Origin of the sequence: Imbroritus primus (genome assembly GCF_964332355.1) — a bacterium.
Classification (GTDB): Bacteria; Pseudomonadota; Gammaproteobacteria; order Burkholderiales; family Burkholderiaceae; genus Imbroritus; species Imbroritus primus.
The window spans coordinates 1365886-1423556 of record NZ_OZ201293.1 but is presented as its reverse complement, the minus strand read 5'-3'; the positions used below and the strand labels follow the sequence as shown (position 1 = coordinate 1423556).

Here is a 57671-nt window from a genome sequence, read left to right as displayed (position 1 = left end):
GGAAGCGCCGGAAAGCTTTGCCTTCGGCGATTTCGTCCTCAATCTCGCGACCCGCACGCTGACCAAGGGCGAGGATGAAATCACGCTGACGACCGGCGAATTCTCGGTACTCAAGGTTTTCGCCCGCCACCCGCGCCAGCCCCTGTCGCGCGAGAAGCTCATGGAAATGGCTCGAGGCCGGGAATATGAAGTCTTCGACCGCAGCCTGGACGTCCAGATCTCGCGCTTGCGCAAGCTGATCGAAACGGATCCGAGCAATCCGCGCTTCATCCAGACGGTGTGGGGACTTGGCTATGTCTTTATTCCGGATGGCGTGAAATAACGGCACTGCCGTATCGTGTTCAGGCGCGTCTTCTCCGACTTCTTCGGTTCGCTGTTCTGGCGGACCTTCATGCTCATTGCCCTGCTGATCGTGCTGTCGCTCGGCATGTGGTTCCAGAGCTTCCGCATCTTCGAGCGCGCGCCGCGCGCCCAGCAGATTGCGCTGCAGGTGGTCAGCGTGGTCAAGCTGACCCGTGCGGCCCTGCTCTATTCCGACCCGGTGCGGCGGCGCTTCCTGCTGCTCGACCTCGTGCAGAACGAAGGCATCAAGGTCTATCCGCGTGAGGAAGAGGACAACTACAAAGTACCCACTGCCAGTCCATTCCTGACGCAGCTGGTGCAGCACGAGATCCGCGCCCGGCTGGGCGACGATACCGTGATCGCGACAGCCGTGAACGACATTCCCGGCGTATGGATCAGCTTCCAGATCGAGGGGGACGATTACTGGGTCGCCATCAGCCAGGATCGCTTCGAGCATGTGCCCGGCCTGCAGTGGCTGTGGTGGAGCATTGCGGCGCTGGTACTGTCGATCCTGGGCGCGGCGTTCATCACGTCGCGCGTCAACCATCCGCTCAAGGTGCTGGCCAACGCGGCTCGCGAGCTCGGTACCGGTCAGGAGCCCGCGCCGCTGCCCGAGCGCGGGGCCAGCGAGGTGGCGCTCGCCAACCACAGTTTCAACCAGATGGTGAAGGATCTGCGCCAGCTGGAACACGACCGGGTGGTGATGCTGGCCGGCATTTCGCATGACTTGCGCACGCCGTTGACCCGGCTGCGGCTGGAGACGGAAATGAGCCCGGCCGACCAGGCCACGCGGGATGCCATGATCGGCGACATCGAGCAGATGGACCAGATCATCGGCCAGTTCCTGGAATATGCGCGCCCGTCGGACACGGCAGCGAGTCCCGTCGATCTGTCGGAACTTGTGCAGGAAGCCGTGCCACGCTATGCCACACTGGCCGATGTCACGCTGACACTGCAACTGGCGCCTTCCGTCGCGGCCCTGTCGAACCGCATGGATGTGCTGCGCGTGCTTGACAATCTCGTGGAAAACGCCCGCCGTTATGGCAAGACGCCAGGCAAGGAATGCGCGGAAATCGTGATCGTCACGCGCATGGAGCATGGCGCGGCGATCCTGGAAGTCATGGACCACGGCCAGGGCGTGCCGGCCGATCAATTGCCGCTACTGACACGTCCGTTCTACCGGCTCGATTCGGCGCGCACCGAGGCCAAGGGCGCCGGGCTGGGCATGTCGATCGTCAGTCGTATCGTGCAACGTTCCGGCGGCCAGTTGACGATGGTAAACCGCGAACCGCCTGGCAGCGGCCTGATCGTGCGTGCGAGTTTTCCGCTTGCCTGAATGCTCATCGGCAACAAGGTGCCAGCGTTCCCCCGCGGCCTTTGTCCGTTGCAGCCCCCCGCCTCAATCCTTCGATTCACCTTCGCAACGCAGCAGCAAGGCCACGGCTTGCGCCTCGATGGCTTCCTGACGGCCCAGGTAACCCAGTTTTTCGTTGGTCTTGGCCTTGACGTTGACACGTTCAACAGCGATGCCAAGATCCTGCGCGATATTCTCGACCATGCCGTTGACATGTGGCGCCAGCCTGGGCGCCTGGGCAATCACGGTCGCGTCGACATTGCCGATGGCATAGCCGGCGGCGCGCACGCGTGCGGCGGCTTCACGCAGCAGCACGCGGCTGTCCGCTCCGGCAAACGCAGGATCGGTATCGGGGAAATGGCGACCGATATCGCCAAGCCCGGCCGCGCCGAACAGCGCATCGGTCAGGGCATGCAACAAGGCATCGGCATCGGAATGGCCGAGCAGGCCCTTGTCATGGGGAATCGTCACGCCGCCAAGAATCAGCGGGCGGCCCGCCACCAGCGCATGCACGTCATAGCCCTGCCCGACCCGAACGTCGAATGGAATCATGGTTCCCGCCTGGAAGAATGAGGATTGCTAGCGAGAAAACACTCAGCCAGCGCGAAGTCTTCAGGATACGTTACCTTGAAATTGCGCAGCGAGCCACGCACCAGCGCCGGCCGGTCCCCCAGCAACTCCACCGCACTGGCCTCGTCCGTGACGACAGCCCCGCTGGCCTCGGCCTGATCGAGCGCATCCATCAGGCGGCCGATGCGGAACATTTGCGGCGTCTGCGCCTGCCAGAGGCCATCCCGGGAAACCGTACCGGCGCTGCAAGCTGTGTCATCTGCCCGTTTCAGGGTGTCGGCCACCGGCAGGGCGAGCAATGCGCCGTCGCCGTCCGCGTGCCGGACGAGGTTCTCGATCATGCCGGGCAGCAGCCCCGGCCGGGCTGCATCATGCACCAGTACCCAGTCATCCGCCCCTGCACCCCGCGCGACCAGTGCATCGAGTCCATTACGCACCGAGGCCTGACGCGACGCGCCGCCGCAATACGCAACGTCGAAACGCAGCCCCGCAAACAGCGCCTCGTCGAAACGGCGATGCAGCGACTGGTCGCCTGGCGCCAGCACCAGCACGGTACGGGCAATCGAAGGACTGGCGGAGAACGCCGCCAGCGCGTAGCGCAGCATCGGCACACCGGCGAGCGGCTCATATTGCTTGGGCTGGGTTGTGCCTGCACGCGACCCGACGCCCGCACATGGAATCAGGCCGTAGAAGCGAGGTGAGCCAGGTGCCGCGGCATCATCGGCAGGACGGAGGGATCCAGCAGGATCGAAAGACAGGGTCATCAGGCACGCCCCGCGGGCGACGGTAGGACGGTTCGGCCCGCAACGGACAGCACCATCGAAAATACGCAGATTGGCACGGCAATGCTGCAGCAATGCCGTCCGGGATTTTATAATAACGGTTGACCGCAGTCTGCACACCCCGGCATTTTGCCGCGCCGGTGCCGCTGCCCCACACAGGAACCACCCCCGCCCGCACGTCCGGCGGGGTTTTGCCGTTTTTATGTCCGATCTCCGCCTCGAAGCCCTTCCATTGGTCAAAGCTGGCCAGCGCTTTGTGTTTGCCGGCCTGCACGGCTCCGCCGACGCGTTGTTGCTGGCCCGGTATTTCCTGCGCCACCGTGCGACGGTTCCCATGCTCGCCGTGGTGTGCGCGAGCGCAGTGGATGCGCAACGCCTGACGGATGAGATCGGCTGGTATGCGCCAGACCTGAAGATCCGCTTGCTGCCGGACTGGGAGACGTTGCCGTACGACAGCTTTTCGCCACACCAGGACCTGGTCTCGGAGCGGCTGGCGACGCTGCATGACATCCAGACAGGACAATGCGACATTGTCATCGTCCCGGCCACGACTGCGCTCTATCGGCTCGCCCCGCCCGCCTTTCTGGCCGCCTACACCTTCTTCTTCAAGCGCGGGGCGAAGCTCGACGAGGCGGCCTTGAAGGCCCAACTGACGCTGGCTGGCTACGAGCATGTGAGCGCCGTGATGCGCCCCGGCGAATACAGCGTACGCGGCGGCCTGATCGACCTGTTTCCGATGGGTTCGGGCCTGCCGTACCGCCTCGACCTGTTCGACGACGAAATCGACAGCATCCGTGCCTTCGATCCCGACAGTCAGCGCAGCCTCTACCCCGTCGATGAGGTCCGGTTGTTGCCAGGCCGCGAATTCCCCATGGACGAGGCCGCGCGCACCGCATTCCGCGGCCGCTGGCGCGAGATCTTCGAGGGGGACCCAAGCCGCTCAACGATCTACAAGGACATCGGCAACGGCGTGCCCAGCGCGGGTATCGAGTACTACCTGCCGCTGTTCTTCGACAGCACGGCGACGCTGTTCGACTATCTGCCGACCGAGACGCAGATTGCCTATGTGGGCAATCTCGAAGACGCCATCCGCCGTTTCTGGCAGGACACGCAACAGCGCTACAACTTCATGCGGCACAACCGCGAACGACCGCTGATGCTACCTGAGACGCTGTTCCTGCAGGAAGATGCCTTCCATATCGCGGCCGGCGTACACGCACGTCTCGTGCTCAAGGCTGACCCATCCCCGGACGCCCTGACGACGCCGATTCCTGATGTGGCAGTCAATCGCCGCGCCGAGGATCCGCTGGTCAATCTCGAGTCGTTCCTGATGCGCAGCGATGCGCGCGTGCTGGTGTGCGCCGATTCGGCCGGCCGGCGCGAGACGCTGGCACAACTCTTCGGCGAAAGCGGCTTGCAGCCAGCCCAGGTCGATGGCCTGCAGGCCTTTCTTGCCTCTGATGCACGCTTTGCCTTGAGCGTCGCCCCCCTGCATTCAGGCTTTGCGATTCCCGCCGAAGCCCTGGCCTTCGTGACCGAGGCCGAACTATTCGCGGCAACCATGCGCCGTACCGGCCGCCGCAAGCAGGAGCAGGCAAGCGCTGTCGATGCCATGGTGCGCGATCTTGCCGAATTGAAGATCGGCGATCCGGTCGTACACAGCGAACACGGCATCGGGCGGTACCAGGGACTGGTCACGCTTGACCTCGGCCAGGGCGAAGAAGAGTTCCTGCACCTTGACTATGCCAGCGGCAGCAAGCTGTATGTGCCGGTGCACCAGCTGCACGTGATTTCGCGATACTCGGGCGCTGATCCAGAATCGGCGCCGATCCATCAGCTCGGATCGGGCCAATGGGAGCGTGCGCGCCGCCGCGCAGCCGAACAGATCCGTGATACCGCGGCGGAATTGCTGAACCTCTACGCGCGCCGCGCGGCCCGCGAAGGCCACGCGTTCGCTTTGTCGCACAAGGACTATGAAACCTTTGCCGACAGCTTTGGCTTCGAGGAAACACCCGACCAGGCTGCCGCCATCCAGGCGGTGATCGGCGACATGACCTCCGGCAAGCCGATGGACCGGCTGGTGTGTGGCGACGTCGGCTTCGGCAAGACCGAGGTAGCGTTGCGCGCCGCCTTCGTGGCGGTGATGGGCGGCAAGCAGGTGGCGATCCTCGCACCGACGACACTGCTGGCCGAGCAGCATTTCCAGACCCTGACCGACCGCTTCGCCGAGTGGCCAGTACGGATCGCGGAAATCTCACGTTTCAAGAGCAAGAAGGAAATCGATGCCGCCGTCAAGGCTATCAATGACGGCACGGTCGATATCGTTATCGGCACGCACAAGCTGCTGTCGCCGGACGTACGGTTCAAGCGCCTCGGCCTGGTGATCATCGACGAGGAGCACCGTTTCGGCGTGCGCCAGAAAGAAGCGCTCAAGACCTTGCGCGCCGAGGTTGATATCCTGACGCTGACCGCGACGCCGATCCCGCGCACGCTGGGCATGGCGCTCGAAGGCTTGCGCGATTTCTCGGTGATCGCCACGGCGCCACAGAAGCGACTGGCGATCAAGACTTTTGTGCGCCGCGAGGAAGACGGCGTGCTGCGCGAAGCGATCCTGCGCGAACTCAAGCGCGGCGGGCAGGTGTACTTCCTCCACAACGAAGTCGAGACCATCGAGAACAAGCGCGCCGCCCTGGAGGCGCTGGTGCCAGAGGCCCGTGTCGTGGTGGCCCACGGCCAGATGCACGAGCGCGATCTCGAACGCGTGATGCGCGATTTCGTGGCGCAGCGGGCCAATATCCTGCTGTGCACCACCATCATCGAAACCGGTATCGACGTGCCCACCGCCAATACCATCCTGATCCACCGGGCGGACAAGTTCGGCCTGGCGCAGCTGCATCAGTTGCGCGGACGGGTCGGCCGCTCGCATCACCAGGCATATGCCTACCTGCTCGTGCCGGATCTGGATGGCATGACCAAGCAGGCCTATCGCCGGCTGGAAGCAATCCAGCAGATGGAGGAGCTCGGCTCGGGCTTCTATCTCGCCATGCATGACCTGGAAATTCGCGGCGCCGGCGAAGTGCTGGGCGACAAACAATCGGGCGAGATCCAGGAAATCGGTTTCCAGCTCTACACCGAGATGCTGAACGAAGCCGTGAAGGCCCTGAAGGCCGGCAAGGAACCCGATCTGATGGCACCGTTGCATGCCACGACGGAAATCAGCCTCGGCTCCCCCGCCCTGCTGCCAAACGACTACTGCGGCGATGTCCACGAACGCCTGTCGCTCTACAAGCGCCTCGCCAATTGTGAGACGGCGGAACAGATCGATGCGCTGCATGAGGAACTGATCGACCGTTTCGGGAAGTTGCCCGTACAGGCGCAGGCTTTGATCGAGACTCATCGCCTGCGCCTGTCGGCCAAGCCACTGGGGATTCGCAAGATCGACGCGGGCGAGAAGACCATCGTCATGCAGTTCATGCCGAATCCGCCAGTGGACGCGCTGAAGATCATCGACCTGGTACAGAAGAACCGCAATATCAAGCTGGCCGGGCAGGACCGGCTGCGGATCGAAGGCGATCTCGCCGATGTGGCCAAGCGTGCGCAAATGATCAAGCAGACGTTGAAGCAGTTGCTGCCAGCCTAGAGGGGCACATCAGGTGCGTCGGTTGATCAGACGCATCGGCACGCCCGGCGCACGGCGTGCACGCGCGCCCGCATGACTGATACCGGCGACACAAACGGTACCAACAAGAAAGGGAGCCATTGGCTCCCTTTTTTTGCGATGCCGCCGTATGGCGACTATATGGCGACGGTACTCAGGACGATTTCTTGTCGTTCTGGTGATTGAACGGAAACGTGCCGAACATGTTCTGAGTCTGCGACTGCATCTGCTCCTGCATCTGCATGAAGAGATTCTTGCTCTGCTCGATGTAGCTGCTCATCATGCCCTGCATCATCGGGCCCTGCATATTCATGAACTGCGACCACACGTCGGCATTGAGCGCGGGACTACCCGGATAGAGGTCCTTGGAATTCTCGGCGAGTTTGTTCTGGATATCGATAAAGGCCTGGATATTCTTTTCGAGATACGTGCCCATCATGCCCTGCATGGCATGCCCGTAGAAACGAATGATCTGCGACAGCATGGGGCCGGAGAACATCGGCGCCCCGCCGGTTTCCTCTTCCAGGATGATCTGCAGCAGGATGCTGCGCGTGAGGTCCTCGCCGGATTTGGCATCGACCACGCGAAAATCCTCGGACTCCATCACCAGCTGCTTCACATCGGCAAGGGTAATGTAGGTGCTGGTTTGCGTATCGTACAGGCGTCGGTTGGGATATTTCTTGATCAGTCGTTCCGCGCTCTTTTTGCTCGTGGCCATTGATCCTGTCCTGTTGTTTCGCTTGGTGGCTGCTGCGCCGCATTGGATGCAGTGCGGCAATGCGCATCGCGCTGGTGATCGGAAACACGGGTATCGGCCCACGGGTACGGACCGTCCTCTTCATCCGATTCTAAGCCCATCAAGGCGCAAAGGAAAGATCACACGAATCGGGAAAACCCGAGCCAGTGCGATCGAACGGCCCGGCAGGCCGGTATTGCATCGCGGCAAACAAAGCTTGCCGCGACACAAAAGGTGGCCATCAGCCCATGTGCAGGCCGCCGTTCAGCGAGAAATCGGCCCCGGTTGCAAAGCCGGCTTCCTCGGAGGCCAGCCACGCGCAGATCGAGGCAATCTCGGCTGGCGTGCCCAGGCGCTTCACCGGAATGGTCTGAATGATCTTGTCCAGCACATCCTCACGGATCGACTTGACCATATCGGTGGCGATATAACCCGGCGACACGGTATTGACCGTCACGCCCTTCGTTGCCACCTCCTGCGCCAGGGCCATGGTGAAGCCGTGGATACCCGCCTTGGCAGTCGAGTAGTTGGTCTGGCCAAATTGCCCCTTCTGGCCGTTCACCGACGAGATGTTGACGACGCGGCCAAAACCGCGATCGCACATGCCGTCGATCACCTGCTTGGTGACGTTGAACAGCGAGGTCAGGTTGGTGTCGATTACGGCATCCCAGTCGGCGCGCGTCATCTTGCGGAATACCACGTCGCGCGTGATGCCGGCATTGTTGACGAGGATGTCGATCTGTCCGACTTCGGCCTTGACCTTGTCGAAGGCAGCCTTGGTGGAATCCCAGTCCGCCACGTTGCCTTCGGAGGCAATGAAATCATAGCCGAGTTCCTTTTGCTGCTCGAGCCACTTGGCTCGGCGCGGGGAATTGGGGCCACAGCCTGCAACCACCGTATAGCCTTCCTTGGCCAGGCGCTGGCAGATCACGGTGCCGATGCCACCCATGCCGCCCGTGACGTACGCGATTTTCTTGCTCATGTCTGCTCCGCTTGCGTTCTATTCGAGTGCCCGGCCGCCCCACCTTGGTGCGACCCGGGATGATTGGTGCTGATGCGCTCCGGCCTGGTCAGGGACGTTCGACAGCCAGTGCCACGCCCATGCCACCGCCAATGCACAGCGATGCCAGGCCCTTGTGCGCACCACGGCGCTGCATTTCATGCAGCAGCGTCACCAGGATGCGGCAGCCGGATGCGCCAATCGGATGGCCGATGGCGATCGCCCCGCCGTTGACGTTGACCTTGGACGTATCCCATTTCATCTGCTGGTGCACGGCCAGCGCCTGGGCGGCGAACGCCTCGTTGATTTCCATCAGGTCGAGGTCGTCCACCGACCAGCCGGCGCGCGATAGGCAGCGTTGCGAAGCCGGTACGGGCCCCATGCCCATCACTTTTGGATCCACGCCGGCGGTCGCGTAGGCCTTGATGCGTGCCAGCGGTGTGAGGCCAAGCTGTTCTGCACGTTTGGCCGACATCACGACCACAGCGGCCGCGCCATCGTTGAGCCCCGAAGCGTTGCCAGCGGTCACCGAGCCTGCCTTGTCAAAAGCGGGCTTCAGGCTGGCGATGGAATCCAGCGTGGCGCCCTGGCGTACATATTCATCGGTCGCGAAGGCCAACGGATCACCCTTGCGCTGCGGAATCATCACCGGAACGATTTCATCGGTAAAGCGGCCGGCCTTCTGCGCGGCCTCGGCCTTGTTCTGGGAATCCACCGCGAAGGCGTCCTGGGCCTCGCGGCCAATACCGTATTCCTTGGCGACATTCTCGGCGGTGATGCCCATGTGGTACTGGTTATACACATCCCAGAGGCCGTCGACGATCATCGAGTCGACCATCTTGGCGTCGCCCATGCGGAAGCCGTCGCGCGAGCCCAGCAGTACGTGCGGGGAGGCGCTCATGTTTTCCTGCCCGCCAGCCACCACGATATCGGCATCGCCCGCCATGATGGCGTTCGCGGCAAGCATTACGGCCTTCAGACCCGAGCCGCAGACCTTGTTGATGGTCATGGCCGGCACCATCACCGGCAGGCCACCCTTGAGGGAAGCCTGGCGCGCGGGATTCTGCCCCGAGCCGGCCGCCAGCACCTGGCCCATGATGACTTCGCTGACCTGGTCCGGCGCCACTTTGGCGCGCTCCAGTGCGGCGCGAATCACCGTGGCGCCCAATTCCGGTGCAGCCACGCGTGCCAGAGAGCCGCCAAACTTGCCGACCGCGGTCCGTGCGGCGGAAACAATCACAACGTCTGTCATGTCCAGTCCTCGTTTTGTAATGCACTCTTTCCAATGCCGCGAAACATCTGTTGAAACGTCTGCTTCGCCATGCTGCCATCGGGGCAAGCTTGCCTGCCCAACGATATATCACAGGCGTGTGTCAGATTGCGGATCGACACGCGCCGCTATTTAATGCATATCCCGTGCACACGTCATCCAGCGATCATGCGCGTGCTTTCACATACCGGCCCGGCGCTGGCTCGATCGGCTGGTACTGCGCGTTGCCCGTGGCACGCGGCGCCGCCTTGCGCGCCCCGCCATGTCCGGCCAGCCATGCCGACCAGTCGGTCCACCAGCTGCCGGGATGCTCCTGTGCAGACGCAAGCCAGGCTTCTGCCTTCACCGGGAGCGTCTCGGCGGTCCAGTAGGAACGCTTCTTCTTCGCCGGCGGGTTGATAACGCCAGCGATATGTCCCGAGGCCCCCAGCACGAAACGCTTGTCGCCAGGTAACAGCGCAGCCGATGCATACGCTGTCGTCCAGGGCACGATATGGTCCTCGCGCGAACCGTAGAGATACACCGGCATGTCGAGCTGACCAAAATCGACCGGCGCGCCACACACGGTAAGCCGCCCCGGATGCATCAGATCGTTCTGCAGATAGGTATGACGCAGGTACCAGCAGTACCAGGGTCCGGGCAGATTGGTGGAATCGCCGTTCCAGTACAGGATATCGAACGGCGTGGGCGACTTGCCTTTCAGATAGTTGTCGATCACGTAGTTCCACACCAGATCGTTCGGACGCAAGAATGAAAAGGTATTAGCCAGTTCCGTGCCATGCAATATCCCGGCCGGCGTTCCGCCCTGTCCGCCGATGGTATGTTCGCGCAAGGCGACATGCGCTTCGTCCACGAACACGTCGAGCACGCCGGTATCGGTAAAATCAAGCATCGCCGTCAGCAGCGTCAGGCTGGCCGCCGGATGTTCGCCACGCGCCGCCAGCACGGCCAGCGCAGTCGACAGGATCGTGCCGCCTACGCAGAACCCTAGTACATTGATCTGCTTCTGGCGGCTGACTGCCTGGGTCACGTGGATGGCCTGGATAGCCGCATGCTCGATATAGTCGTCCCACGTACGGTCGGCCATGTCGTTGCCGGGATTGCGCCACGACACCAGCATGACGGTATGCCCCTGTTCTACCGCGTAGCGCACCAGCGAGTTCTCCGGCTGCAGGTCGAGCACGTAGAACTTGTTGATGCACGGCGGCACGATCAACAGCGGCCGCGCGAACACCTTGTCCGTCAGCGGGTGGTACTGGATCAGCTGAAAATATTCGTTCTCGTAAATGACATCGCCCGGCGTGACGGCGAGGTTGCGTCCGACCTCGAAAGCGCTGTCATCGGTATGCGAGATCTTGCCCTTGCCGAGATCCTCAAGCATGTGCTGAATGCCATGCTGCAGCGATTCGCCATGCGATTCGATCAGCGCCTGCTGCGCTTCCGGGTTGGTTGCCAGAAAGTTGGCCGGCGACATCGCATCAACCCATTGCGAAACAGCAAAGCGGATGCGCTGCTGGACCTTGGGCTCGCCCTCGATGGCTTCCGCCATCTGCAGCATGGCCCGTGCATTGAGCAAGTAAAAGGCTGCGGTAAAGGCATAAGGGGCGTGACCGGTCCATGCCTCGCCGGCAAAGCGGCGATCCGGCAGTGCTGGCGTTGCACCCTGGCTCAGCATCCCCTGCCAGAGCTGGCGCACGCCGTTGGTATAGTCGCGCTGAATCGCGAGCATGCGATCGGGATCGACGCGTGTACCTGTCGGCAGCCCTGCCAGCGCGGCGCCAGCGCCGGTATGGCCCTGCCACTGCTGCATGGCCTCGAGCCATCTGGTCGGATCGGTCATCTGGGAAAACATGGAAAAAGGCGTTGACTTGTCTTCAGTCGATTGCGCTGAAGAGGAAGATCTGGAAACCATGTTGTCCTCGTCGGCTGAACAGCGCAATGCGCGTCTGCGGTATACACACCGGGAACAACCCGGTGGACTTTGCGGTCATCACGGTCTGGCCGGATCGGCCGGGTGCCATGCATGGCACCGGGTACACGCAGCCGCATGCGGTATGCTTTCGCCTGCTGCTGTTTCTGGTGATTCATGTCGTTGGATCATGTTGCACGGCGTGCGCGGACATGTCAATGCGTCCAGCCCCCTACAACATCGAATCGATGCATGGATCCACGCATTGTTAGATCTTCATCAAACTGCCCCATGTATATCGTAGCGATCGCCTGGCTGTATGTCGTCCTGATGATGTCCCTGACCGAGCGGTCGGTAGTCGCGGGCGTTGCTACGTTTCTGCTGTATGGGCTGGCGCCGCTAGCGTTGTTTCTATGGTTGGTGGGCACGCCAGCGCGGCGCCGTCGCCGGCAAGCGCTCGAACGCGATGCGTCACCTTCCGCACAGGAAGAAGCGCCGACATCTGGTATGGATGCACGCCCTGTACCTCCGCCAAGCGAGCCACCGCAGGCACCGCCATCAGTCCGCCAGCCACACGAGTGAGGCCATCCGTCCCGTACGCTGGTCACGGCGATACGAATAGAACACATCGGCCTCCGTGTAAGTGCAGCGCGTACCACCGCTGACCTCCACGTAACCTGCCCGCGCGAGTCGAATGCGCGCCAGCGCATACAGATCGGCCAGATATTTGCCGGCACGCCGTGCGGCGGCATCGCCATGTGGCACAAAGGCCGCGCTGGTGGCAGGTTGCTCGCTCTCCAGCGCCGCGGCAAGGAAGGCATCGCGCACCTCGCTACCAACTTCGAATGCGGTGGGACCAATGGCCGGGCCAAGCCATGCCAGCCACTCGCTTGCATCGCCCTCGCGGGCATGGCTGCGCATCCGCTCAAGTGTCTGTTCGAGCACGCCGGCACAGAGGCCGCGCCAGCCGGCATGCGCCGCGCCAACCACCGTGCCTGCGCGATCGCACAGCAAGACAGGCAGGCAGTCGGCCGTCATGACGGCGCAGACCGCCTGTGGCCGCGTGGCGATACTGGCGTCGGCAGACGGTATGCTGCCTTCGACCGGCGCCATGACCACACTGCAGCCATGCACCTGGTCGAGCCACAGCGGCGTGTGCGGCAGGTGTGCCTGCAGGCGCAGGCGGTTCTCTGCGACATGTCCAGGGAGATCGCCAACATGCGTACCCAGGTTCAAGCCGCCCGGCAGCTTTGCCGTTGCGCCATAGGGCGGCAGGCTGACACCGCCACGTCGTGTCGTGGACAGGGCCCGCACATTGGGCGGCGCGGGCCACTCTGGTACCAGCAGGTCATCAGTCGTCAGCATTGCGGTCGTCGGCATCGGTCTCGAACCCCAGGGCATCCATGAGCGCCAGCATGTCCGCTGGCGGCGCTGCACGCCATTCGAGCGTACGCCCGTCCACCGGATGACGCAATCCGAGACGGAACGCATGCAAGGCCTGGCGCTCGAACGGCAACGGCAGCGGTGCGCGCATGACCTGAGCCCGCCCGCGCGTCACTGCGCGCGCATAGACCGGATCACCCACCAAGGGGTAGCCGAAGGCCTGGAAGTGGACACGGATCTGGTGGGTCCGGCCGGTTTCCAGTTGGCAGCGCACCAGGGAAATCGTACTCCGTCCAAGATCGACGGTCTGCAAGGTCTCGAAATGGGTGCACGCCGGCTTGCCACTGGCGGATTCGATGATCGCCATGCGCGTCCGCTCGCGCGGATCGCGGCCAATCGGCGCGTCGATGGTGCCGCTCTCCGGCGGCTCGCCCCACACCAGGGCGAGGTAGGTTCGTTTGACCGTGCGCGCCTGCAGCTGGCGCACGAGATCCGTCTGCGCCGTCAAGGTGCGGGCGATCACCATCAGGCCCGATGTTTCCTTGTCGAGCCGGTGCACGATACCGGCGCGCGGCAGACGGCTGGCTTGCGGATCGCGATACAGCACGCCATTGAGTACCGTGCCGCTCCAGTTGCCGGCCGCGGGATGCACCACCAGACCAGCCGGTTTGTTGATTACCAGCAGGCTGTCGTCTTCATAAACGACATCGAGCGGCACATCGGCCGGGGCGAATGCCAGGTCCTCCGGCGCGGGTTCGGGCGCGACATCGATGCGATCACCCAACATCAGCGTGGCCTTGGTCTTGCTCGGCTTACCGTTGACCTGCACCGCGCCGTGCTCGATCCACTGCTGGATACGGCTGCGCGAAAATGCCGGCATCCATGCCGCCAGCGATTTGTCGAGCCGCTGGCCATGCTGTGCCGTGCCCGCTTCGAACACCACGGGAGCGAACTCCCCGTGCCCCGTGGTGGTGGTGCCGGGCATCGCCAGCCCGTCGAATTCATTCTCGTCAAAATCCGTGTCATCGGATGAAGCGGGCTGGCCGATACCGCCCGCGACATCCGAAAAGTCAGCCGCCGGGCGGCTTTTGGCGCTCGGGGTTCGGATATAATGGAACGCGCTAATTTTCACCATTCTGGAAACCTGCACATGGAACGCTTGAGCACGAAACGCACCGGTTGGCGCGCATATGTCGGCGCAACGCTGGTCGCCTGCAGCTGTGTTCTGATCTCCGCCTGCGGACTGCTGCCCGACGAGGTAGACGAAACTGCTGGCTGGTCGGCCAACAAGCTGTATGTCGAAGCCAAGGATGCTCTCGATACCGGGGATTTTACGCGAGCCGTCAAGCTCTACGAAAAACTCGAAGCGCGCTATCCGTTCGGCCGGTATGCCCAGCAGGCGCAGATCGATACCGCATATGCGAACTACAAGGATGGTGAAACCGCGGCAGCCATCGCCGCGGTCGACCGCTTCATCCAGCTGCATCCGAACCACCCGAACATCGATTACGCCTACTACCTGAAAGGCCTGATCAACTTCAACGATAACCTGGGCTTTCTCGGCCGCTTCTCGGGCCAGGACCTGAGCGAGCGCGACCCGAAGGCTGCCCGTGCCGCCTATGATGCGTTCAACGTGCTGACCACGCGTTATCCGGACAGCAAGTACACGCCCGATGCGGCGCTGCGCATGCAGTACATCGTCAACGCGCTGGCCCAGCACGAAGTCCATGCGGCCCGCTATTACTACAGGCGTGGCGCGTATGTCGCCGCCGCCAACCGTGCCCAGCAGGCGCTGCGCGACTACGACAAGGCCCCTGCCCTCGAAGAAGCGTTGTACCTGATGGTGAAATCGTACGATGCCCTCGGCATGACCGATCTGCGCGACGATGCACGCCGCGTGCTCGACAAGAATTTCCCGGACAGCGACTTCATTCGCTATGGCGCACGCCAAGTCGACCGGCCGTGGTGGAAGTTCTGGGGTCCGAGCAATCCCTGAGAAGCAATAACTTGAGGATAGCTACAGCCAGGCCTCATGCCTGAGACCTCAAACGAAAGACGGCGCCCCTGAGCGCCGTTTTTTTTCATGCTGCGAATGCGGCCCTCATGGTTGAGCCTGGGCAAGGCATGTCCCTGACAATGATGCGGGGCGTTACTCGCCTACCGCCTCGGATAGCGTGTCCGATGACGGCGTCGCCGATCCAGCCTCGCCGGCCTTGCTTGCGTGCCGGACACGGCGTAGAAACTCCACGGCCGTAGTGCGCTCGCGGCTGCGGCGGAATGGCGGCAGGCTCTGCCAGATCTGCTTGCCATAAGCCTTTTCGACGAGTCGCACATCGCAGATCATCAGCACACCACGATCGCTCTCCGAACGGATCAGGCGCCCTGCGCCCTGCTTCAGCGCAATGATGGCATGCGGCAGCTGATGCACGGCAAACGGGCTAAGGCCTTTCTTCTGCAAGACCTCCATGCGGGCCGCCAGTACGGGATCGTCCGGCGGCGCGAACGGCAGTTTGTCGATGATCACCAGTGACAGGGCATCGCCTCTGACATCGACGCCTTCCCAGAAACTCTGGCTGCCGACCAGCACGGCGTTGCCCAGCTCGCGGAAACGGTCCAGCAGTTCTGTACGGCTCGCCTGCCCTTGCACCAGCAGCGGCATCTCCCAGCCACGCGACTCGAACTCATCGCGCAGGCGGTCCGCCGCCCGTTCCACGGCACGCAACGTGGTGCACAGCAGGAAGGCGCGCCCACCGCTGGCCTCGATCAGCGGCAAAGCCGCATCGACCACGGCATCGGTGAACTGCGGCGACTGCGGTTGCGGCAGGTCGCGCGGCACATACAGCAATCCCTGTCGGCCGTAGTCGAAGGGACTGGGCAGCGTCATGGATGCCTCGCGGTCGAGCCCCAGTTGCGCGGCATAGTGCGTGAAATTGCCTTTGACAGACAACGTCGCCGAGGTGAATACCCAGGCACGCGGCACACCTGCACGCTGCTTGCTGAAAATACCCGCAATGGACAGCGGCGTGAGGTGCAGCTGTACGGCGGAAGAGAACACCTCCACCCAGCGCACCGATTCGGCCTCGGCCGGTGCCTTGTCCGGCGCAATCCACGCTTCCAGTTGCGTGCAGATCGCGACAGCGCGGCGATGGCACTGCTCGATCGTTTCGGCACGCTCTGCCTGCGTTTCCAGCACTGCGGCAAAATCCGACAGTGCGCTGCGCAAGGCCTCCAGCGTCTCGCCGAACTGTCGGCCCATGTCGGCATCGGCCTCGATCTGCGTGACCGACAGGCGCGCGCCGTCCTGACGGAACACCAGCCGCAGATCACGCGCGGCCCGCTCCACAGGCGCTGCGACGGCCGCCCAATCGGCTGCGTCGCGCGCCTGCGACAGCCCTTCCGCCACAGTATCGCGAGCCAGCTCGAGAATCTGGTTGGTCGACAAGGTCTGACCGAAGAACAGCGTTGCCGTATCCGGAAGCTGATGCGCCTCGTCGAAAATGATGGTATTGGCTGCGGGCAGCAGCTCAGCCATACCAGTGTCCTTGAGCATCACGTCGGCAAAGAACAGGTGGTGGTTGACCACCACCACGTCCGCCTGCTGGGCTTCCTTGCGGGCCTGCATGACGAAGCAGTCTTTGTAGTATGCGCAATCGGATCCCAGGCAGTTATCGCGTGTCGATGTCACCAGTTGCCATACCGGGGCATTCTCCGGTACGGACGACAGCTCCGCCTTGTCGCCGCTGCGCGTGGTCTTCAGGAAGCGGTTGATTTCGCGCAGGTTTGCCGCATCCTGCCGCGACGCGAGCCGCCCATTCTGGCTGGCCCGCTCGAGGTGGTAGTGGCACACGTAGTTGCTACGCCCTTTCAGCAGCGCCACGGTGACGGGCACATTGAGCGCCTTGCGCACCGCCGGGATATCGCGAAGAAATAGCTGGTCCTGCAGGTTCTTCGTGCCTGTCGACACAATCACCTTGCCGCCCCACAGCATCGCCGGGACGAGGTAGGCGTAAGTCTTGCCGGTGCCGGTCCCGGCCTCGACGATCAGCGAGCCATTGGCCTCGATGGCGCCGGCGACCGCGCATGCCATGTCGCGCTGCGACTGGCGCGGCCGGTATCCGGGAATAGCTGTAGAGAAGGCGCCATCCTCGGCAAACATCGATTGCAGTTCGGCTTCATGCGCGGGCGATGGGCGCGCTGCAGATATGCGCGCTGGCGTATCAGTGGAGACTGGGGCGTGGGAAGGCGTGGTGTCGGACAAAATCGTTCTGCACGGGCGGCAAGGCCATTGCCGCCAACATCATTTCAGGCAAGGTGATCAGGCTCGAGCTGCAACTGCAGCAGCATGATCGTATCCTTGAGCTTGAGCCGGCGCTTCTTGAGCCGCTTCAGATGCAGCTCGTCGCAATCCGGTGCGGCGGCGATCCGGTCGATCAGATAGTCGAGATCGCGGTGCTCGATCTGCAGTTCGATCAGTTGCCGCGAAATGGTATTCAGGTCCTGATCCATTTTTCTGTTCTCCCGGCGCACCCGGGGACAGGGTGCGCATGCTGCAGTCGTTCCGGCCGATTCAATTGCCCAACGGGCTACGAGGCTGGCCTTTCTCGGCACGCTCTTTTGCCTTCTCGCGGCGCTCTTCGAGCTGCTGCTGGCGGGTCTGCGCATCGCGCTGCTTCTGCTCGAAGGCCTCAACATTACGTGCACGTTCCTGCGCCTTTCGCGCGCCTTCCTCGTGAGCCTGCCGGATCTTGGCGTCGAAATCCGCCTGTTTGCGGGCATGCTCGGCCGCATTCTCGGCACGCTGTGGGGCTTCCGCAGCACGCTCGGCTTCGCGCATTGCGTGGGCGCGCTGTTTTTCGTCAAACGCGGCCTGGTTGCGGCGCGCCTCGGCATCGCGTTGGCCCTGCTCTGCCTCGTACTGGGCCTTGCGGATGGCCGCCTCGCGATCCCGGATGGCTGCTTTCTGCGCACGCTCGGCGTCGTTCACCGCGATTTCACGGCGGCGGATATCCTGCAGTGCCTCGCGGCGGATATCCTCTGCCTTGTTGAGACAGGCGTTCACAAAAAAGCGGTCATAGCATGCATGCTCCGCTTCCTTGAAGCGATATTCGGTCCACTGCCGCGCGGCATCAAGCGTGTTGCGCTCGGCGTCGAAGTCGCGTCCGCCCTGCGCCGTGGCCGCCTGGCAATTCCAGGCAGAAGCCGCCAGCAGCATGGCCAGCCATGGCCGCACGAGGCGAGCCCAAGAAAGTCGGAAATGAAGTTGCATACCCATGGCCGAATTCTATCACTCGGGCCCTCGCACGGAGCGACTGGCAGACGCACCGTACGCTTGTGGCAAAATGCCCCGCTTTCGGCACGTTTGCGTGCCGGCATTGTGATTGCAAGCAAGCGAGACCCACTGAATGTCCGATTCCGTACTGCAGAAAATCGTGTCGCATATCGCGGCTGAACTCTCCGTACAACCCCGCCAGGTCGCCGCTGCGGTCGCCCTGCTCGACGAAGGCGCCACCGTGCCCTTTATCGCACGCTACCGCAAGGAGGTCACTGGCAACCTCGACGATACGCAGTTGCGGCAGCTCGAAGAGCGCCTGCTGTATCTGCGCGAACTGGAAGACCGGCGTGCTGCGATCCTGGCGTCGATAGAAGAGCAAGGCAAGCTGACCGATGAGTTGCGTACCGCAGTGGAAGCAGCCGCGACCAAGCAGGCACTGGAAGATCTCTACCTGCCCTACAAGCAGAAACGACGCACCCGCGCGCAGATCGCCCGCGAAGCCGGCCTCGAGCCGCTGGCACGCGCGCTGCTCGAAAATCCGATGCTTGATCCGCAGACCGAAGCCGCCAAGTACGTCAACGACAAGCCGGCCAACGAAGGCGGCGTGGCCGATACCAAGGCCGCACTGGATGGCGCACGCGACATCCTCTCGGAAGAGTTCGGCGAAACCGCCGCCCTGCTCGGCCGCCTGCGCGACATGCTGTGGCAGCAAGGTGTGTTGGCCTCGACAGTGGTGGCCGGCAAGGAAACCGCCGAGGAAGAGAAGTTCCGCGATTACTATGCCTACTCGGAAACGATCCGCACCGTGCCTTCCCATCGCGCACTGGCATTGTTCCGGGGACGCAATGCCGGCGTGCTGATGCTGCGCCTCGGGCTGGGCGAAGAGCAGGATGCGCTCGTGCCGCATCCCTGCGAAGGTGTAATCGCTGCACACGTCGGCATTCGCAACGAAGGCCGCCCGGCCGACAAGTGGCTCTCGGATGTCTGTCGCTGGTGCTGGCGCGTGAAGGTTCAGCCGCATCTGGAAAGCGAATTGCTGATGCAACTGCGCGAAGCTGCTGAGGCTGAAGCAATCAAGGTCTTTGGCCGCAATTTGCACGAACTGCTGCTGGCTGCACCAGCTGGCCCCAAGGCCGTCCTGGGTCTCGATCCAGGCTTGCGAACCGGTGTGAAGGTCGCTGTGGTTGATGCGACCGGCAAGCTGCTCGATACCAGCACGATCTACCCGCATGAGCCGCGCCGCGACTGGAATGGTTCGCTAGCGACGCTCGGCGCGCTGTGCAAGAAGCATGGCGTGAAGTTGATCGCCATCGGCAACGGCACCGCCAGCCGCGAAACCGACAAGCTGGCACAGGACTTGATCAAAGGGCTGCCCGACCTTGGTATGACCAAGATCGTGGTCAGCGAAGCCGGCGCGTCCGTGTACTCCGCATCGGAACTCGCGGCCAAGGAATTTCCGGACCTGGATGTATCGCTGCGCGGGGCAGTGTCGATTGCCCGCCGCCTGCAGGATCCGCTGGCCGAACTCGTCAAGATCGAGCCGAAATCAATCGGCGTGGGCCAGTACCAGCACGACGTGAACCAGCGCGAGCTGGCGCGTGCCCTCGACGCCGTGGTGGAAGACTGCGTGAATGCGGTCGGCGTGGATGTGAATACCGCCTCGGTCGCTTTGCTGGCGCGCGTATCCGGCCTGAACAGCACGCTGGCACGCAATATCGTCGAGTTCCGCGATGCTAATGGCCCGTTTGCCTCGCGCGCAGCCTTGCTGAAAGTGCCGCGCCTTGGCGACAAGACTTTCGAGCAGGCAGCAGGCTTCCTGCGCATCAACGATGGCGAGAATCCACTCGACCGCTCGTCGGTGCACCCCGAGGCCTATCCGGTGGTGCAGCGTATCCTGGAGCGGATCAAGAAGGGAATCCGCGATGTCATGGGGAATTCCGAGACGCTGCGTGGCCTCTCGGCCCGGGAGTTTACCGATGAACGTTTCGGTGAACCAACGGTGCGCGACATCCTCACCGAACTGGAAAAACCCGGACGCGATCCGCGTCCCGAATTCAAGACGGCCACCTTCCAGGAGGGCGTGGAGGATATTCGCGACCTGGTGCCGGGCATGGTGCTCGAGGGTGTGGTGACAAACGTGGCTGCCTTTGGCGCATTCGTCGATATCGGTGTGCACCAGGATGGCCTCGTACACATTTCCGCGCTGTCGAACAAGTTCGTCAAGGATCCGTATGAAGTGGTCAAGGCCGGACAGATCGTCCGCGTCAAGGTGATGGAGGTGGACGCCAAGCGCAACCGTATCGGCCTGTCCATGCGGCTCGATGACACGCCTGGGGAGGCTGCGCGCCCCGGCGCGGATCGCGGCGCACCTGCGGCACGCGGCCCGCGGCAGAGCGGTCCCCGACAAGCCGCCGAGCCGGCCATGGGCGGCGCGATGGCAGCGGCATTTGCCAAGCTGAAGCGCTAATGACCGTGCTGTGACATCACTGCGTGACTAGGGCGCCCCTTGGTCACGCAACGTGCTGCGGCGCTTCGATGAACGTATCCCAGGCACACGCCGCTCGCGGGCTAGCTAGGCAGCGAAGACGTCTTGCTCCGCCCGCGGGGAGCGACAGCGAGCCGAGTGATGTCGTTGGCCGCGATGCCTGCTACGTCTCCAAGGCGCGCGCCTCTGTCTTTCCGTCAAATCTCGACTTTCGTCCCGAGTTCCACTACCCGGTTTGCGGGGATATGGAAAAAGTCCGAAGGCTTTGCGCCATTCTGATGCATCCAGGCAAAAATGCGCTCCCGGAACATCGACATGCCCGGCAGCTTGGACGGCACCACGGATTCACGTGCAATGAAGAACGACGTGTCCATCAGCTCGAACGGCATGTCCAGCTGGGATTGCGCCAGCTGCATCACCTGGTTGACGTCAGGCGTTTCCTTGAAGCCAAAATCCGCCTTGAGGATGTACACGCCGCTCCCGAGTTCAGTCAGGCTCAGGCGTTCAAGGTCGCTGACATAGGGGATGTCGCGCGTGACGAAACTCATGAAGACCACGCGCTCATGGAGCACCCGGTTGTGCTTCAAGTTATGCAGCAGCGACACTGGCACGGATTCGGTATTGCCCGTCAGGAACACTGCAGTCCCTTCGACGCGGTGGGGCGGATAGGCCAGCAACGCGGCAATAAACGGCTCCAGCGGAATACCGTCCTCCAGCGTGCGGGCGCGCAGCAATGCGCGTCCGCGATACCAGGTCATCAGCAGGAAGAACGTGATGGATCCCAGCAATAGCGGGAACCAGCCGCCGTCTTTGAGCTTGATCAGGTTGGCAGTCCAGAATGCGATGTCGATCACGAGGAAGGCAATCACCAACCCGATGATCAGCAAGGGATTCCACCCCCACTCGCGCCTCATCACGACCGAGACAAGCAGCGTCGTGATCAGCATGGTGGTCGTGACGGCAATACCATAGGCAGCCGCCAGATTCTCGGATTTCTTGAATGACACGACCGTAATCAGAACCAGGATGAGCAGCGTCCAATTGACGATCGGAATATAGATTTGCCCGCGCTCTGCGGCTGACGTGTGACGGATCAGCATGCGCGGCATCAGGCCCAGCTGGATGGCCTGGCTGGTGAGCGAGAACGCTCCCGAGATCACGGCCTGCGAGGCAATGACAGTCGCACAGGTGGCCAGCAGCACCATCGGAAACAGCGCCCATTCTGGCACCATCAGATAGAACGGATTGCTGATGGCGCTCGGCGTCGTCACCAGCAATGCACCCTGCCCAAAGTAATTCAGCAGCAGGCACGGCAACACGACGAACAGCCATGCCAGCCTGACCGGCTTGGCGCCGAAATGGCCCATGTCGAGGTAGAGCGCCTCCACACCCGTGACGACCAGAACGACCGAACCCATGACGATGAACGCCTGCAGCGTATGTTCGGTAACGAACTCATACGCATAGAAGGGATTGATCGAAACAAGGATCTCGGGCGCCTTGATGATATTGAGCAGCCCCAACGCGCCCAGAGAAACGAACCACAGCAGTGTGATCGGACCGAACAGCCGGCCCACCGCCTCGGTACCGAAACGCTGGATCAGGAAGATGGCCGTAAGGATCGTCACAGTAATGGGAATGACGTAGTGATTCAGGCCTGGCGCGGCCACTTCCAGTCCTTCAACTGCCGATAGCACCGAAATCGCCGGCGTGATAACCGACTCGCCATATAGCATGCAGGCGGCAAACACACCCAGCATCATGAACATGCGCGCCCGGCCGGAGCCCGGCGCCGCTGAACGCAAGGCCAGCGCCATCAGCGACAGCACACCGCCCTCGCCGTTATTGTCGGCACGCATGACGAAGGCCACGTACTTGACCGTCACAACCAGGATCAGCGCCCAGAACAGCATGGAAATGATGCCGTAGGTGGCTTCAGTGGAAAATGGAATACCGTGCTCCGGACTGAAGCATTCCTTGAGGGCATACAGCGGGCTGGTGCCGATGTCTCCAAAGACCACGCCAATCGCCCCGAGCATCAGGAGCCGAAGACTCTGGTTTTCGGATGCATGCCCGTTGGCTGGCAATGAATGCGAGGCGACGTTGCTCATTCGATTTCCATTGTTCCGTGTCGTCGGCGGAAACTGCCGCGCCCGGTTTTATATTGCAGTGCACAAGCGCGCCATTTTACTCTCGGCCCCATGCTTTTGATAGGCGGGTAATCCGATGTGGCGGGAAGACATCATTACGTGATCTGCAAGCTACCTATCCCGCGCTATATGCTCTCTATAGAAATAAATCATTTATAATGATTCCATAGAAAGGAGTCAGCCATGTCCATTCTGAATCGCCCACTCTCTGCATCCCGGCCGGTGCCAGATCCTGGCGCGACCTTAACGAAGGCGGTCATGCGTGCGGCCGGCCATCTTGGACTCAGCCAATCGCTGGTCGCCAGCGTGTTGGGGGTGAGCGCTGCCTCGGTCTCGCGTATGGCGGGAGGCCAATACGTGCTGGACAACCATCGCAAGGAATGGGAATTCGGCGTGCTGTTCGTACGCATGTTCCGTTCGCTGGACGCCATCCTCGGACACGGGGAACAGGCGCGAACTTGGCTGCATGAAGACAACCTGGCGCTCGGCGGCAAGCCAGTGGAACTGATGCGCTCAACCGAGGGACTGGTCCGTGTCGTTCACTACCTGGACGCCATCCGCGGTCGCGTCTGAGCGTCAGCCATTCAAGCTGACGCTGTGGCGCGCCGTAGAGGCGCAGCACGTGGTGTCGACCATGGCGCTGGTCGACAGCCTGGATGAGCAGCAGTTGCTGGAGGATATTCTCGATGCCGGCAAACCGCCCGTTCCGGCTGCGGCGCGCGGGCTGCACTACCTGCTGTTCACGCCATTCCGCTATCCACCCTCCCCGTATGGCTCGCGCTTTCGCGCACCCCACGATCCGGGGATTTTTTATGGCGCGCCGACGACACGCACGGCCTGCGCGGAACTCGGCTACTGGCGCTGGCGTTTCCTGATGGACAGTCCGGCGTTGCGGGCTATCGATGCACGCCCGCAAACGGTTTTCGAGGTGTGCGTTAAGGCGCGGGGCATTGCGCTCGATGCGCCCCCTTTCGATAGCGACAGAGCCCTATGGACGGATCCACGCGACTATGGCCCCTGCCAGGGGATGGCGCGGGTTGCCCGGCAGGCCGAGGTCGGCGTCATCCGCTACGCCTCCGTGCGCGATCCGGGCGGTGTGTGCCATGCGGTACTCGAGCCGTCAGCCTTCTGCGCGCCGGCCCCACTCACAACGACGACGTGGATGCTGACGATCCGCCGCGACCGTGTCATCTGGCAGCGCGATGACCTGATGCAACGCGAGCAGTACGAATTCGAAGCCAGCGAGTGGGCCGCCTGACCGGGCGGTGAGGTGCGCCGCCACACGGCGGCGCCGCACCCTGATCAGTTGCCCCAGCCTTCGAGGACGATCTTGCCGCGCATCTGCCCGGCTTCCACACGGCGATGCGCCTCGCGCAGATTGGCGGCATTGATGGGCGTAAGTACCTGCGCCAGGGTCGTACGCAGGCGGCCAGCGTCGATCAGCTCCGCCACATGCGACAGCAACCGATGCTGCTCGATCATGTCCGGTGTCTGGTGCATGGCGCGCGCGAACATGTACTCCCAATGGAAGCTGGCGGCCTTGACTTTCATGCCAGCCATGGGCGTCGGCAGGCTCGCATCGTCGATCGACACAATGCCGCCTTGCGGGCGGATCAGCTCCACGGCGGCATCCCAGTGCCGCATGTCATTGAAGATCGCAATGTGATCCACGTACCGGAACCCCGCCGCACGCACCTGCTCGACCAGGGAGCCGCGATGGTCAACGACATGATCTGCACCCAGGGCACGTACCCATTCAATGGTTTCCGGCCGCGACGCGGTCGCAATCACGATCAGGCCGGCCTGCTTCGCCAGCTGGATACCGATCGAACCCACCCCGCCGGCGCCACCGATGATCAGGATAGATTGGCCGCGATCCGCTCCGTCCCGCGCAATGCGCAAGCGGTCAAAGAAAGACTCGTAGGCGGTGATCGCCGTCAGCGGCAGCGCAGCGGCCTCGGCAAATGACAGGCTGCGCGGCTTGCACCCGACGATACGCTCATCAACCAGATGGAACTCCTGGTTAGTCCCGGTCCGGGTAATATCCCCGGCGTAATACACCTCGTCACCTGGCTTGAATAGCGTCACCTCCGGGCCGACGGCTTCGACGATACCGCTCGCGTCATAGCCAATGACACGGCCATCCGGCTCCTGCTTGTCCTTGGGTGCGCGCACCTTGGCGTCTACCGGATTGACCGACACAGCCTTGACCGCAACCAGGATGTCTCGCCCCTGCGGCGTGGGCCGAGGCAGATCCAGATCGACAAAGACGTCGGGATCGGTGACAGGCAAATAACGATAGAAGCCAACGGCTTTCATGCGAACTCCCCGAAGAACAGGTCTTGAAAACGTGCCCGAACGCACAGTGCCCTCTACTCTACCTCATGCGAAACCACCTTATAATCAGCAATAAATTTAATTCATAATTCGTATTTTCCAAATAATGGAACTGAGTCATCTCGCCTTATTCCTGCGAATTGTCGAAAAAGGAGGGCTGGCCGCCGCCGGCCGCGATTTCGGGCTTTCTCCGGCCACCGTCTCCGAGCGCCTGGCGGCCCTCGAGAACCACTACGGTGCCACGTTGCTCATCCGCACCACACGGGCAATCAGCCTGACCGATGAAGGCCGGATACTGGTAGAAGGTGCGCGGCGACTGTTGGCCGAGGCAGAAGAACTGGAAAACCGGATCCGTCTCGGCACGGAACGCATCTCCGGCCCGATCCGCCTAAGTGCTCCGGAAGACTTCGGCCGCCAGCGTATCGTCCCCATCATCGATGCATTCGTGATGGAACACCCCGACATCACCATCGACCTGAATCTAACCGATGGTTACGTCGACCTGGTGGGTCAAGGCCTCGACTTTGCCATTCGCCAGGGAACGCTTGCCGACAGTAGCCTGCGTGCCCGCTCCCTAGGCATGCATCGACGCATCGTGTGTGCAGCGCCTGCATATGTCGATGCTCATGGCGTGCCTATGCATCCCGGGGATCTGGCAAAGCATGCCTGTATCGTCATGCGTTTCGGCCAGAATCTTGATCATGCGTGGCCCTTCGTGATCAATGGAAGCATGCGCAAGGTCATGGTGAACAGCAAGTACATCGCCAATGATGGTGCCCTGGTCCGCCACTGGTGCAAGACTGGTTTGGGTATCGCGCTCAAATCCGAACGGGATATCGAAGAAGATCTGGCCAGCGGTACGCTGGTGGAGCTGCTCAAGGATTTTTCCGCGAGTCGTACCAGCCTGCAGATAGTCTATCCTTCGGCTGTGACACAACCCCGCCGGGTCCGCATGTTGATCGAACGTCTTGCCTCTAAGCTTGCGTCTGCTACGGCAGGAGGCTGACCTTGAAAGAAACACACCCAACATACTCATTGGCATCCCCATAATCGCCTCAGGAAATCAAGGCAATCACTTACAGCGATACCACACGTGCTTACCCAGCTCGAGTAGCAGCCAGAAAAAACCGCCCACGCCAAGTACGAGAGCGATATCGTTGACATGCAGCGGTCCAAATCGGAATAACTCGCTGAAGGATGGCGTAAGCAGGCCCATCGCCAGCATTCCGCTAATGGCCAGAAATATCCACCGCAGCGCGGGATTCGGTCGCCGTAGCGCCTTCATCAGGGAGGCACTGAACGAGCGGTTGACCAAAATCAGCGCGCCGATCACCGAGACAAGCGTAAAGAACGCTAGCGCCCTCACCTCATCCTCGGCCATGCCGCTTCTGGCAGCCAGAACGAATACTGTGCCAACCACGGCAAAAGCTCCGAGTCCCTGAAGCAGGCTCAAGCCGATCAGGACTCGCGAGAACAGTGGTTGCGCCGGCGAACGCGGCGGACGCTCCATGACATTGTCTTCTTCGACCTCGGCCTCGAAGGCCAGGGAACATACCGGATCGATGATCATCTCCAGAAAGGCGATATGAATGGGACCCAGAACGATCGGCAGGCCGGTAATCAATGGCAGCAAGGCAAGTCCGGCGATAGGCACGTGCACCGCAAAGATGAACCCCGTTGCCTTGCGAAGGTTGTCGTAGATACGCCGGCCAAGCCGGACGGCCTTGACGATCGAGCCGAAGTCGTCGTCCAGCAGCACAATGGACGATGCCTCACGCGCCACGTCAGTTCCACGCCCCCCCATGGAGATGCCGATATGCGCGGCCTTGAGGGATGGCGCGTCATTGACGCCGTCCCCGGTCATGGCGACGACTTCGCCATCAGTTTGGAGCGCCTGGACAATGCGCAACTTCTGTTCGGGCAGGATTCTGGCGAAGACGCTGGTGTCGCGCAGCGCAGCGGTCAATGCAGCATCATCGAGCAGGTCCAGATCCTTGCCAGTCAGGACCATCGAGGCATCGAGCCCGGCTTGGGATGCAATCGCCCGTGCGGTGACGGGATAATCGCCGGTCACCATGACGACACGAATGCCGGCTGAGCGGCATTCCTGGATGGCTTGGGGGACGCTCGCGCGCAAGGGGTCCACCAACCCGACAAGACCACGGAACGTGAATTCGAACCCTCTGGGCGTGGCCGGCAGATGCGCTGTTTCGCAGCGGGCTTCCGCCACGCCGAGCACGCGCAGGCCTTTCGCGGCCAAGACGCCCACCGCTGCCTCGACCGCCATTCTGCGATCGCCCTCCAGACCACACAGCTGCACGACCGCCTCCGGCGCCCCTTTGGTCGTCACCACACAGGCTGAGTCGCGGCCATCGGGATGCCATACCTGGGTAACGGCAAGCAGATCGGGCTGCAAACCATAGGTGCGAAGGCACGCCCAACGATGGGAGGCTTGTGCCATCTCGTCTCCCAGCCATGCGGAAGCGCATGCGTGGAAAGCTTTTTCCATGGGATCGACCGGCTCGGGATCGCTAGCGAGAAGACCGCACAAGACGAGGTCGCGGCCCGCCTGTGGCAACGCATGCGGCGTCTGTTGCTCCAACGGCAGTACGTCGCCGTTCGGAATGTACAACGCCGCGATTGTCATCCGGTTTTCCGTCAGAGTGCCCGTCTTGTCGGTACAGAGGACGGTCGCGGAACCCAGGGCCTCGATCGCCGTGGCGCGGCGCGTCAGGACGCGGGCGTGAGAAATCCGCCAGGCCCCCATGGCCATGAAGACGGCAAGGACGACAGGAAACTCTTCCGGCAGTAACGACATGCCTATCGCAATGCCGGCCAACCCGGCATTGAGCCAGTCTCCGCGCGAGAGGCCATTGAGCACAACCGCCAGCACGCTGATGGCGCCACCCGCCAGGGCAGCCACCTTCACCAGTTTCCGCGTTTCTGCGCGGAGTCGCGGAGGTTGCGCGTCTAGCGCATCGAGCACCTGGCCGATCTTTCCGATCTCGGTTTGCGCCCCCGTTGCCGTGACCTCGCCGAGCCCGCTGCCGCCGACCACCAGAGAACTGGCATACACATACGGCGCGTCCTCTCCCCCGGGGCGCAGATCAGCCCGGGCCGCGGCCCCGATCACAGCCTTGCGGACTGGCACCGATTCTCCCGTCAGCAGAGATTCGTCGACGCGCAGATCGCGGACCTGGAGGAGACGTGCATCGGCCGGCACCCTGTCGCCCTCGACAAGCACGACGATATCGCCACGCACCACCTCTCTGCCGGCAATCCGTTGGCGCTGCCCATTGCGGATGACCAGAGCCCGGGGGCTGGACAGGTCGTGCAGCGCTTCCATGACCCGCTCGGTGCGGGCTTCCTGGATCACCGTGATGAGCACCGACATGCCAGCGAAGAGAAGAAGAATCACTGCCTCCCGCACATCCCCAAGCAACAGGTAGATTCCACCTCCGGCCAGGAGCAACGCCAGCATCGGCTCGCGCAACACATCCAGCACGATCCGGACAAGCGACCTGTGGCCCGAGCGCGGCAGCTCATTGGGACCGTCGGCGGCCAGTCTCCTGCGCGCCTCCGCATCCTCCAGCCCCTGGACGGGCGTCACATCGAGCATGGGTTGCTCCTTTCATGCCATCCACCACAGTGTATGAGCAGAACCGCGCCCAAACCAGAGTGCACGAAAGCGCGCCGCATGGACGCTCTCTGCCCTGACGGTTTTCCGGGTCGAGACAGATCAATGTCGGATTGAGAGCTAGACGTAGCAGGGCGTAACCCGTCTTATATGATGCGACGGGGCACACTACCAGTCATCGTGTGGGCCAGATCTGGCGAGCCCGGTGGTATGCGCTTCACGCGCTGGGCCGCAGAAAAAAGAATCAGTTGACGCTGCGGCATGGGACGCATCGGCCACGCAGGTCCGGGCAACCAGCGACGGCATTGCAAAAGAATGCGCCACTACAAACAACAATGCCGCTGCGAAACCTGAGTTTTCGCCAGCGGCATGTCTTTGAATCTGGTTGCGGGGGTAGGACTTGAACCTACGACCTTCGGGTTATGAGCCCGACGAGCTGCCAACTGCTCCACCCCGCGTCCGTTGAAGCTGTAACTATAACGCAATCTTTGCGGCAATGCAACAGCTTTCATCACGAAGTGATATATGCTGCCGCACTCAGCGGCCGGCGGCGCAGCATTTCATGGAAGCGCGGGCGGGCTCCAACAGGTGGCGCGGATGATACACTGCGTGGATTCCACGTCGGATGCGCTCATGAAATTCTGTTCGAATTGCGGCCACGCGGTCGCTCTCCGCATACCGGAAGGCGACACGCGCCCACGCCATGTCTGCGACAACTGTCACACGATTCACTATGTGAATCCGCGTAACGTCGTCGGCACCGTGCCCGTGTGGCAGGACAAGATCCTGCTGTGCCGCCGCGCGATCGAGCCTCGCTACGGCTACTGGACCCTTCCCGCGGGTTTCATGGAAATCGGCGAGACTACGGCGGAGGCCGGCGCACGTGAAACTTTGGAAGAAGCCGGCGCACGCGTCACCGTCGGGGAGCTGTTCTCGATCATGAATGTGCCGCACGTGCATCAGGTGCATCTGTTCTATCTGGCGCAGCTCAATGACCTCGACATCGCAGCCGGTGAGGAAAGCCTCGAAGTCCGGCTGTTCGACGAGGAGGAGATTCCCTGGAGCCAACTGGCCTTCCCGACCGTCATCCATACCCTGCGCTTTTTCTTCGAAGACCGCGATGCCGGGCGCGTGCGCGACGGTAGCTTCCGCCTGCACACGATGGACATCGAAAAGCCCTTGCAACCGCTGGGACCCGACGGCCACTCACTGTCCTGACACATGATTGCCTGGCTCGATCCGCACGATCCGTTTCCGGACGTGGAACAGGCACTCGGTGCCGGGACCGATGCGCCCGGCCTGCTGGCAGCCAGCCGTGATCTCTCGCCGGAACGCCTGCTGAGCGCCTACCGCCAGGGCATTTTCCCCTGGTATTCGAGCGGCCAGCCGGTCCTGTGGTGGAGCACCGACCCGCGCATGGTGCTGAAGCCGGAGGCGTTCAAGGTTTCCCGCACCTTCCGCAAAACATTGCGCCGCGTCGAAACCGATCCTGACTGGGCGATCCGCGTTGATACCGATTTCCACGCCGTGATGCGGGCCTGTGCCAGTGCATACCGGCCAGGCCAGCACGGCACCTGGATTACCGACGAGATCCGCACGGCCTACAGCGCCCTCTACCTCCAGGGCATGGCTCACACGGTGGAGGCCTGGTACCAGGGCGAGCGCGTGGGCGGCCTCTACGGTGTTGCCCTGGGCCGCATGTTCTATGGCGAATCGATGTTCGCGCATCGTACGGATGCCTCGAAAATCGCTCTCGCCGCCCTGTGTGCGTTTCTCAGCAAACACGGTGTAGCGATGATAGACTGCCAGCAAGAGACCGAGCATTTGGCATCGCTCGGCGCGTCGCCCATCGCGCGCGCCGAGTTCATCGATCATGTTCGACGCGCCACGGCCTTGCCCGGCATCGTGCCATGGCAATTCGACAAATCGGTGCTTTCTCACTGGACCCGCCGTTACCATGAGTAAGCTTAAGGAACTTCCGCTTTCCGCATTGCAGTTCTATGCGACAGCCCCTTACGCATGCAGTTATCTCGATAACCGCCTGGCCCGTTCACAGGTTGCCACGCCTGCCCATCTGATCAACGCCGACGTCTATTCGCAGCTGGTCCGCGCAGGCTTTCGCCGCAGCGGCATCTTCACGTACCGCCCCTATTGCGACGACTGTCGCGCCTGTACGCCGTGCCGCCTGGTTACGCAGGCCTTCGCGCCGAACCGGGCGCAGAAGCGCAGCTGGCGGCAGCATGGCGGCCTGACCGCCCTGGTGGCGCCGCTCACCTATGTGGAAGAACATTACGCGCTGTACCTGCGCTACCAGTCCCGGCGCCACGCAGGCGGCGGCATGGATGCGGACAGCCGCGAACAGTACGAGCAGTTCCTGCTGCAAAGCCGTGTCAACTCGCGCCTGGTGGAATTCCGCGAACCCGCCGACGCCGCTGAGCCCGGCAAGCTGCGCATGGTGAGCATGATCGACGTGCTGGACGACGGCCTGTCCTCGGTCTACACCTTCTACGATCCGGATGTGCCGCACTCGAGCTACGGCACCTACAACATCCTCTGGCAACTGGCCCAGGCGCGTGAACTGAGCCTGCCGTACCTGTATCTCGGCTACTGGATCCGCAATAGCCGCAAGATGGCCTACAAGGCCAACTTCCGTCCGCTCGAAGTCCTGGTCGACCATCGCTGGCAGCCGTTCGAAAGCGCCTTTCCCGAAGCATCCCGCGACCGCTGACGGAGCGCGCTCGGCTACAATGCCGGCTTGACCGATCCGACCCCGAGCCCATCGTGCTGAACGCGCTGTATCCCCTCGCCCGCCCCGCCCTGTTTGCGATGGATGCGGAAGATGCCCACCATTTCACGCTGCGCAGCCTCAAGCAGATGCATGCCTGTGGGTTGTCCGGACTGATCGGCAACCGTATCGCCGACAATCCGCGCACGCTCATGGGCATCCGCTTTCCCAATCCCGTGGGGCTGGCCGCAGGGCTCGACAAGGACGGCGCATATATCGATGCGCTGGCGGCGCTGGGTTTCGGTTTTATTGAAGTCGGTACCGTCACGCCACGCGCCCAGCCAGGCAACCCCCGCCCGCGCATGTTCCGCCTGCCGCAGAGCGAAGCGCTGATCAACCGCATGGGCTTCAACAATGGCGGCGTGGATGCCTTTCTGGCGAATGTGCAGGCATCGTCATGGCGGGCCGCCGGCGGCGTGCTGGGCCTGAATATCGGCAAAAATGCCGATACGCCCATCGAGCGCGCCGTGGATGATTACCTGTACTGCCTGGAAAGGGTGTATCCGCACGCGAGCTATGTGACCGTCAACATCTCGTCGCCGAATACCAAGAACCTGCGCCAACTGCAGGGCGCCAGCGAACTGGACGGCCTGCTCTCGACCTTGCGCACGGCGCAGCAGCGGTTGGCGGAGCAGCACAAGCGCTATGTGCCAATGGTCTTGAAAATCGCCCCGGATCTCGATGACGACCAGATCCGCAATATCGGCGACGCGCTACTGCGTCTTGGCATCGATGGCGTGATTGCCACCAATACCACACTGTCGCGCGAGGCGGTCCAGGGCATGCGTCATGCCGAAGAAGCCGGCGGACTGTCGGGCGCACCCGTCCGTACCGCTTCGCAGCGCGTCATCCAGGCATTGCGTGCCATCGTCGGCGATGATTTCCCGATCATCGGCGTAGGCGGCATCATGCACGGCGCGGATGCACGCGCCAAGATCGATGCTGGCGCCCAACTGGTTCAGCTATACACGGGCCTGATCTATCGCGGCCCGGCGCTCGTGCGGGAAGCGGCGCAGGCGCTCGCCTGAGCGTTCATCCGTCCCGCCACACCGCAAGACATGCTCACGCAGTACGCCCGCTGACACGCGCCTCCGCCTTGTCCAGCCACACGCCAAGCTGCTCCTGAATACCGGTGCTGCTGAAGGAGCAGCTGTCCTGCGAAAAGACGTCAGCCATCTCCAGTCGGCGCAGCAGCTCGTCGAGCACGCGCTGGAACGCCTCCGGCAGGGCCAGCGCAGGCGCCTGCCCACGAAACACCGTGACCACGGCCGTAGCAGCCACATCTCCCGCGACATAGGCCTGCAAAGTATCGCGCAGGTTGTCGAGCACACGCTGTTCAGGCGTGATGGCCGGCATGGGGGAAGATTGCATCGCTTACCTCTCCTGGTTGCTTCGACGATATTCTCGGTACTGTTCGCGGAATGTGCCGCCCTTGGGCGCCGGCATGTCGCGCGTCGCGCTCCACCCTTTACCCAACGGCATACGGGCAATACGCCCCTGGTCGCCGCCCATGCGCTTCAGTGTCCAGGCTGCGAGGCGTGTCGCCAAGGCATACAGGCTGGGCCGCAATGCCATATAGGCCCAAAGTTTCAGGCCGAGCCGTTCCTGCCAGGGACGCAGGCCGCGCTCCATCTGTTTTTCGCGTAGCTTGCGTAACAGGTCTGACAAGGGAATCGAAGCCGGACACACCCGGTTGCACTCGCCGCACAAGGTCGCAGCCTGCGGCAGATCGAGCGCGTTCTCGATCCCGGTGTAGCTCGGCGTGAGCACGCTGCCCATCGGACCGGGATAGACCCAGCCATAGGCGTGGCCGCCGATTTTCTGGTACACCGGGCAGTGGTTCATGCACGCGCCGCAGCGGATACAGCGCAGCATCTCTTGGAACTCGCCGCCCAGCAATCCGGAACGTCCCCCATCTACCAGTACGATATACATGTGCTCCGGGCCGTCACGCTCATCCGGTGCACGCGGCCCCGTCAGCAACGACAGGTAGTTCGAGATCGACTGCCCCGTCGCCGAACGGGGCAGCAGCCGGATCACCGTGGCCAGGTCCTCGAGCGTCGGCAGGACTTTTTCGATGCCCGTCACGGCGACGTGCACACGTGGCATGACGGTACACATGCCTTCATTGCCTTCGTTCGTCACGATGGCCACCGAGCCGGTTTCGGCAATCACGAAATTGCCGCCCGTGACGCCCATGTCCGCGCTCAGAAATTCCGGACGCAGCGTGTCGCGCGCTTCCCGGGTCATTTCCGAGATGTCGGTCAGCCGCGGCTTGCGATGTACGCGCGCGAACAGATCGGCGATTTCGTCCTTGTCCTTGTGTACCACGGGGGCAATGATGTGTGAAGGCGGCTCGTTGTCATTGATCTGCAGGATGTACTCGCCAAGATCGGTCTCGACACTCTGCACGCCCATCTCCGCCAGCACCTGGTTGAGGCGCATTTCCTCCGTCACCATCGACTTGCTCTTGATGACTTTGCGTACACCGTGGCGCTGCGCGATCTCGGCCACCAGCCGCGCCGCATCGGCCGTAGTTTCGGCGTACAGCACCGTGGTGCCACGCTGCGCGGCCTGGGCCTCGAACTGCTCGAGCCACACATCCAGGTTTTCCAGCGCGCGGTTGCGCCGCTCCTTCAACGCTGCACGCGTCGCTTCGAAGTCGATCTCCCGAATCGCCGTGGCGCGTGCGCTTACGAACTTGGTTGAGAGCTTCTTGAGATTATTCTGCAGACGCTGATCGGCAAGCTTCTCGCCAGCACGCGCCTTGAAGTTCATGGATTGGACCTGCATGATCTTCTCCCTCAGGCGTCGCCAGCCAGCACCTGCGCCACATGCAGCACACGTGTGTGTTCGTTGCCGGTACGGCGTAGTCGCCCTTCAATATTGAGCATGCAACCGACATCGCCGAGCACCACGGCGTCCGCGCCGCTGCCGGCGATGCTGGCGCATTTCTCGTCGACGATGGCAGTAGAGATATCGCCGTACTTCAGTGAAAACGTACCGCCGAACCCGCAACAGGCCTCGCAATCAGGCATCTCGGTCACGGTGACGCCTGGCAACTGCGCCAGCAAGGCGCGTGGCTGCGATTTGACGCCCAGCTCGCGCAGCCCGGAGCAGGAATCATGGTAGGTAATGTGGCCGGCAAATTGTGACGGCAGGTCCTTCAGCTGCACGACGTTGACCAGGAAATCGGTCAGCTCATACACCTTCGGCTGCAGGCGTGCGTAGCGCCCCTGGAGTTCAGGGTCGTCACGGAACAGGTCGCCGTAATGATGGCGGATCATGCCGCCACAGGATCCGGATGGTACGACGACATAGTCGAACTGCTCGAACTCGCGCAGCATTTTCTCCGCAAGATCGCGTGCCGCCGCGCGATCTCCGGAGTTGTATCCAGGCTGCCCGCAGCACGTCTGGGCCTGCGGCACCATCACGTCACAACCGGCATGCTCCAATAGCTTGACCACGGAGAAACCGATATCGGGGCGCATCAGGTCGATCAGGCAGGTCACGAACAGTCCGACGCGCATAGCAGCACCCCTGTTGATAGTTGCGTCCCCGCATTATGGCGTGGGGCGGGATGCGCAGGCAAATCGGACATTGATATCGCAATGCAGCAAAATCGGCGTATCCTAGACGTTCCTGCATTGCGTATTGTCTGCCAGGCATGTGAAGCAGCAACCACACATGATGGCGCAAGCGCAGCATGCCGCACGGCATTTCACCACTTGAAATTTTCACAATGTGAGATAGAATGGAGCCGTTCCACACATCTCAAGATCCCGCTGCAATGACTGATGCCGACAAGGTCGACAAAGAACCAGGCAAAACATCCATTCAAGTCATCGAACGCATGGTCATGCTGCTCGATGCGCTGGCCCTGCATGCGGATCCGGTCAGCCTCAAGGAATTGTCTCTCGCGACCGGCCTCCACCCTTCCACTGCGCACCGTATCCTGAACGACATGGTCGCCTGCCGTTTTGTCGACCGTTCCGATCCGGGCAGCTACCGGCTTGGCATGCGCCTGCTGGAGCTCGGCAACCTGGTGAAGGCTCGCCTGTCGGTACGTGAAGCGGCGCTGGTCCCGATGCGCGCCCTGCACCGCCTGACCGGGCAAACGGTGAACCTGTCGGTACGCCAGGGCGACGAGATCGTCTATATCGAACGGGCCTACAGCGAACGTTCCGGCATGCAGGTGGTACGTGCCATCGGTGGACGCGCACCTTTGCATCTGACCTCGGTTGGCAAGCTATTTCTCGCCGCCGATGAAATCGGCCGCGTCCGTGCCTACGCGACGCGAACCGGGCTCTCAGGCCATACCAGCACCTCGATCACGGATCCAGCCAAGCTGGAGCGTGAACTGAGCTGGGTGCGGACCAATGGCTACGCGCGCGACAACGAAGAACTCGAACTCGGCGTGCGTTGCATTGCTGCCGGAATCTACGATGACTCGCGCCGCCTAGTCGCCGGACTCTCCTTGTCCGCGCCAGCCGATCGTTTGCAGGACAGCTGGCTGGAGCATCTGAAGGACACCGCGCTGCAGATCTCGCGGGGCATGGGCTACCTGGAAGAAACCTGATATTTCATCGGGGCAGGACCAATAAAAAAGCACCTGTGACCAGGTGCTTTTTTACGCCCTCGATACCACCGAGGCATCGACTTCCATCAAGTCCCGCGCGGTGCCATGCCGCTGAGCACCTGCTGCGGCGCGTTCGGCGAACGCGTGTACGGGCCACGCGGCACCGGAGTATGCTCAAGCCAGTCGCGTACGCGCACCGCATCGGCAAAGCGCGAGAGCTTGCCAGCGGAATCAAGGAACACCATCACCACGTCGCGGCCCTGCACCTTGGCTTGCATTACCAGGCAACGGCCAGCTTCACTGATAAAGCCGGTCTTCTGCAGGCCGATATCCCAGTCGCCGCCACGCACCAGACGGTTGGTGTTCACATAGTGCAGCGTCCGGCCATTGAGCGCGGTAATGCTGTGTTCCGTCTGCGTCGAGTAGCTGCGGATTACAGGGTTACGATGAGCCGCGACCACCAGCTTGGCCAGGTCCGCCGCGCTGGACACATTGCTGCTCGACAGGCCGCTGGAATCAACGAAACGCGAATCCGTCATGCCAAGCTCGCGCGCCTTGCGATTCATGGCTTGCACAAACGCCGGCAGGCCGCCTGGGTAATGGCGACCCAGCACGGATGCGGCACGGTTTTCAGATGACATCAATGCCAGCAGCATGAATTCATGGCGCGGCAGCTGCAAGCCATATTGCAGGCGCGAGCTGGTGCCCTTTTCCAGGTCACGGTCAGCTTCGCTTACCTCGAGGATCTCGTCCATCGGCTGGCGCGCATCCATCACCACCAGCGCAGTCATCAGCTTGGTGATCGAGGCAATCGGCAACACTGCCAGCGGATTTTTCTGGAACAGCACTTCATTGGTATTCTGGTCCATCACCAGCGCCACACTGGAGCGCAGGTCCAGGGCATCCTGCGTATCGCGCAGGCCCAGCGCCTCGCCGAGCGACGGGCGGGCCGGTGCAGGTGTAAATGCTGCACGCATCGGTTCGGCCTGGCGCACGCGAGTCACCACCACACGGCGCTTGCCGTTCACCACCGTCACACGGCGCACGGCCACGGTTCTGGTTGCTTCCTGACGGCTGCCCCGCGCCGCAGCCTTCTTGCTCTCGGCACGTGTCGCAACCACCTTGCCGCCCTTGCGCGTGCCCGTTTCCTTGCGCTTGACCGTGGTTTGCTTGGCGTTCGATTTCTTGGAAGCGCTCTTGGTTTCGGTCGCGCTCTTCTTGCCCGGTGCAGCGGCCACATCAGGAGCGTACGCGGCAGAAAGGGCCATAAGGCAAGCAGCCGCTACCGAGGCGAGCGCGCCGGAAAAGCGGGGAAATCGGGAGTCTAAGAAAAGCATGGTGGCTGGCGCGCGCGGGGGCTGGGATGGCGTTAGTGTATGCAAAAATAAATTTCTGATCAAGATGAAGGACTTACCGAATCTATTTAAAGCAGGTTTACCCTGATTTTTCACTTGATGAAAAATTCCTTCGGTCGCGTACGGGAGACCTCAAAATTATGTTGCAAAGCAGCAACAATTAACGGTTTTATTCAATATAGCGGGTGAATTGCGCTACCGCTTCCCGTTCCGTTGTCAGCGAATTCTCCACGGCCGCCGGATCGGCCCAGCCCAGCGACATCCCGCACACCACCATCTGCTCGGCGGGCAACGCCAGCTGTGCTGAAATCACACGGTGAAAGCGGGTAAACGCCGCCTGCGGGCACGTATCGAGCCCCCGGGCGCGCGCCGCGATCATGATGTTCTGCAAGAACATGCCATAGTCCAGCCAACTGCCCTGCCCCAACCGCCGGTCGATCGTAAAGATCAGCCCCACCGGGGCGTCGAAGAACGCGTAGTTCCGCGCGTTCTGGGCGCTGATCTTTTCCTTGTCGCCCTTCTGGATACGCAGTAGCCCGTACAGGTCCCAGCCAACCTTGCGGCGTCGGTCCAGATACGGCGAGAACCACTCCTTGGGATAGTACGCATATTCCTCGTAATGCCCCTGCGCCGTCTCAGGATTGCGATACGCCTCGAGAATGGCCTCGGACAGCCGCTGCCGCGCAGCGCCGGTGAGCACGTGGACATGCCATGGCTGGGCATTGGTCCCTGACGGCGCCCGGCTGGCGACACCAAGAATTGCATCGATGGTCGACCGGGGTACGGCATCCGGCAGGTAGGCGCGCACCGAGCGCCGCGAGGTGATGGCGGCATCAACCGCGGCAATGGCGGCTGCATCTGGGGCAGAATTCTCAGGTTTCATGGCAACTCACGGAAATGCTCGTCGTACGCTCGATACAACCATCGACAGACGTGATGGAAAACGCGCCAGACACTGCATCAAGCGCGTCGCGCAGGCTTGCGGAGGACCAGCGCTACCCCCGCCGCGGCCAGCACCATGCCGGCCATGGCCGCTGGCCTGAAGCTCTCGCCAAACAAGCCCCACGCCATCAATGCCGTCGTGGGTGGCGTCAGATACATCAGCGCCGACACACTGGTCGCGGCACCGCGACGAATTAGCAGGAACAGTAACGACATGGCGCCGATCGACATGGTCAGCACGGCCCACAGCAAGGCGCCGATCAGTTCCGGCGCCCATTCGATCTCCCGGGTTTCGAACAGGAACATCAATGGCAGGCACACCAACCCTGCGGCAGCGAACTGGATCAGCGATCCCATGCGCAGGTCGAATACCGGACAAAAACGCTTCTGATAAATCGTGCCGACCGTGATCGATAGCAGCGCCATCACGCACAAGGTCAGGCTGATGGGCGTGACGCCAGCCACATCCAGCTTGTTCGATACAACCAGCGCAACACCCACGATGCCCAGCAGCAATCCGCTCCATTGGCGCGCCGACACCTGCTCACCGGTAGCCGATGCATACACCGCGGTGAGAATCGGCTGCATGCCAACGATCAGCGCCGACAGGCCTACCGGCATGCCGAGCCGGATGGCAGCCCACACCCCCCCGATATAGCCGGTCTGCAACAGTAATCCGGCGACCGAGAGATGGCCGATGGCGCGCCAGTCGATGCGACCGCGCGCATGGGGCAGCGGCACCCGCGTCAGCAGCGCGATCGGCGCCATGCACAGCACCACGCCTGCACACCGCACGAACATGAAGGTCATCGGCTCCGCATGCGGCATCGCATACTTGGCGATAATGAAGCCGGTACTCCAGATCACAACGAATACCCATGGCATCATCTGCAGCCACAGGTTATCCGGCTGCGCCGTGTCGTCCGGCGAGAGCGTTGGGCACGTCATGCAGCCGTTCTCGCTGCGTGAAGACGGGCATGCATGCGCGCCGCCAGCAACACGGTCTGCTCGTGCACGGCCACAGTGTGCGCGATCTCACTGCCATAGCCACCGGCCATGGTGACCGCAATGGGAATGCCGTGCGTACGCGCAACATCGAAAACCATCCGGTCGCGTTCGGCCAGGCCATCCATGGTCAGACACAGCCGGCCCAGCCGATCGCCTTCATGGGGATCGGCCCCCGCGAGATAGATCAGGAGTCCCGGCACGAAACGCCCCAGCATGAGATCGAGCGCGCCCTGCAAGGCATCAAGGTACTGCGCGTCGCTACAGCCATCGGGCAAGCCGACATCGAGATCGCTCGCTTCCTTGCGGAACGGGTAATTGCGCTCGCCATGCAGCGACAGCGTGAATACCGTCGCATCATCCCGCAGGATCGAAGCCGTGCCATTCCCCTGGTGTACGTCCAGATCGATCACCGCGACACGCAGTTGGCGACCCTCGGCATCGGCGTCTTGCTGCAGGCGCCGCACAGCGATGGCCGAGTCGTTGAACACACAGAATCCGCCGCCCTTGTCCGCATAGGCGTGATGCGTACCGCCAGCGAGATTGACTGCAATGCCGTCACGCATGGCCTGGCGGCACGCAGCAATCGTCGCCCCGGCGGAACGCCTTGAGCGCTCCACCATGGCCTCAGACCATGGAAAGCCGATTTCGCGCTGACGCGCCGGCTCAAGGGTACCCGCCGACACCTTCTGCACATACTCGTCCGTATGGGCCAGCAGCAAATCGGCATCCGAGGCGCGCGGCGCCTCCCGCAGCGTAATGCCGGCACTGGAGGCTGTCACGGCATCGCGCAGCATCCGGTATTTCTGCATCGGAAAACGATGTCCTTCGGGCAAGGGCAAGACGAAGTGGTCAGCGTAATAAGCGTGCATCAGGATGGGGCGAACTGCAGAAGACAATGCGTGGTCACAGAAATACCGCGAAAACCACATGATGCATGGTAGCACCGCATACCGCCCGCCAGCGGCGTACGCAGCACATGCGAGAACAAAGCACGATCAAAAAGTGGCCGCTGCAACACGATTTCCCTCTGGTCATTTCGCATTGCTTAAATCTGACTTGAATTTTTTGTGCAACGCACAAAAATCGCTTGACATCGAACGTGCGGTCAATAGAATAGGAATTGTTGCGACGCATCAAAACGATGTTTCGCTCCGTGCCCGGAGCCCGCCGTCACACTTTCGACATCGAGGCCATGTAGCGTTTGAGGGCATCCACCGTTCAACCGTCGTACCCCGATGATACTGGAGACTGCAATGCTGACGCCGGAACAAATCGCCGCTGCCAACAAAGCCAACCTCGAAACCCTGTTCGGCCTCACCACCAAGGCCTTCGAAAGCGTCGAGAAGCTCGTCGAACTGAATCTGCAAGTGGTCAAGGCCAGCTTTGCGGAAAACGTCGATACCGCCAAGAAGGTCCTGTCCGTGAAGGATGCCCAGGAGCTCATGGCCGTCCAGGCCGCCCTGATCCAGCCGGTCGCCGAAAAAGCCCTGGCCTATACCCGTCACCTGTACGAGATCGCCTCGGACACCGGTTCGGAATTCAACAAGGTCGCTGAATCGCAGATCGCCGAAAGCAGCCAGCGCGTGCAGTCGCTCGTCGACAACATCGCCCGCAATGCACCGGCTGGCTCGGAAAGCGCCGTCGCCCTCGCAAAGTCGGCCATCTCCGCAGCCAACAATGCGTATGACTCGGTGCAAAAGGCCACGAAGCAGGCTGTCGAAATCGCCGAAAGCAATTTCCACGCAGCCACCAACGTTGCTGCCAAGGCTGCACAGCAAGCCACTGCGCAAGCCCGCACGTCCGCCAAGAAGGCCGCTGCCTGACGCACAGGCAACCGCCTCCCTGAAAACGGCGCCATCCCCTTCGGGTTGGCGCCGTTTTTCTTTTCACCTGGTCACCAGCCTGATCGGCAAGATCACCGCAAGCAAGCATTCTCTACGTGTCGCCTGTTCGGCTGCCCTCTTCCCTCGCACCGCCCCACCACACCCTAGCGGTTGATCAAGTCGAGAGCGACGGCGCTCTGTCGCCCTTCGCGACGCGCCGCATGGATGCCCTGCACCAGGACATGCAATGATTTCCTGCGTGGCTTTTGGCTTTTTCAACATGGCCCTCAGCCAAGGCACATTTTCTTGCAAACGTCACTTCGCGCTTCGTGCAAGCTTTTCATATTCACGCTATCCATCAGGCCAAAGGCGTGGAAAATTGTGTCGCCCCAATCGTTGGGCTCCTCAGCAGCCAGTTGCCGGATTGGCTGCGTTGACCGGCCTGAGCCAACCATCTCCGACACCCATCATGACCGTCTCGCGCCCACCCCTCATGCGTCGTGCTGCCGCGGCGGCTGGCCGGGTCTTGCGCAGTGCGCACACAAGGCTCAACCTGCACTTACGCCCGCTTCGCTATCACGTGCTGCGCCAACTGATCAGACTGCCTCGTTTCGAGGCGCGTTGCATGCTGATCCTGCCATGCCTGATGTGTCTCCCCATGGTCATGGCAGGCGCCTACCTGCTCAGTCAGGGCCATTGGCTCGCCGGACTCGCTGGCGCCGGATTGGCGGGCGCGGCATGCATGCGGGCCACGCGTTGGCTGCAACGGATTCTGAGGCTGCCATTGCGTCTAGCGCGTCCCACACTCTGACAGCAAGCGCGGCAGCAATCGGGCCGCGCCAGACTCAACACTTTTGACGCAAACCTTGGCGGGTAAGCACCTCCCTTGCTAGGATGAACGGCCCGTCCCAATCGCGGGACACGACGGCTCAGTCCGGGAGCGCGCATGGAAAACCTGTCACACCTGCTGGTCGACCCCGCTGCATGGGCGGCCCTCGCTACCCTCATTGCCATGGAAGTCATCCTTGGCATCGACAACCTGATTTTCATCTCCATTCTCACCAACAAGCTGCCCGAAGCACAGCGCGCCCGGGCCCGGCGGATCGGCATCAGCGGGGCGCTGGTGCTGCGGCTGGCCTTGCTGGGCACTGTCGCGTTCATCGTCCAGCTCACGACGCCGCTCTTCACAGCCTTCGGCCAGGATTTCTCGTGGCGCGACCTGATCCTGATCGCCGGTGGCGCTTTCCTGGTCTGGAAAGCCACGCGCGAGATCCATCATCACGTCGACCCGCCACCTGAAGGCGACATGTTCGGGAGCCCGCAGGCCGCGCTGGCCTTTTCCGCCGCCATCGGGCAGATCCTGCTGCTCGACATCGTCTTTTCCATCGATAGCATCATCACCGCCGTGGGCATGACGGAACATATCCCGATCATGTTTGCCGCCGTGATCGTGGCGGTTACCGTCATGTTGCTAGCCGCGACGCCATTGGCCAATTTCATCGAGCGCAATCCGACCATCGTGATGCTGGCACTGGGCTTTTTGCTGATGATCGGCATGACATTGCTGGCCGAAGGCTTTGGCGCCCACGTGCCCAAGGGCTACATCTACGCAGCCATGGCGTTCTCGGCCACCATCGAAGGTCTCAACATGCTGGCGCGCCGGGCGCAACGCAAGAAGAAAGCTGCCGGCAGTGCCTGACGTTGAAGAACGCGCGTATCCACCTGGGGCAGGCATGTCTCGCAACACGGTGGATACGCGCAGGACGTCACATCCACAGATATCCCCTCTGACTGCAAGCTTCAGCACACTTGGGGTATTGTACAGCCTGGCGGTTAATTGCATTTTATAAGCAAAAGCAGGCGGCATCACGCCGCCTGTTCCTGTACTGCCGCACCGGATACCGGTTACCTCGGTTACCGGTCGTCGATCAATCCGCCCATGGCTGTGCATGAGCCAGGACGTGCTCGGATGGACAACCGCCCTGTGCTTTTTTCTTACGCCCTCGCCGCGATCATTTCTTGCGGGCCGGCGGCACGTCGGTACATACGCCCTCGTAGATCTCCGCGGCCATGCCTACCGATTCGCCCAGGGTTGGGTGCGGATGGATGGTCTTGCCGATGTCCACGGCGTCTGCGCCCATCTCGATGGCGAGGCACACTTCCCCGATCAGGTCACCGGCATGCGTGCCGACGATGCCGCCACCGATGATGCGATGCGTCTCTTCGTCGAACAGCAGCTTGGTGAAGCCTTCGTCGCGGCCGTTGGCAATGGCACGTCCCGAGGCTGCCCATGGGAAAACGCCCTTGCCGTACTTGATGCCCTGCGCCTTGCACTGCTCTTCCGTCAGGCCTGCCCAGGCCACCTCGGGATCGGTATAGGCCACCGACGGAATCTGCTTGGCATCGAAGTAGGCTTTTTCGCCATGTGCCGCTTCGGCCGCCACGTGGCCCTCATGCACCGCCTTGTGGGCGAGCATGGGTTGTCCGACGATATCGCCGATGGCGAAAATATGCGGCACGTTGGTGCGCTGCTGCTTGTCGACTTCGATGAAACCGCGGTCGGTCACGGCTACACCGGCCTTGTCCGCACCGATCTTCTTGCCGTTCGGGCTGCGGCCAACGGCCACCAGCACCATGTCATAGCGCTGCGGCTCCGATGGTGCCTGCTCCCCTTCGAAGCTGACGTAGACGCCATCCTTGCGCGCTTCCACGCCGACGGTACGGGTCTTCAGCATGACCTTGTCGAAACGCGGCTTGTTGACCTTTTCCCAGACCTTGACGAGATCGCGGTCCGCGCCCTGCATCAGACCGTCCAGCATCTCCACTACATCGATGCGCGTGCCGAGCGTGCTGTAGACCGTGGCCATCTCGAGACCGATGATGCCGCCTCCGATCACCAGCATGTTCTTCGGGATCTCGCGTAGCTCGAGGGCACCGGTTGAATCGACGATGCGCGGATCTTCCGGAATGAACGGCAGCTTCACGGCCTGGCTGCCGGCCGCGATGATCGCCTTCTCGAAGCGGATCACGGTTTTCTTGCCGGTGCGCGCCTGCGCCTCGCCATCCGTCAACTCCACTTCGAGATGATGCGGATCGAGGAAAGTGCCAACGCCACGCACCACCTGCACCTTGCGCATCTTCGCCATGCCGGCAAGACCGCCGGTAAGCTTGCCGATGACTTGTTCCTTGTAGCCGCGCAGCTTGTCGAGATCGATCACCGGTTCGCCAAACGACACGCCATGCGCCGCCATCGCCTTGGCCTCGTCGACCACGGCTGCGGTATGCAGCAGCGCCTTGGACGGGATGCATCCGACGTTGAGGCATACACCGCCAAGCGTCGCGTATCTCTCCACGATGACCGTGCTCATGCCAAGGTCGGCGCTGCGGAACGCGGCGGAGTATCCACCGGGGCCAGCACCCAGCACCAGCATATCGCAGGTGATGTCAGCCGAACCGCTGTGTTGTGCTGCAGCGGGCACGGCCACGGGCGCGGCAGGCGCTGCACTCGCAACGGGCGCCGCTGGCGCAGCGGCTGGCTGCGGAGCAGCCGGTGCGGCTGCCGTGGCGGCCTGTGCTTCGACCGTCAGGATCAGGCTGCCGGTATTGACCTTGTCGCCGACCTTCACCTTGACGTCGACCACCTTGCCGGCCGCCGACGAGGGCACGTCCATGCTGGCCTTGTCGGATTCCAGCACGATCAGCGACTGCTCGAGTTCGATTGTATCGCCCGGCTTGACCAGGACCTCGATCACATCGACATCACCCGATTCGCCGATATCCGGCACCTTGACTTCAATCTGGCTCATCTGTTTCTGTCTCCTGTCGGCAGCGTCACAGCAGCACGCGGCGGAAGTCCGCCAGGATGCCGGCAAAGAATGCGTTGAAGCGGGCTGCATCGGCGCCATCGATGACGCGGTGGTCATACGACAGCGACAGCGGCAGCATCAGGCGCGGCTCGAACGCCTCGCCATTCCAGACAGGTTTCATGACCGAGCGGCACACGCCGAGGATGGCCACTTCCGGTGCATTGATGATCGGCGTGAACGTGGTCCCGCCAATACCGCCGAGCGACGAAATCGAGAAGCAGCCGCCCTGCATCTGGTCGGACTTGAGCTTGCCGTCCCGCGCCAGCTTGGCCAGTTCGCCCATTTCCTGGGCGATCTCGATCACGCCCTTCTTGTCGGCATTCTTGATGACCGGCACGACGAGGCCATTCGGGGTATCAGCCGCAAACCCGATGTTGAAGTACTTTTTCATCACCAGGTTGTCGCCATCGAGGGAGGCATTGAAATTCGGGAATTTCTTCAGCGCCGCGACCGTGGCCTTGATCATGAAAGCCAGCATGGTGACCTTGGTGCCCGACTTCTCGAATTCCTTGTTCAATTGCACACGGAAGGCTTCCAGTTCGGTGATGTCCGCTTCGTCATTGTTGGTGACGTGCGGGATCATGACCCAGTTGCGATGCAGGTTCTGCGCGGAAATCTTCTTGATGCGCGACTGCGGCACCGACTCGATCTCGCCAAACTTGGTGAAGTCGATCTTCGGCCAGGGGATCAGCCCAAGCTCGCCACCACCGGTCGCAGCCGCCGCGCCGCCGCGCGCCGGATTGGCCTGCTGGCCGGTCATGACGTTCTTGATGAACAGCTGCACGTCCTGCTGCGTGATGCGGCCCTTGGGACCGGTACCCGGCACATGGTGGACATCAACGCCAAGCTCCCGGGCAAACTTGCGCACCGAAGGACTGGCATGGGCAGCCTTGCCGGTGACACCCTGGCTTGCCGAAGCGGAGGCGGCAGCCTGGGCAGGCTGAGCGGATACAGGTGCAGCCGCTGGCGCGGGAGCCGAAGCAGCCGGGGCGGGCGCAGCCACCGGGGTAGCAGCCGCCGGGGTAGCAGCCGGCTGCGCAACAGCTGTGCCGCCTGTGCCTTCCAGCAGCAGAATGACGGCACCTTCGCCAACCTGATCACCGACCTTGACGCGAATATCCTTGACAATGCCAGCGGACGGCGACGGTACATCCATGGTCGCCTTGTCGGACTCGAGCGTGATCAGCGAATCCTCGGCGGCGACCGTGTCGCCAACCTTGACGTGAATTTCAATGACGGGCACCCCGTCATAGTCGCCAATGTCCGGTACCTTGACCTCCACGGTGCCACCCGCGGCGGCCGGTGCAGCTGCGGCAGCTTGCGCTGGCTGGGCAGCCGGTGCAGCAGCAGGTGCGGCTGCCGGCGCATTGTTCGCCGGAGCAGGCGCAGCCGGTGCGCTCGCTGCCGCCTGCGGGGCCGCTTCCGCGCCCGACTGTTCCAGCAACAGGATCAGCGCCCCTTCGGCCAGCTGGTCGCCCACCTTGACCTTGACCTCCTTGACCACGCCGGCTGCAGGCGACGGTACATCCATCGTCGCCTTGTCGGATTCGAGCGTGATCAGCGAATCCTCGGCTGCCACGGTATCGCCCGGCTTCACATGCACGTCGATGACCGGTACCGCATCGTAGTCACCGATGTCCGGTACCTTGATTTCGATTGTTTGACTCATTATTCGATGTCTCCTGAGCTGGCCACCGGGGCTTAAACGCTCATCGGGTTCGGTTTGTTCGGATCCAGGCCATACTTGGTGATGGCCTCGGCGACCTTCTCGCGCGGCAGCGTGCCCTCATCGGCGAGCGACTTGAGCGCGGCGACGGTGACCCAGCGACGATCGACCTCGAAGAAATGACGCAGTTTCTCGCGCGTATCGGAACGGCCAAACCCGTCGGTGCCTAGCACGGTGTAGCGGCCCGGCACGAATGGACGGATCTGGTCGGCAAAGGCGCGCACATAGTCGGTGGCGGCGATGACCGGCCCCTTGGCATCCTTCAGGCACTGCTCCACATGCGATTCACGCGGCTTCTCGAGCGGATGGAGCATGTTCCAGCGCGCCACGTCGTGGCCATCGCGCGCCAGTTCGGTAAAGCTCGGGCAGCTCCACAGGTCGGCTTCGACGCCCCAGTCCTGCTTGAGCAGTTCGGCAGCGGCGATAACCTCGTTGAAGATCGTGCCGGAACCGAGCAACTGCACGCGCGGCGCCTTGCCCTTGGCAGCGCCCTTGCGAAACGCGTACATGCCCTTGATGATGTCCTGCTCCACACCTTCCGGCATGGCCGGATGCTCGTAGTTCTCGTTCATCACCGTCAGGTAGTAGTACACATCCTCCTGCTCGGCATACATGCGGCGCATGCCGTCCTGGATTACTACGGCGAGTTCGTAGGCAAACGTCGGATCGTAGGAGATACAGTTGGGGATGGCGGCCGACCAGATGTGCGAATGCCCATCCTCATGCTGCAGGCCTTCGCCGTTCAGCGTGGTGCGGCCAGCGGTACCGCCCAGCAGGAAGCCGCGCGAACGCATGTCGGCGGCCGCCCAGCACAGGTCACCGATACGCTGGAAGCCGAACATCGAATAGAAGATGTAGAACGGCACCATCTGCACGCCATGCGTGGAGTATGAGGTAGCCGCGGCGATCCAGTCACACATCGCACCGGCCTCGTTGATGCCTTCCTGCAGCACCTGGCCCGTCTGCGATTCCTTGTAGAACATGAGCTGGTCATGGTCTTCAGGAATGTATTTCTGGCCCTGCTGATTCCAGATACCGATCTGGCGGAACAACCCTTCCATGCCGAAGGTACGCGACTCGTCCGGCACGATAGGCACGATGTGCTTGTTGATGGACTTGTCCTTCAACAGGATATTCAGCACGCGCACGAATGCCATCGTCGTGGAGATCTCGCGGCCTTCGCCGGTCGCCTTGAGCAGCGCATCGAACGCGGACAGCGGGGGCACGGCAAGCGGCTCGGCCTTCTGGCGACGCACCGGCAGGTAACCGCCCAGCTCCATGCGGCGGGCGCGCATGTACTCGAGTTCCTTCGAGCCTTCCTCGAACTTGAGGTACGGTACTTCCTCGAGCTTGTCGTCCGGCACCGGCAGGTTCCAGCGGTCGCGGAACTTGCGGATGGCATCCACCGGCATTTTCTTCTGCTGGTGGGTGATGTTCATGGCCTCGCCTGATTCGCCCATGCCATAGCCCTTGATGGTCTTGGCGAGAATCAACGTCGGCTGGCCCTTGTGCTGCGTGGCCGCGTGGAAAGCAGCGTAGATCTTGTGCGGATCGTGCCCGCCACGGTTCAGGTTGTTGATGTCCTCGTCGGACCAGTCGGCCACCATGGCCTTCAGCTCCGGCGTATTGAAGAAATGCTCGCGCACGTATGCGCCGCCCTTGGCCTTGAAGGTCTGGTATTCGCCGTCCACGCATTCCATCATGCGCTTCATCAGCAGGCCCTTGGTGTCGCGCGCCAGCAGCGAATCCCAGCGGCTGCCCCAGATGACCTTGATGACATTCCAGCCCGCACCGCGGAATTCGGATTCCAGTTCCTGGATGATCTTCCCGTTGCCACGCACCGGTCCATCCAGGCGCTGCAGGTTGCAGTTGATGACAAACACGAGGTTGTCGAGTTTTTCACGGCCAGCCATGCCAATCGCGCCGAGCGACTCCGGCTCGTCAGTCTCGCCGTCACCCAGGAACGCCCAGACCTTGCGACCTTCGGTGGTGACCAGTCCGCGGGAATGCAGGTAGCGCATGAAGCGCGCCTGGTAGATCGCCATGATCGGGCCAAGGCCCATCGATACAGTCGGGAACTGCCAGAAATCGGGCATCAGCCACGGGTGCGGGTACGAGGAAATACCGTTGCCGTCCACTTCCTGGCGGAAATTGTCGAGTTGGTTCTCGCTCAGGCGGCCCAGCAGGAAGGCGCGCGAATACGTGCCCGGCGCAGAATGGCCCTGCACAAAGATCAGGTCGCCGCCGTGCTTTTCCGAAGGGGCATGCCAGAAATGGTTGTAACCGACGTCATACAGCGTGGCCCCCGAGGCGAACGAGGCGATATGGCCGCCCACGTTGGTGTGCTTGTTGGCACGCAGCACCATCGCCATGGCATTCCAGCGCGTGTACGAGCGGATGCGGTGCTCGATATCCTGGTCGCCCGGAATGCGGGCCTGCTGCTCGACAGGGATGGTATTGATATAAGGCGTTTCCGCATGGAACGGCTGGGTCACGCCATTCACGCGGGCAAATTCGATCTGGCGGTCGATCAGATAGGCGGCGCGGTCGCTGCCTTCTATCCCGATCACGCTTTCCAGCGCTTCCAGCCACTCCTGGGTTTCCTGCGGATCGGCGTCATTGCTGGCAACTGAACTACCGAGAACCTGTTCGGGTACGGCGGACATATCTGTCTCCTATGCTTATGGCATTTTTGCGTGTTCGGGAAACCCAGGCACTGGTTCGGAGGGCGGTCCTGATAGGGCCGCACGCGTCCCCTGGAGGACTTTCCCGGATGAGCCGATTCTATGGGGGGCTAGCAGGCAAGACAAGTCAATTTTTCAAATTACGGTATAGTTTCTTATAATGTGAAATAATGCGGCATCGCAATATGAGTTAGTTGCAGTGCAATATGTGCTGTTCGGCGATATTCGCAACATTTTTACGGATACCCGTTTGAGCACAGACAGCACAATGCGCGTGCCGCGACGCATCCAAGCCGTCCGGCGGAGAACGCCACAAGTGTGCTCGGCACCCTCCGGGCCAATGTCCCGCCTGTCGCTCCGGACAGTGCATCAGGACAGCACCAGACATACCAGTATGCGGTTGGACAAGCCATCCGCCCGAACTTTCCCCAAACCCGCTCCACCATCGCAGTACCGGCACCACCAAGCCGGTGCCACCCATCGCGGCAACATCACGGATCTGTGACGAGGCCAATCCGGTCTTCGACCCGCCCGGCCGATCCCCTAGGCGCTTTCCCTCAGCGACGCGGGCCCTGAATGCCGGTACACTGCGGGTCTTAACCCTCTGTCATCCATGCCGTTATTCCAGCGCCTGCGTCAACGCTTCCGCTCAGCTTCCGCGCCCCTCCATCCGCGCGACCCCCAATTGCCATCGGAAAAACTCGATGCGGCCGCGGCCGAACTGGCGGGGGAGTATGCCGCCACATCCACCCGCCGCCCGAAGGGACTTTGGCGCCTGCGCTGGTGGCGCAGCTGGCGATCTGGCTGGTACATCCTCGTACCGGTGGTCGCCATGGTGCTGTTTGCCTGCAGCATGGCACTCATCCTGTGGACACTGCACCAGACAGAAATCCAGCAGCAACGCGACTCGCTGTACCGCGATGCAGCGTGGGCCCAGCAGAAGGTCCGCCTGAGCCTGCTCAGCAACCAGGATCAGCTGGCCTCGCTGGCGCGCGACATTGCCGCCGCGCAACTGGACCAGAACGCCTACCGCGTCACCGCACAGGAAATCTTGCGCGAACACCCCGAGATCGTTTTCATCAACTGGCTCGACGCGGGACGCCGCACGCGCTGGGCCCTGCCCTCCACCTCGGAGTTCGCCTCGCGCATGCGCGAGACGCCTGATGAGCCGGTCGATCCCGACATCGCGGTGACGTTCGAAACCGCACGCGAGACGCAACGCGTGGTCTACTCGCGGCCGCTGCTCAATGCCCGCGGCGAAAGCTTCATGCTGCTGCTGGTCCCGATCGTGCGCGACAACGACTTTCTCGGCACGCTGAGCGCGGTGTATTCCATCAACGGCATCCTGACGCATCTGATGCCGGCCGAACTGACCGAGCGCTACAAGTTCTCGCTGATCGACAAGAACAATATCCTGCGCGCCAGCACCTCGCGCCGGCCGGCGCCGAACCCGTCGCTGAGCTACGAGGTGCTGCTCGATCCCCCAGGGCACTCGTTGTCGCTACGCGCAGATGCCTATCCACCGCGCTCGAACCTGCCGAACACCATGATGGCCTGGCTGGTGGGCGGGCTGTCGTGCTTCGTGCTGTGGAGCCTGTGGTCTGTCTGGCGGCACACCCGGCAGCGGGCCGAAGCACAGCGCGCGCTGCTTGAGGAAACATCGTTCCGGCGCGCTATGGAAAACTCCATGCTGATCGGCCTGCGCGCGCTCGATCTCAGCGGCCGCATCACCTATGTGAATCCCGCGTTCTGCCGGATGACGGGCTGGTCCGAAGCCGAGCTGGTCGGCCGTTCCCCGCCGTTCCCGTACTGGCCACCGAACCGCGACGCCGAGATGCAGCAGCGCATCGACGACACCTTGGCGGGCAAGGCGCCGCCGACCGGCTACGAGATGCGCGTGATGCGCCGCAACGGCACGAGTTTCTATGCCCGCATGTACGTCTCGCCCCTGGTCGATGGCCGCGGCGTGCATACCGGCTGGATGAGTTCGATGACCGACATCACCGAGCCCAAGCGGGCCCGGGAAGAACTGGCCGCCGCGCACGAGCGCTTCACCACCGTGCTGGAAAGTCTCGACTCCGCAGTGTCGGTGGTCGCCCCGGTCACCGGCGAACTGCTGTTTGCCAACCGTTACTACCAACAGCTGTTCGGCAATGGCGCGGAAGGCCACCTGGCGCTCGAGGATACTGATCCGGAGCAGAATACCGGCGACGTCACCGATTACGTAGACGCCTTCGCCGGCCTGCCCGCCTCGGAACTGACGACCTTCAGCACCGATGCGCGCGAGGTCTATATGCCGGATATGCAGAAGTGGTTCGAAGTGCGCCGCCGCTACATCCAGTGGGTGGATGGCCATCTCGCGCAGATGCAGATCGCCACCGACATCACCAGCCGGCGCATGGCCGAGGACATGGCACGCCAGCATGAGGAGCGCCTGCAGTTCACCAGCCGCCTCACCACGATGGGCGAAATGGCTTCCTCGCTGGCGCACGAACTCAACCAGCCGCTGGCCGCCATCAGCAACTACTGCATGGGTGCGGTGGCACGGTTGCGCTCGGGCCGCAGTTCGCCCGAGGACCTGATTCCGGTGCTGGAGAAAACCGCCACCCAGGCCGTGCGCGCGGGTACCATCATCCAGCGCATCCGTGGCTTCGTGAAGCGTAGCCAGCCGCAGCGACGCGAGACGATACTGCGGGACATCGTCGAGGATGCGGTTGGCCTGGCCGAAATCGAAGCTTCGCGGCGCAAGGTGACGCTGGTCACGCGCCTGCCGGCAGGCAATACGATCCTCTTCGTCGACCCGGTACTGATCGAACAGGTGCTCGTGAACCTGCTCAAGAACGCCGTCGAAGCCATGGGCATGCTGCAGGGCTTCCGGGCGACCGGCGTGGTCCGCCTGCACGCCCAGGAGGCCGATTCCGAGCTGGGCCGCGTGGTCATGATCGACGTCATCGACCAGGGCCCGGGCGTGGACGAAGCCACCAAGGAGCGTCTGTTCGAGCCATTTTTCAGCACCAAATCCGATGGCATGGGCATGGGCCTGAACATCTGCCGCTCGATCATCGAATCGCACCAGGGACGCCTGTGGGTCGAAAACAATGCCGACGGCGTCGGATGTACGTTTAAAATCATGCTGCCGCTCACACCCGTGCTGCACGATCAGTAAATCGACAACCGGAGTTAGACATGACTGCCTCGTCCACCACCGCCAGCCGCGCCGAAACCGTCTTTGTCGTCGACGACGACGAAGCCGTGCGCGACTCGCTGACCTGGCTCCTCGAAGGCAACGGCTACCAGGTCCGCTGTTTCGACAGCGCCGAACAGTTCCTGGCCGCCTACGATACCGCCCAGGTCGCGTGCCTGATCCTCGACGTGCGCATGCACGGCATGAGCGGACCGGAACTGCAGGACCGGCTGGTCGCCGAAGGCAAGGCGCTGCCCATCGTCTTCGTGACCGGCCATGGCGACGTGCCGCTCGCGGTGTCGACCATGAAGAAGGGCGCCATCGATTTCATCGAGAAGCCGTTCGATGAAAGCGAGCTGCGCACACTCGTGGAACGGATGCTGGACAAAGCCCGGGCCGACTTCTCCGCCGCCAGTGAACAGAAAGCCGCCCAGGATCTGCTCTCACGCCTCACCACGCGTGAGCAGCAGGTGCTCGAACGCATCGTCGCCGGCCGCCTGAACAAGCAGATCGCCGATGACCTGGGCATATCCATCAAGACCGTGGAAGCCCATCGCGCCAATATCATGGAAAAGCTCAACGTCAGCACGGTGGCCGACCTGCTGCGCCTGGCGCTGTCCAAGCCGCAGTCCTGATCCGGCAACGCTGCCAGGGACACTGCGGGCCTGGCAGCGCCCAGCTCGTCCGGTGCCAGACCCAAGCCCACCTGCCTCTCTGCCCCCCAACGCGCCCACGCCCCCTTCTCTGCGCCACATCAGCCGAGCGATGTCCTGCCCGGCCATGCGCCGCATTTCTGCCGCCACGGCGCGGCGCTTTATAATGTGCGGGAATCCGGGCTCCCTGAGCGACCATCGAAGCCCGCAGCCCCTTTCCAGACACTTCTTTCGGTATCCCACATGCCCGCCCAACTGATCGACGGTAACGCCCTTGCCAAGAAACTCCGCACCGAGGCCGCCGCACGCGCCGCAGCCCTGACCGCCAAAGGCCACCAGCCCGGCCTGGCTGTCATCCTGGTCGGCGAAGACCCGGCCAGCCAGGTCTATGTGCGCAACAAGATCAAGGCATGCGAGGAAAATGGCTTCTACTCGGTGTTCGACCGTTATCCCGCCGACCTGACCGAAGCCGGCCTGCTGGAACGCATCGCCGAACTCAACGCCGACCCCAAGATTCACGGCATCCTCGTACAACTGCCGCTGCCCAAGCATATCGACAGCCACAAAGTGCTCGAGGCCATCGCACCCGCAAAGGACGTGGACGGCTTTCATGTCGCCAATGCCGGCGCACTGATGACCGGCGCGCCGCTGTTCCGTCCCTGCACGCCCTATGGCTGCATGAAAATGCTGGAATCCATCGACATGCCATTGCGTGGCGCCGTAGCCGTGGTGGCAGGCGCATCGAACATCGTCGGCAAGCCGATGGCCATGATGCTGCTGCAGGCAGGAGCCACGGTCACGATCTGCAACAGCAAGACCCGCGATCTCGCAGCGCACACGCGCGAGGCGGACATCATCGTGGCGGCTGTGGGCAAGCGCAACCTGATTACCGCGGACATGGTCAAGCCCGGCGCCGTGGTCATCGATGTCGGCATGAACCGCAACGACGAGGGCAAGCTGTGTGGCGACGTCGACTTTGCCGGCGTGCGGGAAGTGGCCGGCTGGATCACCCCCGTGCCGGGCGGCGTGGGTCCGATGACCATCACCATGCTGCTGATCAACACGCTGGAATCGGCAGAACGCGCAGCCGCCTGAGCATACCCGTGCATGCCGGAGCACATCCGCAGCGGGGTTGGAATCGCATGAACCGCCCCTATCTGCTATGTGTCTGAACTGTTCTACCCCTGACGGATTGCCCTTATGACGCCTGCCGACAACCCCCTGCTCGACTTCAGCGGCCTGCCGCGCTTCGACGCCATCCGCCCGGAACACATCACGCCGGCACTCGACCGCCTGCTGGCCGATGCCCAGGCCGCCGTCCAGGCCATCGAAAACGATACCGCACCGGCAACATGGGATACGGTACTGACGCGCCTTGAAGCCGCCACCGAGCCGCTCGGCCGCGCCTGGGGCATCGTCAGCCATCTCAGCGCTGTGGTCGATACCCCGGCGCTGCGCCAGGCCCATGCGGAAAACCTGCCGCGCGTGACCGAATTCAGCGCCGCGCTGGGACAGAATCTCGCGCTTTACCGCAAGTACAAGGCGATTGCGGAAGGTCCGGAGTTTGCTGGTCTCTCACCGGCACGCAAGATGCTGCTGGAACATGAACTGCGCGGCTTTCGCCTGGGCGGCGCCGAATTGCCGGAAGACCAGAAGGCGCGCTTTGCCGAAATCCAGGAAGCCCAGGCCAATCTGAGCAAGGCCTTCTCCGACCATGTACTCGATGCTACCAATGCCTACGCGCTCTTCATTGAAGATGAAGCACGCCTGGCGGGCGTCCCCGAGGATGCGCTGGAAGCCGCCCGTGCCGCCGCCGAGAAGGACGGCAAGGCGGGCTGGAAATTCACGCTGCATTTCCCGTCTTATTTCCCTGTGCTGCAATATGCAGACGACCGCACCCTGCGCCAGACGCTGTACGAAGCCAACGTTACCCGGGCCTCCGAGCTGACCGCCTACAACCAAGGCAAGCCTGAGTGGGACAACAGCGCCAACATGGTCGAACAACTGGCCCTGCGGCAGGAAGAATCGCGCATGCTGGGCTATGGCAGCTTCGGCGAACTGTCGCTGGTGCCCAAGATGGCGGAGTCGCCGGAACAGGTCCTGACCTTCCTGCGTGAACTGGCCGACAAGGCCCGTCCCTTCGCGGAAGCCGACTGGGCCGAACTGCAAACGTTCGCCCGTGAATCGCTTGGCCTCGACAAGCTCGAACCGTGGGACCTTGCCTACGCTTCCGAGAAATTGCGCGAGCAACGCTATGCGTTCTCGGAGCAGGAAGTGAAACAGTACTTCCCCGAGCCGCAGGTATTGGCGGGGCTGTTCGACGTGGTCCAGACACTGTTCGATGTTGTCATCGCCGTAGATGAGGCGCCCACATGGCATCCCGATGTGCGGTTCTACCGTGTTTCGTCGCGCGATGGCCGCCTGCTGGCGCAGTTCTATATCGACCTGTATGCCCGCGAAGGCAAACGCGGTGGCGCCTGGATGGACGATGCGCGTGGCCGCAAGCGACTCGGCAATGGCAGCGTGCAAACGCCCGTGGCCTACCTGACCTGCAACTTCTCCGCACCAGTCGGCGGCCGGCCGGCGCTGTTCACGCACGACGAAGTCATCACGCTGTTCCATGAGTTCGGCCACGGCCTGCACCACATGCTGACGCAGGTCGAGGACCTGGGCGTATCGGGCATCAATGGCGTCGAATGGGATGCCGTCGAACTGCCCTCGCAGTTCATGGAAAATTTCTGCTGGGAATGGGAGGTGCTGTCGCGCATGACGCGCCACGCCACCACCGGTGAGCCATTGCCCCGTGCGCTCTACGACCGCATGCTGGCCGCGCGCAATTTCCAGAATGGCATGATGACGCTCCGCCAGATCGTGTTCTCGGTCACCGACATGCAACTGCACACGGACTTCGATCCCCGTGGCAAGCGGTCGGTACTCGAACTGGCTCGCACCGTGAACGATACTTTCCATGTCATCCCGCAGGCGACGCTGTCGCGCTGGCCGAATTCCTTCTCACACATCTTTGCAGGCGGGTACGCCGCTGGCTACTACAGCTACAAATGGGCCGAGGTCCTGTCCGCCGACGCCTATGCCGCCTTCGAGGAAGCGGCGCAGACACGCGGTACGGTGCTCGACCCGGAAACCGGCATGCGTTACCGCCAGGCCATCCTTGAAGCCGGCGGCAGCCGTCCGGCGATGGAATCATTCAAGGCCTTCCGGGGCCGCCAGCCGACCATCGATGCGTTGCTGCGCCATGGCGGCATGGCCGCCTGAATGCCATTATCGGCGGGCATTTCCCCTTCCGGGCCAGGTAGTGCGACAATAGCGGCTGCAACGCGCCCTGCCTGGCACGTTCCGAACGGATGCCGGCAAGGCGTTGCGCAGGGTGCCGGGGATCTGCCCGGAGCCCCAGACACCCACAGAAGACGGAATGAAGCTCGCCACCTGGAATGTCAATTCGCTGAAAGTGCGCCTGCCACATGTGCTCGACTGGCTGCTGGCGCAGGAGGATAGCGACCAGCCCATCGACCTGCTCTGCCTGCAGGAACTCAAGCTGCCGGACGACAAGTACCCCCTGGCAGAACTCGAAAGCGCAGGGTTCCACAGCATCTACACCGGCCAGAAAACCTACAACGGCGTCGCCATCCTGGCCCGCACGACCAGCCTGCCCACCCCGACCGACGTCGTACGCAACATCCCTGGTTTCGAAGACACCCAGCAACGCGTGGTCGCTGGCACCTACGCAACAGCCGGTGGACCACTGCGTGTCATTTCAGCGTACTTCCCCAATGGCCAGGCCGTCGGTTCCGACAAGTTCGCCTACAAGTTGCGCTGGCTCGAGGCGCTGACCGCGTGGCTGCGGGACGAGCTCGCGCGCTATCCGCAGTTGGCGCTGCTCGGCGACTACAACATCGCCCCGGAAGACCGTGACGTGCACGATCCCGCCAAGTGGGAGGGCGAAAACCTGGTGTCCCCCGAAGAACGCGCTGCCTTCCGTGCGCTCGAAGGGCTCGGACTGACAGATGCCTTCCGGCAATTCGAACAGCCCCCCAAGCTCTATAGCTGGTGGGACTACCGCATGCTGGCCTTCCGGCGCAATGCGGGCCTGCGGATCGATCATATCCTGTTGTCCGATCCGCTGGCCAAGGCCTGTACCGCTTGCACCATCGACAAGGTGCCAC

At 62.5% G+C, this 57671-nt stretch carries 45 protein-coding genes and 1 tRNA gene (2 of these 46 only partly in view); 21 read left to right on the top strand and 25 right to left on the bottom strand.

Going from position 1 to position 57671, the window contains the following annotated elements:
• Window positions 1-322, top strand: partial view of a two-component system response regulator OmpR gene (ompR, locus tag ACQ3C8_RS06545; protein WP_009522544.1) — the 3' portion only. Its footprint begins 401 nt before the window's first position; only the last 322 of its 723 coding nucleotides appear in the window; the start codon falls outside the window, past its left edge; its stop codon occupies window positions 320-322.
• A 69-nt stretch (window positions 323-391) separates the two neighbouring features.
• Window positions 392-1678: an ATP-binding protein gene (locus tag ACQ3C8_RS06540; RefSeq protein ID WP_050981073.1), complete on the top strand. Its 1287-nt coding sequence runs from the start codon at window positions 392-394 to the stop codon at window positions 1676-1678.
• A gap of 63 nt (window positions 1679-1741) precedes the next feature.
• Here the strand turns inward: ACQ3C8_RS06540 and ispF are convergent, their stop codons facing one another.
• A complete protein-coding gene (ispF, locus tag ACQ3C8_RS06535; protein ID WP_428852887.1) occupies window positions 1742-2248 on the bottom strand; it encodes a 2-C-methyl-D-erythritol 2,4-cyclodiphosphate synthase in 507 nt (168 codons plus the stop codon).
• Window positions 2245-3030: a 2-C-methyl-D-erythritol 4-phosphate cytidylyltransferase gene (gene ispD / locus ACQ3C8_RS06530; protein ID WP_428852886.1), complete on the bottom strand. Its 786-nt coding sequence runs from the start codon at window positions 3028-3030 to the stop codon at window positions 2245-2247. The genes ispF and ispD overlap by 4 nt, the downstream gene beginning before the upstream one ends.
• 220 nt (window positions 3031-3250) lie before the next feature.
• On the opposite strand from ispD, the gene mfd reads away from it, so the two are divergent.
• Window positions 3251-6688 (top strand): transcription-repair coupling factor, encoded by a 3438-nt coding sequence (gene mfd / locus ACQ3C8_RS06525; RefSeq protein ID WP_009522540.1) that lies wholly within the window; start codon window positions 3251-3253, stop codon window positions 6686-6688.
• Between the two features lie 172 nt (window positions 6689-6860).
• Here the strand turns inward: mfd and phaR are convergent, their stop codons facing one another.
• From phaR to phaC, 4 genes are all read right to left on the bottom strand, one after another.
• Window positions 6861-7424: a polyhydroxyalkanoate synthesis repressor PhaR gene (gene phaR / locus ACQ3C8_RS06520; RefSeq protein WP_009522539.1), complete on the bottom strand. Its 564-nt coding sequence runs from the start codon at window positions 7422-7424 to the stop codon at window positions 6861-6863.
• A 259-nt stretch (window positions 7425-7683) separates the two neighbouring features.
• Window positions 7684-8424, bottom strand: coding sequence for a 3-ketoacyl-ACP reductase (locus tag ACQ3C8_RS06515; protein WP_009522538.1), 741 nt, complete (start codon window positions 8422-8424; stop codon window positions 7684-7686).
• An 88-nt stretch (window positions 8425-8512) separates the two neighbouring features.
• A complete protein-coding gene (locus ACQ3C8_RS06510; protein WP_428852885.1) occupies window positions 8513-9694 on the bottom strand; it encodes an acetyl-CoA C-acetyltransferase in 1182 nt (393 codons plus the stop codon).
• 184 nt (window positions 9695-9878) lie between these two features.
• Entirely contained in the window at window positions 9879-11624 is a 1746-nt protein-coding gene (gene phaC / locus ACQ3C8_RS06505) for a class I poly(R)-hydroxyalkanoic acid synthase (RefSeq protein WP_428852884.1), read from the bottom strand.
• Window positions 11625-11912: 288 nt separating this feature from the next.
• On the opposite strand from phaC, the gene ACQ3C8_RS06500 reads away from it, so the two are divergent.
• Entirely contained in the window at window positions 11913-12203 is a 291-nt protein-coding gene (locus tag ACQ3C8_RS06500) for a hypothetical protein (RefSeq protein ID WP_428852883.1), read from the top strand.
• Here ACQ3C8_RS06500 and pgeF read toward each other — a convergent pair.
• Together pgeF and ACQ3C8_RS06490 are read right to left on the bottom strand one after the other, a co-directional pair.
• Window positions 12180-13001: a peptidoglycan editing factor PgeF gene (pgeF, locus tag ACQ3C8_RS06495; RefSeq protein ID WP_428852882.1), complete on the bottom strand. Its 822-nt coding sequence runs from the start codon at window positions 12999-13001 to the stop codon at window positions 12180-12182. The two genes, ACQ3C8_RS06500 and pgeF, sit on opposite strands and share 24 nt — an antisense overlap.
• Window positions 12973-14139 carry an RluA family pseudouridine synthase gene (locus tag ACQ3C8_RS06490; RefSeq protein ID WP_428852881.1) on the bottom strand — a complete coding sequence of 389 codons (1167 nt, stop codon included), beginning with the start codon at window positions 14137-14139 and terminating at the stop codon, window positions 12973-12975. The genes pgeF and ACQ3C8_RS06490 overlap by 29 nt, the downstream gene beginning before the upstream one ends.
• A 15-nt stretch (window positions 14140-14154) precedes the next feature.
• Here ACQ3C8_RS06490 and ACQ3C8_RS06485 point away from each other — a divergent pair, with 15 nt between their 5' ends.
• A complete protein-coding gene (locus ACQ3C8_RS06485; RefSeq protein ID WP_428852880.1) occupies window positions 14155-15000 on the top strand; it encodes an outer membrane protein assembly factor BamD in 846 nt (281 codons plus the stop codon).
• Window positions 15001-15153: 153 nt separating this feature from the next.
• On the opposite strand, the gene ACQ3C8_RS06480 is transcribed toward ACQ3C8_RS06485, so the two are convergent.
• From ACQ3C8_RS06480 to ACQ3C8_RS06470, 3 genes are all read right to left on the bottom strand, one after another.
• Window positions 15154-17160, bottom strand: a complete 2007-nt coding sequence (locus tag ACQ3C8_RS06480) for an ATP-dependent DNA helicase (protein WP_428853043.1) — start codon at window positions 17158-17160, stop codon at window positions 15154-15156.
• A gap of 146 nt (window positions 17161-17306) precedes the next feature.
• Window positions 17307-17510 (bottom strand): DUF465 domain-containing protein, encoded by a 204-nt coding sequence (locus ACQ3C8_RS06475; protein WP_009522531.1) that lies wholly within the window; start codon window positions 17508-17510, stop codon window positions 17307-17309.
• A gap of 61 nt (window positions 17511-17571) precedes the next feature.
• Window positions 17572-18276, bottom strand: coding sequence for a hypothetical protein (locus ACQ3C8_RS06470; protein ID WP_428852879.1), 705 nt, complete (start codon window positions 18274-18276; stop codon window positions 17572-17574).
• A gap of 130 nt (window positions 18277-18406) precedes the next feature.
• Here ACQ3C8_RS06470 and ACQ3C8_RS06465 point away from each other — a divergent pair, with 130 nt between their 5' ends.
• Window positions 18407-20743: a Tex family protein gene (locus ACQ3C8_RS06465; protein WP_428852878.1), complete on the top strand. Its 2337-nt coding sequence runs from the start codon at window positions 18407-18409 to the stop codon at window positions 20741-20743.
• Window positions 20744-20958: 215 nt separating this feature from the next.
• Here the strand turns inward: ACQ3C8_RS06465 and ACQ3C8_RS06460 are convergent, their stop codons facing one another.
• Window positions 20959-22872: a potassium transporter Kup gene (locus tag ACQ3C8_RS06460; RefSeq protein ID WP_009522528.1), complete on the bottom strand. Its 1914-nt coding sequence runs from the start codon at window positions 22870-22872 to the stop codon at window positions 20959-20961.
• A gap of 222 nt (window positions 22873-23094) precedes the next feature.
• On the opposite strand from ACQ3C8_RS06460, the gene ACQ3C8_RS06455 reads away from it, so the two are divergent.
• Window positions 23095-23484 (top strand): MbcA/ParS/Xre antitoxin family protein, encoded by a 390-nt coding sequence (locus ACQ3C8_RS06455; RefSeq protein ID WP_428852877.1) that lies wholly within the window; start codon window positions 23095-23097, stop codon window positions 23482-23484.
• On the top strand, window positions 23444-24169 hold the full coding sequence (locus tag ACQ3C8_RS06450) for an RES family NAD+ phosphorylase (RefSeq protein WP_009522526.1): 726 nt from the start codon (window positions 23444-23446) through the stop codon (window positions 24167-24169). Before ACQ3C8_RS06455 ends, ACQ3C8_RS06450 begins: the two co-directional genes overlap by 41 nt.
• Before the next feature lie 44 nt (window positions 24170-24213).
• Here the strand turns inward: ACQ3C8_RS06450 and ACQ3C8_RS06445 are convergent, their stop codons facing one another.
• On the bottom strand, window positions 24214-25230 hold the full coding sequence (locus tag ACQ3C8_RS06445) for a zinc-binding alcohol dehydrogenase family protein (RefSeq protein WP_428852876.1): 1017 nt from the start codon (window positions 25228-25230) through the stop codon (window positions 24214-24216).
• Between the two features lie 124 nt (window positions 25231-25354).
• Here ACQ3C8_RS06445 and ACQ3C8_RS06440 point away from each other — a divergent pair, with 124 nt between their 5' ends.
• Window positions 25355-26254 carry a LysR family transcriptional regulator gene (locus ACQ3C8_RS06440; RefSeq protein WP_428852875.1) on the top strand — a complete coding sequence of 300 codons (900 nt, stop codon included), beginning with the start codon at window positions 25355-25357 and terminating at the stop codon, window positions 26252-26254.
• Window positions 26255-26320: 66 nt separating this feature from the next.
• Here ACQ3C8_RS06440 and ACQ3C8_RS06435 read toward each other — a convergent pair whose 3' ends face one another.
• A complete protein-coding gene (locus tag ACQ3C8_RS06435; protein WP_428852874.1) occupies window positions 26321-28867 on the bottom strand; it encodes a cation-translocating P-type ATPase in 2547 nt (848 codons plus the stop codon).
• A gap of 400 nt (window positions 28868-29267) precedes the next feature.
• Window positions 29268-29343, bottom strand: a tRNA-Met gene (locus ACQ3C8_RS06430).
• Between the two features lie 175 nt (window positions 29344-29518).
• Here ACQ3C8_RS06430 and ACQ3C8_RS06425 point away from each other — a divergent pair.
• The 4 genes from ACQ3C8_RS06425 to ACQ3C8_RS06410 are packed head-to-tail and all read left to right on the top strand — an operon-like array spanning window position 29519 to window position 32698.
• A complete protein-coding gene (locus ACQ3C8_RS06425) occupies window positions 29519-30103 on the top strand; it encodes an NUDIX hydrolase (RefSeq protein ID WP_037030018.1) in 585 nt (194 codons plus the stop codon).
• 3 nt (window positions 30104-30106) lie between these two features.
• Entirely contained in the window at window positions 30107-30850 is a 744-nt protein-coding gene (gene aat, locus ACQ3C8_RS06420; RefSeq protein WP_428852873.1) for a leucyl/phenylalanyl-tRNA--protein transferase, read from the top strand.
• Window positions 30843-31613 (top strand): arginyltransferase, encoded by a 771-nt coding sequence (locus ACQ3C8_RS06415; protein WP_428852872.1) that lies wholly within the window; start codon window positions 30843-30845, stop codon window positions 31611-31613. The genes aat and ACQ3C8_RS06415 overlap by 8 nt, the downstream gene beginning before the upstream one ends.
• Before the next feature lie 53 nt (window positions 31614-31666).
• Window positions 31667-32698, top strand: coding sequence for a quinone-dependent dihydroorotate dehydrogenase (locus ACQ3C8_RS06410; RefSeq protein WP_428852871.1), 1032 nt, complete (start codon window positions 31667-31669; stop codon window positions 32696-32698).
• A gap of 34 nt (window positions 32699-32732) precedes the next feature.
• Here the strand turns inward: ACQ3C8_RS06410 and ACQ3C8_RS06405 are convergent, their stop codons facing one another.
• Genes ACQ3C8_RS06405 through ACQ3C8_RS06395 form a run of 3 tightly spaced genes read right to left on the bottom strand, consistent with a single transcriptional unit; the run spans window position 32733 to window position 35200 of the window.
• Window positions 32733-33041 carry a hypothetical protein gene (locus ACQ3C8_RS06405; protein ID WP_428852870.1) on the bottom strand — a complete coding sequence of 103 codons (309 nt, stop codon included), beginning with the start codon at window positions 33039-33041 and terminating at the stop codon, window positions 32733-32735.
• Between the two features lie 3 nt (window positions 33042-33044).
• Entirely contained in the window at window positions 33045-34463 is a 1419-nt protein-coding gene (locus tag ACQ3C8_RS06400; protein WP_428852869.1) for a LutB/LldF family L-lactate oxidation iron-sulfur protein, read from the bottom strand.
• 11 nt (window positions 34464-34474) lie between these two features.
• A complete protein-coding gene (locus ACQ3C8_RS06395) occupies window positions 34475-35200 on the bottom strand; it encodes a (Fe-S)-binding protein (RefSeq protein WP_428852868.1) in 726 nt (241 codons plus the stop codon).
• A gap of 260 nt (window positions 35201-35460) precedes the next feature.
• On the opposite strand from ACQ3C8_RS06395, the gene ACQ3C8_RS06390 reads away from it, so the two are divergent.
• Window positions 35461-36249 carry an IclR family transcriptional regulator gene (locus tag ACQ3C8_RS06390; protein ID WP_037029879.1) on the top strand — a complete coding sequence of 263 codons (789 nt, stop codon included), beginning with the start codon at window positions 35461-35463 and terminating at the stop codon, window positions 36247-36249.
• A gap of 86 nt (window positions 36250-36335) precedes the next feature.
• On the opposite strand, the gene pbpG is transcribed toward ACQ3C8_RS06390, so the two are convergent.
• The 4 genes from pbpG to ACQ3C8_RS06370 form a co-directional block, all read right to left on the bottom strand.
• Complete coding sequence (gene pbpG, locus ACQ3C8_RS06385; RefSeq protein WP_428852867.1) at window positions 36336-37517, bottom strand: D-alanyl-D-alanine endopeptidase; 1182 nt, start codon at window positions 37515-37517, stop codon at window positions 36336-36338.
• A 256-nt stretch (window positions 37518-37773) separates the two neighbouring features.
• Complete coding sequence (locus tag ACQ3C8_RS06380; RefSeq protein ID WP_009522513.1) at window positions 37774-38487, bottom strand: nitroreductase; 714 nt, start codon at window positions 38485-38487, stop codon at window positions 37774-37776.
• A 77-nt stretch (window positions 38488-38564) separates the two neighbouring features.
• The gene (locus ACQ3C8_RS06375) at window positions 38565-39494 is read right to left on the bottom strand and encodes a DMT family transporter (protein ID WP_428852866.1); all 930 of its coding nucleotides are present in this window, start codon (window positions 39492-39494) and stop codon (window positions 38565-38567) included.
• Window positions 39491-40423: a histone deacetylase family protein gene (locus tag ACQ3C8_RS06370; RefSeq protein WP_428852865.1), complete on the bottom strand. Its 933-nt coding sequence runs from the start codon at window positions 40421-40423 to the stop codon at window positions 39491-39493. The genes ACQ3C8_RS06375 and ACQ3C8_RS06370 overlap by 4 nt, the downstream gene beginning before the upstream one ends.
• A 384-nt stretch (window positions 40424-40807) precedes the next feature.
• On the opposite strand from ACQ3C8_RS06370, the gene ACQ3C8_RS06365 reads away from it, so the two are divergent.
• Window positions 40808-41377: a phasin family protein gene (locus ACQ3C8_RS06365; protein WP_009522510.1), complete on the top strand. Its 570-nt coding sequence runs from the start codon at window positions 40808-40810 to the stop codon at window positions 41375-41377.
• Window positions 41378-42323: 946 nt separating this feature from the next.
• Window positions 42324-43076 carry a TerC family protein gene (locus ACQ3C8_RS06360; protein ID WP_428852864.1) on the top strand — a complete coding sequence of 251 codons (753 nt, stop codon included), beginning with the start codon at window positions 42324-42326 and terminating at the stop codon, window positions 43074-43076.
• Window positions 43077-43389: 313 nt separating this feature from the next.
• Here ACQ3C8_RS06360 and lpdA read toward each other — a convergent pair whose 3' ends face one another.
• From lpdA to aceE, 3 genes are read right to left on the bottom strand one after another with little or no spacing between them, the layout of a single operon-like run.
• Entirely contained in the window at window positions 43390-45183 is a 1794-nt protein-coding gene (gene lpdA, locus ACQ3C8_RS06355) for a dihydrolipoyl dehydrogenase (protein ID WP_428852863.1), read from the bottom strand.
• A gap of 25 nt (window positions 45184-45208) precedes the next feature.
• A complete protein-coding gene (gene aceF / locus ACQ3C8_RS06350; protein WP_428852862.1) occupies window positions 45209-46912 on the bottom strand; it encodes a dihydrolipoyllysine-residue acetyltransferase in 1704 nt (567 codons plus the stop codon).
• Between the two features lie 32 nt (window positions 46913-46944).
• Window positions 46945-49635: a pyruvate dehydrogenase (acetyl-transferring), homodimeric type gene (gene aceE / locus ACQ3C8_RS06345; protein ID WP_428852861.1), complete on the bottom strand. Its 2691-nt coding sequence runs from the start codon at window positions 49633-49635 to the stop codon at window positions 46945-46947.
• Between the two features lie 631 nt (window positions 49636-50266).
• Between aceE and ACQ3C8_RS06340 the strand changes: the two genes are divergently transcribed.
• The 5 genes from ACQ3C8_RS06340 to xth all read left to right on the top strand — a co-directional run.
• Window positions 50267-52819, top strand: a complete 2553-nt coding sequence (locus ACQ3C8_RS06340; protein ID WP_009522504.1) for a PAS domain S-box protein — start codon at window positions 50267-50269, stop codon at window positions 52817-52819.
• Between the two features lie 20 nt (window positions 52820-52839).
• Window positions 52840-53472 carry a response regulator transcription factor gene (locus ACQ3C8_RS06335; protein WP_009522503.1) on the top strand — a complete coding sequence of 211 codons (633 nt, stop codon included), beginning with the start codon at window positions 52840-52842 and terminating at the stop codon, window positions 53470-53472.
• A 261-nt stretch (window positions 53473-53733) separates the two neighbouring features.
• Entirely contained in the window at window positions 53734-54585 is an 852-nt protein-coding gene (folD, locus tag ACQ3C8_RS06330; protein ID WP_009522502.1) for a bifunctional methylenetetrahydrofolate dehydrogenase/methenyltetrahydrofolate cyclohydrolase FolD, read from the top strand.
• 105 nt (window positions 54586-54690) lie between these two features.
• A complete protein-coding gene (locus ACQ3C8_RS06325; RefSeq protein ID WP_428852860.1) occupies window positions 54691-56763 on the top strand; it encodes a M3 family metallopeptidase in 2073 nt (690 codons plus the stop codon).
• Between the two features lie 157 nt (window positions 56764-56920).
• A protein-coding gene (gene xth, locus ACQ3C8_RS06320; RefSeq protein WP_009522500.1) for an exodeoxyribonuclease III crosses the window boundary here: on the top strand, window positions 56921-57671 show its 5' portion. The gene runs 68 nt beyond the window's last position; 751 of the gene's 819 nt are visible here — the first part of the coding sequence; the start codon lies at window positions 56921-56923; its stop codon lies off the right edge, out of view.

What these genes read in the sequence shown, in the direction of transcription:
- ACQ3C8_RS06540 (WP_050981073.1), top strand. Translation starts at nt 392, where the DNA reads ATGCTCATTGCCCTGCTGATCGTGCTGTCGCTCGGCATGTGGTTCCAG.
- ispF (WP_428852887.1), bottom strand. Translation starts at nt 2,248, where the DNA reads ATGATTCCATTCGACGTTCGGGTCGGGCAGGGCTATGACGTGCATGCG.
- ispD (WP_428852886.1), bottom strand. Translation starts at nt 3,030, where the DNA reads ATGACCCTGTCTTTCGATCCTGCTGGATCCCTCCGTCCTGCCGATGAT.
- mfd (WP_009522540.1), top strand. Translation starts at nt 3,251, where the DNA reads ATGTCCGATCTCCGCCTCGAAGCCCTTCCATTGGTCAAAGCTGGCCAG.
- phaR (WP_009522539.1), bottom strand. Translation starts at nt 7,424, where the DNA reads ATGGCCACGAGCAAAAAGAGCGCGGAACGACTGATCAAGAAATATCCC.
- ACQ3C8_RS06515 (WP_009522538.1), bottom strand. Translation starts at nt 8,424, where the DNA reads ATGAGCAAGAAAATCGCGTACGTCACGGGCGGCATGGGTGGCATCGGC.
- ACQ3C8_RS06510 (WP_428852885.1), bottom strand. Translation starts at nt 9,694, where the DNA reads ATGACAGACGTTGTGATTGTTTCCGCCGCACGGACCGCGGTCGGCAAG.
- phaC (WP_428852884.1), bottom strand. Translation starts at nt 11,624, where the DNA reads ATGGTTTCCAGATCTTCCTCTTCAGCGCAATCGACTGAAGACAAGTCA.
- ACQ3C8_RS06500 (WP_428852883.1), top strand. Translation starts at nt 11,913, where the DNA reads ATGTATATCGTAGCGATCGCCTGGCTGTATGTCGTCCTGATGATGTCC.
- pgeF (WP_428852882.1), bottom strand. Translation starts at nt 13,001, where the DNA reads ATGCCGACGACCGCAATGCTGACGACTGATGACCTGCTGGTACCAGAG.
- ACQ3C8_RS06490 (WP_428852881.1), bottom strand. Translation starts at nt 14,139, where the DNA reads ATGGTGAAAATTAGCGCGTTCCATTATATCCGAACCCCGAGCGCCAAA.
- ACQ3C8_RS06485 (WP_428852880.1), top strand. Translation starts at nt 14,155, where the DNA reads ATGGAACGCTTGAGCACGAAACGCACCGGTTGGCGCGCATATGTCGGC.
- ACQ3C8_RS06480 (WP_428853043.1), bottom strand. Translation starts at nt 17,160, where the DNA reads ATGTTTGCCGAGGATGGCGCCTTCTCTACAGCTATTCCCGGATACCGG.
- ACQ3C8_RS06475 (WP_009522531.1), bottom strand. Translation starts at nt 17,510, where the DNA reads ATGGATCAGGACCTGAATACCATTTCGCGGCAACTGATCGAACTGCAG.
- ACQ3C8_RS06470 (WP_428852879.1), bottom strand. Translation starts at nt 18,276, where the DNA reads ATGGGTATGCAACTTCATTTCCGACTTTCTTGGGCTCGCCTCGTGCGG.
- ACQ3C8_RS06465 (WP_428852878.1), top strand. Translation starts at nt 18,407, where the DNA reads ATGTCCGATTCCGTACTGCAGAAAATCGTGTCGCATATCGCGGCTGAA.
- ACQ3C8_RS06460 (WP_009522528.1), bottom strand. Translation starts at nt 22,872, where the DNA reads ATGAGCAACGTCGCCTCGCATTCATTGCCAGCCAACGGGCATGCATCC.
- ACQ3C8_RS06455 (WP_428852877.1), top strand. Translation starts at nt 23,095, where the DNA reads ATGTCCATTCTGAATCGCCCACTCTCTGCATCCCGGCCGGTGCCAGAT.
- ACQ3C8_RS06445 (WP_428852876.1), bottom strand. Translation starts at nt 25,230, where the DNA reads ATGAAAGCCGTTGGCTTCTATCGTTATTTGCCTGTCACCGATCCCGAC.
- ACQ3C8_RS06440 (WP_428852875.1), top strand. Translation starts at nt 25,355, where the DNA reads ATGGAACTGAGTCATCTCGCCTTATTCCTGCGAATTGTCGAAAAAGGA.
- ACQ3C8_RS06435 (WP_428852874.1), bottom strand. Translation starts at nt 28,867, where the DNA reads ATGCTCGATGTGACGCCCGTCCAGGGGCTGGAGGATGCGGAGGCGCGC.
- ACQ3C8_RS06425 (WP_037030018.1), top strand. Translation starts at nt 29,519, where the DNA reads ATGAAATTCTGTTCGAATTGCGGCCACGCGGTCGCTCTCCGCATACCG.
- aat (WP_428852873.1), top strand. Translation starts at nt 30,107, where the DNA reads ATGATTGCCTGGCTCGATCCGCACGATCCGTTTCCGGACGTGGAACAG.
- ACQ3C8_RS06415 (WP_428852872.1), top strand. Translation starts at nt 30,843, where the DNA reads ATGAGTAAGCTTAAGGAACTTCCGCTTTCCGCATTGCAGTTCTATGCG.
- ACQ3C8_RS06405 (WP_428852870.1), bottom strand. Translation starts at nt 33,041, where the DNA reads ATGCAATCTTCCCCCATGCCGGCCATCACGCCTGAACAGCGTGTGCTC.
- ACQ3C8_RS06400 (WP_428852869.1), bottom strand. Translation starts at nt 34,463, where the DNA reads ATGCAGGTCCAATCCATGAACTTCAAGGCGCGTGCTGGCGAGAAGCTT.
- ACQ3C8_RS06395 (WP_428852868.1), bottom strand. Translation starts at nt 35,200, where the DNA reads ATGCGCGTCGGACTGTTCGTGACCTGCCTGATCGACCTGATGCGCCCC.
- ACQ3C8_RS06390 (WP_037029879.1), top strand. Translation starts at nt 35,461, where the DNA reads ATGACTGATGCCGACAAGGTCGACAAAGAACCAGGCAAAACATCCATT.
- pbpG (WP_428852867.1), bottom strand. Translation starts at nt 37,517, where the DNA reads ATGGCCCTTTCTGCCGCGTACGCTCCTGATGTGGCCGCTGCACCGGGC.
- ACQ3C8_RS06380 (WP_009522513.1), bottom strand. Translation starts at nt 38,487, where the DNA reads ATGAAACCTGAGAATTCTGCCCCAGATGCAGCCGCCATTGCCGCGGTT.
- ACQ3C8_RS06375 (WP_428852866.1), bottom strand. Translation starts at nt 39,494, where the DNA reads ATGACGTGCCCAACGCTCTCGCCGGACGACACGGCGCAGCCGGATAAC.
- ACQ3C8_RS06370 (WP_428852865.1), bottom strand. Translation starts at nt 40,423, where the DNA reads ATGCACGCTTATTACGCTGACCACTTCGTCTTGCCCTTGCCCGAAGGA.
- ACQ3C8_RS06365 (WP_009522510.1), top strand. Translation starts at nt 40,808, where the DNA reads ATGCTGACGCCGGAACAAATCGCCGCTGCCAACAAAGCCAACCTCGAA.
- ACQ3C8_RS06360 (WP_428852864.1), top strand. Translation starts at nt 42,324, where the DNA reads ATGGAAAACCTGTCACACCTGCTGGTCGACCCCGCTGCATGGGCGGCC.
- lpdA (WP_428852863.1), bottom strand. Translation starts at nt 45,183, where the DNA reads ATGAGCCAGATTGAAGTCAAGGTGCCGGATATCGGCGAATCGGGTGAT.
- aceF (WP_428852862.1), bottom strand. Translation starts at nt 46,912, where the DNA reads ATGAGTCAAACAATCGAAATCAAGGTACCGGACATCGGTGACTACGAT.
- aceE (WP_428852861.1), bottom strand. Translation starts at nt 49,635, where the DNA reads ATGTCCGCCGTACCCGAACAGGTTCTCGGTAGTTCAGTTGCCAGCAAT.
- ACQ3C8_RS06340 (WP_009522504.1), top strand. Translation starts at nt 50,267, where the DNA reads ATGCCGTTATTCCAGCGCCTGCGTCAACGCTTCCGCTCAGCTTCCGCG.
- ACQ3C8_RS06335 (WP_009522503.1), top strand. Translation starts at nt 52,840, where the DNA reads ATGACTGCCTCGTCCACCACCGCCAGCCGCGCCGAAACCGTCTTTGTC.
- folD (WP_009522502.1), top strand. Translation starts at nt 53,734, where the DNA reads ATGCCCGCCCAACTGATCGACGGTAACGCCCTTGCCAAGAAACTCCGC.
- ACQ3C8_RS06325 (WP_428852860.1), top strand. Translation starts at nt 54,691, where the DNA reads ATGACGCCTGCCGACAACCCCCTGCTCGACTTCAGCGGCCTGCCGCGC.